General features: G+C 62.7%; 52 protein-coding genes (2 of these 52 only partly in view). 17 read left to right on the top strand and 35 right to left on the bottom strand.

Annotated elements, in window-relative coordinates:
* From L6418_RS11160 to L6418_RS11145, 4 genes are all read left to right on the top strand, one after another.
* On the top strand, window positions 1-191 hold the final stretch of the coding sequence (locus L6418_RS11160) for an ABC transporter ATP-binding protein (RefSeq protein ID WP_237246999.1). It extends 601 nt beyond the left edge of the window; only the last 191 of its 792 coding nucleotides appear in the window; the start codon falls outside the window, past its left edge; it ends in the stop codon at window positions 189-191.
* A 136-nt stretch (window positions 192-327) separates the two neighbouring features.
* Window positions 328-2,772, top strand: coding sequence for a nitrite reductase large subunit NirB (nirB, locus tag L6418_RS11155; protein ID WP_237246998.1), 2,445 nt, complete (start codon window positions 328-330; stop codon window positions 2,770-2,772).
* A 10-nt stretch (window positions 2,773-2,782) separates the two neighbouring features.
* Window positions 2,783-3,109, top strand: coding sequence for a nitrite reductase small subunit NirD (gene nirD, locus L6418_RS11150; protein ID WP_237246997.1), 327 nt, complete (start codon window positions 2,783-2,785; stop codon window positions 3,107-3,109).
* Entirely contained in the window at window positions 3,097-5,859 is a 2,763-nt protein-coding gene (locus L6418_RS11145) for a nitrate reductase (RefSeq protein ID WP_237246996.1), read from the top strand. The genes nirD and L6418_RS11145 overlap by 13 nt, the downstream gene beginning before the upstream one ends.
* A gap of 112 nt (window positions 5,860-5,971) precedes the next feature.
* Here the strand turns inward: L6418_RS11145 and sthA are convergent, their stop codons facing one another.
* Window positions 5,972-7,363 carry a Si-specific NAD(P)(+) transhydrogenase gene (sthA, locus tag L6418_RS11140; RefSeq protein WP_237246995.1) on the bottom strand — a complete coding sequence of 464 codons (1,392 nt, stop codon included), beginning with the start codon at window positions 7,361-7,363 and terminating at the stop codon, window positions 5,972-5,974.
* Between the two features lie 133 nt (window positions 7,364-7,496).
* Window positions 7,497-9,707: a methionine--tRNA ligase gene (gene metG / locus L6418_RS11135; RefSeq protein ID WP_237246994.1), complete on the bottom strand. Its 2,211-nt coding sequence runs from the start codon at window positions 9,705-9,707 to the stop codon at window positions 7,497-7,499.
* 100 nt (window positions 9,708-9,807) lie between these two features.
* Here metG and dcd point away from each other — a divergent pair, with 100 nt between their 5' ends.
* From dcd to L6418_RS11110, 5 genes are all read left to right on the top strand, one after another.
* Window positions 9,808-10,374 carry a dCTP deaminase gene (dcd, locus tag L6418_RS11130; RefSeq protein ID WP_237246993.1) on the top strand — a complete coding sequence of 189 codons (567 nt, stop codon included), beginning with the start codon at window positions 9,808-9,810 and terminating at the stop codon, window positions 10,372-10,374.
* The gene (locus L6418_RS11125; protein ID WP_237246992.1) at window positions 10,374-10,595 is read left to right on the top strand and encodes a hypothetical protein; all 222 of its coding nucleotides are present in this window, start codon (window positions 10,374-10,376) and stop codon (window positions 10,593-10,595) included. The genes dcd and L6418_RS11125 overlap by 1 nt, the downstream gene beginning before the upstream one ends.
* Window positions 10,596-10,679: 84 nt before the next feature.
* Entirely contained in the window at window positions 10,680-12,926 is a 2,247-nt protein-coding gene (locus L6418_RS11120; RefSeq protein ID WP_237246991.1) for an arginine/lysine/ornithine decarboxylase, read from the top strand.
* Window positions 12,927-12,937: 11 nt separating this feature from the next.
* The gene (locus L6418_RS11115; protein ID WP_237246990.1) at window positions 12,938-13,378 is read left to right on the top strand and encodes an RNA-binding S4 domain-containing protein; all 441 of its coding nucleotides are present in this window, start codon (window positions 12,938-12,940) and stop codon (window positions 13,376-13,378) included.
* A gap of 16 nt (window positions 13,379-13,394) precedes the next feature.
* Window positions 13,395-13,916, top strand: coding sequence for a protein disulfide oxidoreductase (locus tag L6418_RS11110; RefSeq protein ID WP_237246989.1), 522 nt, complete (start codon window positions 13,395-13,397; stop codon window positions 13,914-13,916).
* A gap of 11 nt (window positions 13,917-13,927) precedes the next feature.
* Here L6418_RS11110 and L6418_RS11105 read toward each other — a convergent pair whose 3' ends face one another.
* The 11 genes from L6418_RS11105 to dctP form a co-directional block, all read right to left on the bottom strand.
* Window positions 13,928-14,731, bottom strand: a complete 804-nt coding sequence (locus L6418_RS11105; RefSeq protein WP_237246988.1) for a sulfite exporter TauE/SafE family protein — start codon at window positions 14,729-14,731, stop codon at window positions 13,928-13,930.
* Between the two features lie 73 nt (window positions 14,732-14,804).
* Window positions 14,805-15,731, bottom strand: coding sequence for an ACP S-malonyltransferase (locus L6418_RS11100; protein WP_237246987.1), 927 nt, complete (start codon window positions 15,729-15,731; stop codon window positions 14,805-14,807).
* Between the two features lies 1 nt (window position 15,732).
* Window positions 15,733-16,620 (bottom strand): triphosphoribosyl-dephospho-CoA synthase MdcB, encoded by an 888-nt coding sequence (gene mdcB / locus L6418_RS11095; RefSeq protein ID WP_237246986.1) that lies wholly within the window; start codon window positions 16,618-16,620, stop codon window positions 15,733-15,735.
* A 1-nt stretch (window position 16,621) separates the two neighbouring features.
* A complete protein-coding gene (mdcG, locus tag L6418_RS11090) occupies window positions 16,622-17,296 on the bottom strand; it encodes a malonate decarboxylase holo-[acyl-carrier-protein] synthase (RefSeq protein WP_237246985.1) in 675 nt (224 codons plus the stop codon).
* Window positions 17,293-18,015, bottom strand: a complete 723-nt coding sequence (locus L6418_RS11085; protein ID WP_237246984.1) for a biotin-independent malonate decarboxylase subunit gamma — start codon at window positions 18,013-18,015, stop codon at window positions 17,293-17,295. The genes mdcG and L6418_RS11085 overlap by 4 nt, the downstream gene beginning before the upstream one ends.
* Entirely contained in the window at window positions 18,012-18,908 is an 897-nt protein-coding gene (locus L6418_RS11080) for a biotin-independent malonate decarboxylase subunit beta (RefSeq protein WP_237246983.1), read from the bottom strand. Before L6418_RS11080 ends, L6418_RS11085 begins: the two co-directional genes overlap by 4 nt.
* Window positions 18,905-19,222: a malonate decarboxylase acyl carrier protein gene (gene mdcC / locus L6418_RS11075; protein WP_237246982.1), complete on the bottom strand. Its 318-nt coding sequence runs from the start codon at window positions 19,220-19,222 to the stop codon at window positions 18,905-18,907. The genes L6418_RS11080 and mdcC overlap by 4 nt, the downstream gene beginning before the upstream one ends.
* 12 nt (window positions 19,223-19,234) lie before the next feature.
* Complete coding sequence (gene mdcA, locus L6418_RS11070) at window positions 19,235-20,896, bottom strand: malonate decarboxylase subunit alpha (protein WP_237246981.1); 1,662 nt, start codon at window positions 20,894-20,896, stop codon at window positions 19,235-19,237.
* A gap of 25 nt (window positions 20,897-20,921) precedes the next feature.
* Window positions 20,922-22,277, bottom strand: a complete 1,356-nt coding sequence (locus L6418_RS11065) for a TRAP transporter large permease (protein ID WP_237246980.1) — start codon at window positions 22,275-22,277, stop codon at window positions 20,922-20,924.
* Complete coding sequence (locus L6418_RS11060; RefSeq protein WP_237246979.1) at window positions 22,274-22,831, bottom strand: TRAP transporter small permease; 558 nt, start codon at window positions 22,829-22,831, stop codon at window positions 22,274-22,276. The genes L6418_RS11065 and L6418_RS11060 overlap by 4 nt, the downstream gene beginning before the upstream one ends.
* A complete protein-coding gene (gene dctP / locus L6418_RS11055; RefSeq protein ID WP_237246978.1) occupies window positions 22,828-23,853 on the bottom strand; it encodes a TRAP transporter substrate-binding protein DctP in 1,026 nt (341 codons plus the stop codon). The genes L6418_RS11060 and dctP overlap by 4 nt, the downstream gene beginning before the upstream one ends.
* Window positions 23,854-24,038: 185 nt before the next feature.
* On the opposite strand from dctP, the gene L6418_RS11050 reads away from it, so the two are divergent.
* On the top strand, window positions 24,039-24,722 hold the full coding sequence (locus tag L6418_RS11050; protein WP_237246977.1) for a GntR family transcriptional regulator: 684 nt from the start codon (window positions 24,039-24,041) through the stop codon (window positions 24,720-24,722).
* A 67-nt stretch (window positions 24,723-24,789) separates the two neighbouring features.
* Here L6418_RS11050 and L6418_RS11045 read toward each other — a convergent pair whose 3' ends face one another.
* From L6418_RS11045 to fur, 4 genes are all read right to left on the bottom strand, one after another.
* Window positions 24,790-25,887 carry a phosphoserine transaminase gene (locus tag L6418_RS11045; protein ID WP_237246976.1) on the bottom strand — a complete coding sequence of 366 codons (1,098 nt, stop codon included), beginning with the start codon at window positions 25,885-25,887 and terminating at the stop codon, window positions 24,790-24,792.
* Window positions 25,884-27,167 (bottom strand): RimK family alpha-L-glutamate ligase, encoded by a 1,284-nt coding sequence (locus tag L6418_RS11040; protein WP_237246975.1) that lies wholly within the window; start codon window positions 27,165-27,167, stop codon window positions 25,884-25,886. Before L6418_RS11040 ends, L6418_RS11045 begins: the two co-directional genes overlap by 4 nt.
* Before the next feature lie 179 nt (window positions 27,168-27,346).
* Window positions 27,347-29,296: a U32 family peptidase gene (locus tag L6418_RS11035; RefSeq protein WP_237246974.1), complete on the bottom strand. Its 1,950-nt coding sequence runs from the start codon at window positions 29,294-29,296 to the stop codon at window positions 27,347-27,349.
* A gap of 96 nt (window positions 29,297-29,392) precedes the next feature.
* Window positions 29,393-29,833, bottom strand: coding sequence for a ferric iron uptake transcriptional regulator (gene fur, locus L6418_RS11030; protein ID WP_237246973.1), 441 nt, complete (start codon window positions 29,831-29,833; stop codon window positions 29,393-29,395).
* Between the two features lie 100 nt (window positions 29,834-29,933).
* Here fur and L6418_RS11025 point away from each other — a divergent pair, with 100 nt between their 5' ends.
* The 4 genes from L6418_RS11025 (at window position 29,934) to chrA (ending at window position 33,350) form a co-directional block, all read left to right on the top strand.
* Window positions 29,934-30,251, top strand: a complete 318-nt coding sequence (locus L6418_RS11025) for a cupredoxin domain-containing protein (RefSeq protein WP_237246972.1) — start codon at window positions 29,934-29,936, stop codon at window positions 30,249-30,251.
* A gap of 12 nt (window positions 30,252-30,263) precedes the next feature.
* On the top strand, window positions 30,264-31,097 hold the full coding sequence (locus L6418_RS11020) for an FTR1 family protein (RefSeq protein ID WP_237246971.1): 834 nt from the start codon (window positions 30,264-30,266) through the stop codon (window positions 31,095-31,097).
* A complete protein-coding gene (locus tag L6418_RS11015; protein ID WP_237246970.1) occupies window positions 31,094-31,837 on the top strand; it encodes a hypothetical protein in 744 nt (247 codons plus the stop codon). Before L6418_RS11020 ends, L6418_RS11015 begins: the two co-directional genes overlap by 4 nt.
* 145 nt (window positions 31,838-31,982) lie before the next feature.
* Entirely contained in the window at window positions 31,983-33,350 is a 1,368-nt protein-coding gene (gene chrA / locus L6418_RS11010) for a chromate efflux transporter (RefSeq protein WP_237246969.1), read from the top strand.
* A gap of 3 nt (window positions 33,351-33,353) precedes the next feature.
* On the opposite strand, the gene L6418_RS11005 is transcribed toward chrA, so the two are convergent.
* The 7 genes from L6418_RS11005 to L6418_RS10975 form a co-directional block, all read right to left on the bottom strand.
* Entirely contained in the window at window positions 33,354-35,132 is a 1,779-nt protein-coding gene (locus tag L6418_RS11005; protein ID WP_237246968.1) for a glycoside hydrolase family 15 protein, read from the bottom strand.
* Window positions 35,129-35,872, bottom strand: a complete 744-nt coding sequence (gene otsB, locus L6418_RS11000; RefSeq protein WP_237246967.1) for a trehalose-phosphatase — start codon at window positions 35,870-35,872, stop codon at window positions 35,129-35,131. Before otsB ends, L6418_RS11005 begins: the two co-directional genes overlap by 4 nt.
* A 9-nt stretch (window positions 35,873-35,881) precedes the next feature.
* The gene (locus tag L6418_RS10995) at window positions 35,882-38,113 is read right to left on the bottom strand and encodes a trehalose-6-phosphate synthase (protein ID WP_237246966.1); all 2,232 of its coding nucleotides are present in this window, start codon (window positions 38,111-38,113) and stop codon (window positions 35,882-35,884) included.
* 114 nt (window positions 38,114-38,227) lie between these two features.
* Complete coding sequence (locus L6418_RS10990; RefSeq protein WP_237246965.1) at window positions 38,228-38,422, bottom strand: hypothetical protein; 195 nt, start codon at window positions 38,420-38,422, stop codon at window positions 38,228-38,230.
* A gap of 305 nt (window positions 38,423-38,727) precedes the next feature.
* Window positions 38,728-39,213, bottom strand: coding sequence for a dihydrofolate reductase (locus L6418_RS10985; protein WP_237246964.1), 486 nt, complete (start codon window positions 39,211-39,213; stop codon window positions 38,728-38,730).
* The gene (locus L6418_RS10980) at window positions 39,210-40,004 is read right to left on the bottom strand and encodes a thymidylate synthase (protein WP_237246963.1); all 795 of its coding nucleotides are present in this window, start codon (window positions 40,002-40,004) and stop codon (window positions 39,210-39,212) included. Before L6418_RS10980 ends, L6418_RS10985 begins: the two co-directional genes overlap by 4 nt.
* A gap of 136 nt (window positions 40,005-40,140) precedes the next feature.
* Window positions 40,141-40,806: a hypothetical protein gene (locus L6418_RS10975; protein ID WP_237246962.1), complete on the bottom strand. Its 666-nt coding sequence runs from the start codon at window positions 40,804-40,806 to the stop codon at window positions 40,141-40,143.
* A 216-nt stretch (window positions 40,807-41,022) separates the two neighbouring features.
* Here L6418_RS10975 and L6418_RS10970 point away from each other — a divergent pair, with 216 nt between their 5' ends.
* Together L6418_RS10970 and L6418_RS10965 are read left to right on the top strand one after the other, a co-directional pair.
* Window positions 41,023-42,450 carry a leucyl aminopeptidase family protein gene (locus L6418_RS10970; RefSeq protein ID WP_237246961.1) on the top strand — a complete coding sequence of 476 codons (1,428 nt, stop codon included), beginning with the start codon at window positions 41,023-41,025 and terminating at the stop codon, window positions 42,448-42,450.
* Window positions 42,451-42,455: 5 nt separating this feature from the next.
* Window positions 42,456-42,920 (top strand): hypothetical protein, encoded by a 465-nt coding sequence (locus L6418_RS10965; protein WP_237246960.1) that lies wholly within the window; start codon window positions 42,456-42,458, stop codon window positions 42,918-42,920.
* A 6-nt stretch (window positions 42,921-42,926) separates the two neighbouring features.
* Here L6418_RS10965 and L6418_RS10960 read toward each other — a convergent pair whose 3' ends face one another.
* The 11 genes from L6418_RS10960 to L6418_RS10910 form a co-directional block, all read right to left on the bottom strand.
* Entirely contained in the window at window positions 42,927-43,700 is a 774-nt protein-coding gene (locus tag L6418_RS10960) for an endonuclease/exonuclease/phosphatase family protein (protein ID WP_237246959.1), read from the bottom strand.
* 214 nt (window positions 43,701-43,914) lie between these two features.
* Complete coding sequence (locus tag L6418_RS10955; RefSeq protein WP_237246958.1) at window positions 43,915-46,917, bottom strand: PAS domain S-box protein; 3,003 nt, start codon at window positions 46,915-46,917, stop codon at window positions 43,915-43,917.
* Between the two features lie 90 nt (window positions 46,918-47,007).
* Window positions 47,008-47,427: a YqaA family protein gene (locus L6418_RS10950; RefSeq protein WP_237246957.1), complete on the bottom strand. Its 420-nt coding sequence runs from the start codon at window positions 47,425-47,427 to the stop codon at window positions 47,008-47,010.
* A 50-nt stretch (window positions 47,428-47,477) separates the two neighbouring features.
* Entirely contained in the window at window positions 47,478-48,587 is a 1,110-nt protein-coding gene (locus tag L6418_RS10945; protein WP_237246956.1) for an ABC transporter permease, read from the bottom strand.
* A 2-nt stretch (window positions 48,588-48,589) separates the two neighbouring features.
* Window positions 48,590-49,744, bottom strand: coding sequence for an ABC transporter permease (locus L6418_RS10940; protein ID WP_237246955.1), 1,155 nt, complete (start codon window positions 49,742-49,744; stop codon window positions 48,590-48,592).
* On the bottom strand, window positions 49,741-51,513 hold the full coding sequence (locus tag L6418_RS10935) for an ATP-binding cassette domain-containing protein (RefSeq protein ID WP_237246954.1): 1,773 nt from the start codon (window positions 51,511-51,513) through the stop codon (window positions 49,741-49,743). Before L6418_RS10935 ends, L6418_RS10940 begins: the two co-directional genes overlap by 4 nt.
* Window positions 51,514-51,520: 7 nt before the next feature.
* Window positions 51,521-52,552, bottom strand: coding sequence for an efflux RND transporter periplasmic adaptor subunit (locus L6418_RS10930; protein ID WP_237246953.1), 1,032 nt, complete (start codon window positions 52,550-52,552; stop codon window positions 51,521-51,523).
* On the bottom strand, window positions 52,549-53,109 hold the full coding sequence (locus L6418_RS10925) for a TetR/AcrR family transcriptional regulator (protein ID WP_237246952.1): 561 nt from the start codon (window positions 53,107-53,109) through the stop codon (window positions 52,549-52,551). Before L6418_RS10925 ends, L6418_RS10930 begins: the two co-directional genes overlap by 4 nt.
* An 89-nt stretch (window positions 53,110-53,198) precedes the next feature.
* Window positions 53,199-53,969, bottom strand: coding sequence for a DUF4197 domain-containing protein (locus tag L6418_RS10920; RefSeq protein WP_237246951.1), 771 nt, complete (start codon window positions 53,967-53,969; stop codon window positions 53,199-53,201).
* Window positions 53,966-55,732 carry a dihydrolipoyl dehydrogenase gene (gene lpdA / locus L6418_RS10915; protein WP_237246950.1) on the bottom strand — a complete coding sequence of 589 codons (1,767 nt, stop codon included), beginning with the start codon at window positions 55,730-55,732 and terminating at the stop codon, window positions 53,966-53,968. The genes L6418_RS10920 and lpdA overlap by 4 nt, the downstream gene beginning before the upstream one ends.
* A gap of 37 nt (window positions 55,733-55,769) precedes the next feature.
* On the bottom strand, window positions 55,770-57,059 hold the full coding sequence (locus tag L6418_RS10910; protein ID WP_269807811.1) for a glutamate-5-semialdehyde dehydrogenase: 1,290 nt from the start codon (window positions 57,057-57,059) through the stop codon (window positions 55,770-55,772).
* Between the two features lie 52 nt (window positions 57,060-57,111).
* Between L6418_RS10910 and trpC the strand changes: the two genes are divergently transcribed.
* A protein-coding gene (gene trpC / locus L6418_RS10905) for an indole-3-glycerol phosphate synthase TrpC (RefSeq protein ID WP_237246948.1) crosses the window boundary here: on the top strand, window positions 57,112-57,133 show its 5' portion. The gene runs 788 nt beyond the window's last position; the window shows 22 of its 810 coding nt (coding positions 1-22); it begins with the start codon at window positions 57,112-57,114; its stop codon lies beyond the right edge, outside the window.

The following is a 57,133-nucleotide window of genomic DNA, read 5'->3' as shown; positions in this document are numbered from 1 at the left end:
AAGCAGTGTTGCTGTCAGACCGCATCGTGATGATGACCAACGGTCCGGCGGCGACCATAGGCGAAATCCTGTCCGTCGATTTGCCCAAACCGCGCAACCGTCTGGCATTGGCGAACGATGCGCGCTACCACCAGTTGCGTGGCGCGGTGCTGGAGTTCCTGTATCAGAAGCAGGCGAAAGAAGCGGCCTGACTTCACCGGCCGAAAGCAGCAGCGACAGATAACGGAAGCGGCCCAACGGCGGGTTGTGATCCCGGAAAGTAGCAACGACAAAGGCGTCGTTCCGGCTTGCAGCCGGACGGCGTCTTTTTATTGAAAGGAGCGGATGATGAAAAGCAATAAGGTACGACTGGTAGTGATCGGCAACGGTATGGCAGGTATCCGCACCATCGAGGAATTGCTCAAGATGTCCGCGGATGAATTCGACATCACGGTGTTCGGCGCGGAGCCGCAGCCCAATTACAACCGTATCCTGCTGTCGCCGGTGCTGTCCGGCGAGATGTCGTTTCAGGACACGATCCTGAACGACTGGAACTGGTATGAGCAGAACCATATCACCCTGCATGCGGGAAAGACAGTGACGAGGATCGACCGGATCGGCTGTGCGGTCGAGACGGCAGACGGATTGACTGTGCCCTACGACCGCCTGCTCATCGCAACGGGCTCCAACCCGATCATGCTGCCGGTTCCCGGCATTGGCCTGCCCGGCGTGCTGAGCTACCGCAGCATCGTCGATGTCGAGAGCATGCTGGGCATGGCCGCTGCAGGCAAGCGCGCGGTCGTGATCGGAGGTGGCTTGCTCGGACTGGAAGCGGCGAACGGACTGTCGCTGCGCGGCATGGATGTGTCGGTCGTGCACCTGTGCGAATGGCCGATGGAGCGCCAGCTGGACAAGGTAGGCGGAGACCTGCTCAAGGAGGCGTTGGAAAAACGCGGCCTGAAGTTCTATCTGTCGCGGCAGACCGAGGCCATACTCGGCGAGACGGCCGTCACAGGTCTGCGCTTCAAGGACGGCGAGGAGATCCCGGCAGATATGGTTGTGATGTCGGCCGGCATCCGCCCCAATATTGCCCTGGCCAAATCCGCAGGCATTCATTGCGAGCGCGGCATCGTCGTCAGCGACACCATGCAGACCTTCGACCCGAAGATCTATGCCGTGGGCGAGTGCGTGCAGCACCGCGGGCAAACCTACGGGCTGGTCGCACCCTTGTTCGAGCAGGCCAAGGTTGCCGCAAATCATCTGGCCCGTTATGGCGGGATGCGCTACGAAGGCTCTTCGGTATCGACCAAACTCAAGGTGACGGGCATCGATCTGTTCTCTGCCGGAGACTTCAATTCCGGCGCACTGGACGAAGAGTTGCTGCTGCAGGATTCCGCACGCGGTGTGTACAAGAAATTGGTACTGCGCGACAACAAGTTGCGCGGCGCGGTGATGTACGGCGATACCGTGGATGGCCCGTGGTATTTCCAGATGATGCGCGACGGAACGGATGTGTCCGAATTGCGCGAACATCTCCTGTTCGGGCAGGTGCATATGGGGGATTCCGGCCTCGGCGGTGTATCGAGCGTCGCGAACATGCCGGATACGGCCGAGATCTGCGGATGCAACGGCGTATGCAAGGGTGCGATCGTCAATGCCATCGTCGACAAGAAGCTGTTCACGCTGGAAGAGGTGCGCGCGCATACCAAGGCATCCGCCTCGTGCGGCTCCTGCACCGGACTCGTGGAAGCGCTGTTGGCGAACACGGTGGGCGGCGACTATTCCGCCAGGCCGAGCAAAAAGCCGATCTGCGGCTGCACCGAACATGCGCACCAGGATGTGCAACAGGCCATCCGCGAGCTCGGCGTGAAGACAATCCGCGACCTGATGCAGGCATTGAGTTGGAAGACACCGGACGGCTGCCATGTGTGCCGCCCCGTGCTGAACTACTATCTGTTGGCAGCATGGCCGGGCGAATACGAGGACGACAGCCATTCGCGCTTCGTCAACGAACGTGTGCATGCCAACATCCAGAAGGACGGCACGTATTCGGTGATCCCGCGTATCTGGGGCGGCGTCACTTCGCCCTCCGAGTTGCGCTCGATTGCCGAGATCGCCGAACGCTATGAAGTGCCCACCGTCCATATCACCGGCGGACAGCGCATCGGCCTGTACGGGATTACCAAGGAGAATTTGCCCAGGATGTGGGGCGAATTGGTCGAGGCCGGATTCGTTTCCGGTCACGCCTATGGCAAGGCATTGCGCACCGTCAAGACTTGCGTTGGCTCCGACTGGTGCCGATTCGGCACGCAGGACTCGACCGGTCTGGGCATCAAGGTCGAGAAGATGACCTGGGGTTCCTGGACGCCGCACAAATTCAAGATCGCCGTTTCAGGCTGCCCGCGCAACTGCGCCGAAGCCACCATCAAGGATTTTGGCGTGGTGTGCGTGGACTCCGGCTACGAGATACATGTGGGCGGGAATGGTGGCGTCAAGGTTCGCGTCACCGACTTCCTGTGCAAGGTCGAGACCGAAGCGGACGTGCTGGAGTACTGCGGCGCGTTCATGCAACTCTATCGCGAGGAAGCCAACTACATGGAACGCACCGCCCCGTGGATAGAGCGCGTCGGGCTGGCCTACATCAAGCAGCACGTCGTCGAAAACAAGGCGGAGCGGGGCGAGCTTTACGCGCGCTTCCTGGAGTCGCAACGCTACTCGCAGGACGACCCGTGGAAAGAACGTGCAGCAGGAAAAGACGCTCAGGAATATACCCCGCTTGCCACCATCGAATAAGGAGAACGCAATGAACTGGATACGAATCGGCAGGCTGGACGATATACCCCGTCAGGGTTCGCGCGTGATCAATACCGCGTCCGGCGAGATCGCCCTGTTTCGCAGCGTGGACGACCAGGTGTTCGCGCTGAGCAACCGTTGCCCGCATAAGGGCGGGCCGCTGGCGCAGGGCATCGTGCATGGCAAGCGTGTCACCTGTCCTTTGCACAATTGGGTGATCGACCTGGAATCGGGCTCCGCCATCGCGCCCGATGTGGGCTGCGCGCAGCGCTATGAAGTGCGGGTTGCACATGACGTGCTGTTTCTCGAGGCAGAGGCAGGGGTATGCAAAGCCTGAATACGCCGAATGTCACCCGCACCACCTGTCCCTATTGCGGGGTCGGCTGCGGAGTCGCAGCGAATGTCACCGCGGCCGGCGCGGTAATTACTGGCGATAAATTCCATCCGGCCAATTTCGGGCGCCTGTGTTCCAAAGGGGCCGCGCTGGCCGAGACGCTCGATCACGATGGGCGACTGCTGTATCCGCTGGCCAACGGACAGCGCATTTCCTGGGATGAAGCGCTGGACCAGGTCGCGCACGGATTCGGGAGGGTCATCGCCGAACATGGGCCGGACGCGGTGGCATTCTATGTTTCCGGCCAGCTGCTGACCGAAGACTATTACGTCGCCAACAAGCTGATGAAGGGATTCATCGGCAGTGCGAACATCGACACCAACTCGCGCCTGTGCATGTCCTCGGCAGTGGCTGCGCACAAGCGCGCCTTCGGCGCCGATGTGGTGCCGGTCTGTTATGAGGACATCGAGACCGCCGATCTCGTCGTCATCACGGGTTCGAACTACGCCTGGGCACACCCCGTACTTTACCAACGGCTGGCCGCCGCGAAGAAGGCTCGGCCCGACATGTGGGTGGTGGTCATCGATCCGCGCCGCACGCCGACTTGCGACATCGCCGATCTGCACCTGGCGATCGCACCGGGATCGGACGCCCATTTGTTCAACGGCCTGCTGAATTTCATCCGCCGTGAAGACGCACTCGATCTGGCGTATATCGAGGCGCATGTGGAGGGGTTTGCCGCCGCGTTCGAAGCGGCGCGTGCCGCCGGCTCGATTCCCAAGGTGGCGCAGGTTTGCGGTATTCCGGAGGCTGAAGTCAGCGAATTCTTCCGCTTGTTCGCGCGGACAGAACGCACCGTGACGATCTTCTCGCAGGGCATCAACCAGTCTTCCAGCGGGGTGGACAAAGGCAATGCGATCATCAACGTGCACCTGGCGACCGGACGGATCGGACGTCCCGGCATGGGGCCGTTCTCGGTGACCGGGCAACCCAATGCGATGGGCGGGCGCGAGGTGGGCGGCCTGGCCAATCAACTGGCGGCGCATCTGGATTTTTCCGATGCGACGGGTATCGAGCTGGTCGCGCGGTTCTGGAATGCACCACGCATCGCCAAAGCGCCCGGGCTGAAAGCGGTGGAGATGTTTCAGGCCATCGCATCGGGCAAGATCAAGGCGGTGTGGATCATGGGCACCAATCCGGCGGTCAGCATGCCGGATGCCGATCGCGTACGTGCGGCATTGCTCGATTGCGAACTGGTCGTGGTATCTGATTGCGTGCGGCACACCGACACGACCGCCTGCGCCGACATCCTGCTGCCTGCCGGCGGCTGGGGCGAGAAGGACGGCACGGTGACCAACTCGGAGCGGTGCATATCGCGGCAACGGTCCTTGTTACCCACGGCGGGCGAGGCTAGGCCGGACTGGTGGATCATTACCCAGGTCGCGCAACGTATGGGTTTTGCCGAAGCGTTTCCCTATACCAGGCAGGCACAGATATTCCGCGAGCATGCACGCCTGTCCGGCTTTGAAAATAGGGGTAGGCGCGCTTTCGACATCGGTGCGCTGGCCGAGCTGGACGATGCGCAGTACGATGCGCTGCAGCCTGTGCAATGGCCAGTCAATGCTCAGGCGCCAGGGGGTACACAGCGTTTACTGGCCGACGGACATTTCTATACGCCCAGCGGCAAGGCACGCATGCTTGCGGTTGTTCCCCGCTTGCCAGCCGTAGCGGCAGATGAAAGCTTTCCGCTGGTGTTGAACACGGGCCGCAGCCGCGATCAATGGCATACCATGACCCGTACCGGAAAAGTGCCGCGCCTGAATACGCACGAAGCGGAGCCGTATGTGCAAATACATGCATCGGATGCGCACATCCATCGATTGCAGCACGGCGGGCTGGCACGTCTGACGAGTCGCAACGGAGTTATGCTGGTACGCGTGCAGGTCAGCGAAGACCAGCGTCCAGGTTCGGTGTTTGTGACCATGCACTGGAACGATGCCTACGCAAGATCGGCACGGGTGGATGCACTAGCAGCACCGGTCACCGACCCGATCTCCGGGCAGCCGGAATCCAAACATACGCCGGTTCGCGTTGAATCTTATCGGCCCGCCTGGGAGGGTTTCGTACTCAGTCGTACGCGGCTGGATTTCACCGAAGCCAGCTATTGCGCTTGCACAAAGGGTGCGGGTTACTGGCGCCATGAACTGGCCGGCGATGATCTGCCCGAAGATTGGCGCGTCTGGGCACAAACCGCGTTGCAGGATTCCGGAGCATCCGCAAGGAGTACACCAAAGGTAGGCAATCTGCTATCGAGCCAGCTCGATGCAGAATTGACACCGCCGGTGGGCGCTCAGCAGCTTCGCTGCTACCGTTCCGCAGACTGGCTTGAATATCGGGATGCATCGATGGGACGTTATCGTGCCGCCAGTCTGCGGCATGGCAGGCTGGAGGCAGTGTTCTTCATGGCAGCCGATCAGCGTTTGCCCGAACGCGCATGGTTGGGCAGCCTGTTTGGCAAGGAATGTCTCGAATCCGGCGACGTTGCCGGCCTGCTGGCCGCGAGACCGCCAATTGGCTCAGCCGATGCAGGGCGCAACGTGTGTGCCTGTTTCAACGTAGGCGAGAAAACCATCCTCAATGCCATCCAGGCACAGGCACTTGATAGCGTTGAAGCTGTCGGGGCATGCCTGAAGGCGGGCACGGGGTGTGGTTCATGCATACCGGAAATTCGCCGGGTACTCGATCGTCGTTGATATGGTGGTGAGATGAATCATTGCCGGGCTCATTCTGGGCGTGCGACGGGAAGCATGGGGAGTGACCGGATTCGGACTGCCGCCGGCCGGATTGTCTGTACACTCGCTGCAGCTAGGGAACGCTCCGCTGTTCCAGCTGGTGCACGCAATCCAGTGCCGCGAGTTTGTAACATTCCGCTAGGGTCGGGTAGTTGAACACGTTGCTGACCAGGTCGCGCACCGTGCCGTGCAGGTTCATCACCAGCTGGCCGATGTGGATCAGTTCGCTCGCCTGTTCGCCGACGATATGCACGCCCAGCAGTTTCTCGTTGCGTGCGTCCACGATCAGTTTGAGCAGGCCTTGCGCATCGCCGATGATCTGTCCGCGTGCACTGTCCTTGAAACAGGCGTTGCCGACGAAGTAGGGGATGTTCTCCTGCTGGATCTCCTTCTCCGTCTTGCCGACGTAGGAGATCTCGGGGATGGTGTAGACCGCCATCGGCAGGTTGTCCGCCGCGGCCTGTTCGGCTGCGCCGAAGGCGTGCAGCACGGCGGCGCGTCCCTGTTCCATGCCGGTCGAGGCGAGTGCGGGGCGGCCGATCAGGTCGCCCACCGCGAAGATGTGCGGCGCGCTGGTCTGGAAATGCCGGTTGACTTCGATCCAGCCGTCCTGCGCGGCGATGCCCGCATTGGCGACGTGCAGCCCCGCACTGTTGGGTTCCCTGCCCTGCGCATAGAGCACCGCGTCGGCGCGCAGCTGTTTGCCGCTCGCCAGCACGGTGACGGTGCCGTTGCCTTCGCGGCGGATCTCCGCGACGCGTTCCTGCATGTGGAACGTGACGCCCATGGCGAGGAGGCTGTCGGACAGCACGCCAACCACGTCCTCGCTCAGGTAGGTCAGCAGTTGCGCATGGCTGTCCACCACGCTGACATGTACACCCAGCGCGGCGAAGATGGAGACGAATTCGCAGGCGATCACGCCGCCGCCCACCACCACCAGGCTGTCAGGCAGGTGGCGCAGGTTCAGGATGGAGGTGGAATCCAGCACCGTCTTCTTGTCGAACGGGATGTCGGCCGGGCGGCGCGGCCTGGAACCGCAGGCCAGCACGATGACGTCCGCCGTGAGTCGGCGAGTGTTGCTGCCGGCATCGGCGACCTGCAGGGTGTACGCATCGACGAACGAAGCCTCACCCGGGATCAGGGCCACGCCGTGGCGCATCAGGCGCTGCAGGATGACCGATTCCTGTTGCGCGATCACGCCTTCCTTGCGCCGCACCGCATCGGCCAGCAGGCCATGGCGACTGCGGCCGTCCGGCACCAGTGCCTGGCGCATGCCGCCGGAGCGCGACAGCAGATAGGCGACTTCGCGCATCGCCTTGCTGGGGATGGTGCCGGTCTGCAATCCGGCACCGCCGATCTTGGGTTTGCGCTCGATGATGGCGGCGCGTTTGCCCAGGCGCGCCGCCTGCCATGCCGCATGCTGCCCGGCGGGGCCGGAACCGATGATGAGAACGTCGTAGTCCATGCGGGCGATTAACGAAAATCTCGCGTAGATATTCGCCTGCTCCCTTTCGTGCTTGCGGGGGAGGGGTGGGGCGAGGGCGCTACGTATGCGGCCGGCTTTGTCATCTTCGATGCCCTCTTGGTAGATGCGGGTGCTATTTGACGCGCATGCCGGGTTGCGCGCCGGCATCCGGCGACAGGATGAACAGTCCCGGTGTCGTGCCCGAAGCGGCCAGTACCATGCCTTCGGACAGGCCGAACTTCATCTTGCGCGGGGCGAGGTTGGCCACCATCACCGTCATGCGGCCCTTCAGCCAGTCCGGATCGTAGGCCGACTTGATGCCCGCGAACACGGTGCGCGGTTGCGGCTCGCCGATGTCCAGCGTCAGTTTCAGCAGTTTTTCCGCGCCTTCCACATGCTCGGCGTTGACGATGCGCGCCACGCGCAGGTCGATCTTGTTGAAGTCGTCGATGCTGATGGTCGGCGCGATGGGGGCGACATCCGCTCCCATCATCTTCAGCGGCATGGTGGCGTCGCCGACCGTTTCGCCGGCCTTCGATGCGGCCTGTGCGGCTGGAGCCGCGGCGACGGCATGCTGCTGATGTTCGGCATGGCGCTGTTGGGAAGCCGGCGGCACCGGCTGCAGGCTGGCCTTGTTGGCCTCGACCATCGCCTCGATGCTCTTCGGGTCGAGGCGGGTCATCAGGTGCTGATAGGCGTTGATCAGGTGCCCGTCGGGCAGCAGCACCTGTGCATCCTGCCAGTGCAGTTCGCCGACGTTGAGGAATGTTTCCACATCCTTTGCCAGCTGCGGCAACACCGGCTTCAGGTAGATGGTGATGATGCGGAAAGCTTGCAGCGCCACGCTGCATACGCCTTGCAGCCACTCCACGTTGCTCGGGTCTTTCGCCAGCTCCCACGGCTTGGTGGCGTCGATGTAGGCGTTGATCAGGTCGAGCAGGGTGCCGATGCTGCGCGTGGCCTTGGAGTAGTCGCGCGTCTCGTAATACTCGGCGATCTGGCTGGAGGCATCCTGCAGCAGTTCCAGCAGGTTCTGCTTCGGTGCGTCCTCCACCAGTTTGCCGGCGAGGCCGCTGGTGTCGGCGCATTGCGCCAGCAGGGTATGGGGAGCGAGCTTGCCGGCGAAGCGCTTGCTGATGAAGCCGGCGCTGCGGCTGGCGATGTTGATGTACTTGCCGATCAGATCGCTGTTCACGCGCGCCACGAAATCGTCGAGGTTGAGGTCGAGGTCCTCCATCGTGCCGTTCAGTTTGGCGGCATAGTAATAGCGCAGGTATTCGGTGTTCTTCACGTGTTCGACATAGCTGCTGGCGGTGATGAAAGTGCCGCGCGACTTGCTCATCTTCTCGCCGTTCACGGTGAGGAAGCCGTGCGCGAACAGCCTGGTCGGCGTGCGGAAACCGGCATGCTGCAGCATCGCCGGCCAGAACAGCGCGTGGAAATAGAGGATGTCCTTGCCGATGAAGTGGTACAGCTCGGCTTCCGAGCCGTGCCGCCAGTAGTCCTCGAAGCTGAGCCCCGTGTTCTTGCACAATTGCCGGAAGCTGCCCATGTAGCCGACCGGCGCATCCAGCCAGACGTAGAAATATTTGCCCGGCGCATCGGGGATCTGGAAGCCGAAATAGGGCGCGTCGCGCGAGATGTCCCAGTCGGTCAGCTTGTTCTCGCCCTCGCCACCCAGCCATTCCTGCATCTTGTTGGCGGCTTCATGCTGCAGCGTACCGCTGCGCGTCCATTCGCGCAGGAACTGCTGGCAGCTGGCGGAAGAGAGCCGGAAGAAATAATGGTCGGAATTGCGCAGCTCTGGCTTGGTGCCGGAAACGGCGGAGTAGGGCTCGATCAGTTCGGTCGGTGCGTAGGCCGCTCCGCATACTTCGCAGTTGTCGCCGTACTGGTCCTTGGCATGGCACTTCGGGCACTCGCCCTTGATGAAACGGTCGGGCAGGAACATCTGCTTGGCCGGATCGTAATACTGTTCGATGGAGCGCACCTCGATCAGGTTCGCGGCCTTGAGCGTGCGGTAGATGCCCTCGGCGAATTCCCGGGTCTCGGCCGAGTTGGTCGAACCGTAATTGTCGAACGCCACATGGAAGGCCCGGAAATCGTCGTAGTGTTCCTGCCATACCTTGGCGATCAGCTGTTCCGGCGTGATGCCTTCCTTCTCGGCGCGCAGCATGATCGGCGTGCCGTGGGTGTCGTCGGCACAGACGTAGTGGCAGGTGTTGCCGGACATCTTCTGGAAGCGGACCCAGATATCGGTCTGGATGTATTCGACGAGGTGGCCCAGGTGGATGCTGCCGTTGGCGTACGGCAGGGCGGAAGTGACGAGGATTTTTCTTGGCATGAGGCGCGGTTCCTGTAATAGGGCGCGATTGTAGCAAAACCCGCACACGGCTGCGGAATTGGGTAAAATCGCGCCCGCACAAACCCGTCAAGGAAGCAAGATGAGCATCAAGTCAGACAAGTGGATACGCCGCATGGCCGAGCAGCACGGCATGATTGAGCCGTACGAGCCGAACCAGGTGAAGGAAGTGAACGGGCACAAGATCGTGTCCTACGGCACCTCCAGCTACGGCTACGACATCCGCTGTTCGCGCGAATTCAAACTGTTCACCAACATCAACAGCACCATCGTCGATCCGAAGAACTTCGACCCGAATTCGTTCGTCAACGTGGAAGCCGACTACTGCGTCATCCCGCCCAATTCCTTCGCGCTGGCGCGCACCGTCGAATACTTCCGCATCCCGCGCAATGTGCTCACCATCTGCCTGGGCAAATCGACCTATGCCCGCTGCGGCATCATCGTCAACGTCACGCCGTTCGAGCCGGAATGGGAAGGCTATGTGACGCTGGAATTCTCCAACACCACACCGCTGCCGGCGAAGATCTACGCCAACGAAGGCGTGGCGCAGGTGCTGTTCTTCGAGAGCGACGAGGTGTGCGAGACCTCGTACAAGGACCGTGGCGGCAAGTATCAGGGGCAGGTGGGCGTCACCTTGCCGAAGATCTGATGGCGCTGGCCGAGCAAGTCGTCTGGCGCTCTCCTGCTGGCAAGGTCATCGCCTGCGTGGAGAAGAACAAGGTGCTGCAGGAGAACCTCGCCGAGATCCGCCAGGTCTGCCAGGACGCACTCGAAGATGCCGTGCTGATGGGCTGCGACGAACAGCAGTTCCGCCAGGTGCTGGCGGGACTGGTGGCACAGCTCAAGAATCCCTATCCGCCGCGCGAATAGCGGGTTTCGTATTTCCCCTGTCGCCGCAGAAACCTGCGACAATCCGCGCCACTTAATTAAGCAATCCCCAGCAGGGAGTCATCCATGAAATTCAATTTCCCAATCATCATCATCGACGAAGATTATCGTTCCGAGAATGCCAGCGGCCATGGCATCCGTGCGCTGGCTAATGCCATCGAGAAAGAGGGCATCGAGGTCGTCGGCATGACCAGCTACGGCGATCTGGCGTCGTTCGCGCAGCAGCAGAGCCGCGCATCGGCGTTCGTGCTGTCCATCGACGACGAGGAGTTCGGTGCCGGCAGCGAGGAAGAGACCGAGGTTGCACTGCGCACCCTGCGTGCATTCGTCGAGGAGATCCGTTTCAAGAATTCCGACATCCCCATCTACCTGTACGGCGAGACGCGCACCTCGCGCCACATCCCGAACGACATCCTGCGCGAACTGCACGGTTTCATCCACATGCACGAGGACACGCCCGAGTTCGTGGCACGCCACATCATCCGCGAGGCGAAGTCGTACATGGATACGCTGGCGCCGCCGTTTTTCCGCGCGCTGGTGGATTACGCGCAGGACGGTTCGTATTCCTGGCACTGCCCGGGCCATTCCGGCGGCGTGGCGTTCCTGAAGTCGCCGGTGGGGCGCATGTTCCACCAGTTCTTCGGCGAGAACATGCTGCGTGCCGACGTGTGCAACGCGGTGGACGAACTGGGCCAGCTGCTCGACCACACCGGCCCGGTGGCGGCTTCCGAGCGCAACGCGGCGCGCATCTTCAATGCCGACCACCTGTTCTTCGTCACCAACGGCACCTCGACCTCCAACAAGATCGTGTGGCACTCGATGGTGGCGCCGGACGACATCGTGGTGGTGGACCGCAACTGCCACAAGTCCATCCTGCACGCGATCATGATGACCGGTGCGGTGCCGGTGTTCCTGACCCCGACGCGCAACAACTTCGGCATCATCGGCCCGATCCCGAAATCCGAATTCGAGCCGGAAACCATCCAGAAGAAGATCGATGCCAATCCGTTCATCAAGGACAAGAAGCGCAAGCCGCGCATCCTCACCATCACGCAGAGTACCTACGACGGCGTGCTGTACAACGTCGAGATGCTGAAGGAGATGCTGGACGGCAAGATCGACGCGCTGCACTTCGACGAGGCCTGGCTGCCGCATGCGGCGTTCCACGATTTCTACAAGAGCATGCACGCCATCGGCCGCGGCCGGCCGCGCGCCAAGGAGTCGATGATCTTCTCCACCCAGTCCACGCACAAGCTGCTGGCCGGCCTGTCGCAGGCCTCGCAGATCCTGGTGCGCGACAGCGAGTCGCGCAAGCTGGACCGCGACTGCTTCAACGAAGCCTACCTGATGCACACCTCGACCTCGCCGCAGTACGCCATCATCGCCTCGTGCGACGTGGCCGCCGCGATGATGGAGCCGCCCGGCGGCACCGCGCTGGTGGAAGAGTCCATCGCCGAGGCGCTCGATTTCCGCCGCGCGATGCGCAAGGTGGACGAGGAATGGGGTGCCGACTGGTGGTTCAAGCTGTGGGGGCCGGACTACCTGTCGGAAGAAGGCATGGCCGAGCGCGAAGACTGGGTACTGCGCACCGAGGACCGCTGGCACGGCTTCGGCAAGCTGGCCGAGGGTTTCAACATGCTCGACCCGATCAAGGCCACCGTGATCACGCCGGGCCTGGACGTGGATGGCGATTTCGCCGACACCGGCATCCCGGCCAGCATCGTCACAAAATACCTCGCCGAGCACGGCGTGGTAGTGGAGAAGTGCGGCCTGTACTCGTTCTTCATCATGTTCACCATCGGCATCACCAAGGGCCGCTGGAACACCATGGTGACCGAGCTGCAGCAGTTCAAGGACGACTACGACAAGAACCAGCCGCTGTGGCGCGTGCTGCCCGAGTTCATCGCCAAGAACCCGCGCTACGAGAAGATCGGCCTGCGCGACCTGTGCGACCAGATCCACGGCATCTACAAGGCCAACGACGTGGCACGCCTGACCACCGAGATGTACCTGTCCAGCATGGAGCCGGCGATGAAGCCGTCCGACGCGTTCGCCAAAATGGCGCACGGCGAGATCGAGCGCGTGAGCATCGACGACCTGGAAGGCCGCATCACCGCGGTGCTGCTGACGCCCTATCCTCCCGGCATTCCGCTGCTCATCCCGGGCGAGCGCTTCAACAAGACCATCGTCGATTACCTCAAGTTCGCGCGCGATTTCAACAAGCGCTTCCCCGGTTTCGAAACCGACATCCATGGCCTGGTCGCGGAGAAGGGCAACGGCGACTGCGTGTACTACGTCGACTGCGTGAAATAGCCAGGGTGCCGATGTCACAGTTGCGTCAACAGGCCGACGACGGCGACAAACTGCGCATCGACAAGTGGCTGTGGGCGGCGCGTTTCTACAAGACGCGCAGCCTTTCCGCCGATGCGGTGGAGGGTGGCAAGGTGACCATGCAAGGCGCACGCATCAAGCCGGCCAAGGCCGTCGGCATCGGCGACGTGCTGGAGATCCGCGTCGGCAAGTTCCATTACGAAGTCGAGGTGCTTGGCCTGTCGAACAAGCGCGGCGGGGCGCCCGAGGCGCAGAAGCTGTACCGCGAAACGGAAGCAAGCCGGGCCCGGCGCGAGGAACTGGCGGCGCAGCTGCGTGCCCAGCCGCAGCCCGCGTTCAAGGGTCGACCCACCAAGCGCGATCGTCGCGACATCGAACGCTTTGAAGAGCGGACCCGGCACGTCACCAACAAGGCGTGGGGCGATTTCCAGTAACCGCCCCCATCCGATCATGCCGACCGACAACAGCAGAAAACCAGCGAACCGATGGCGCGGCTATGCCATCAACCTGCTGCTGTTCGTCGCGGTAGCGGCGGGGGTGCGTGCCTGGCAGCAGCGCGACATGGTCAGCGGTCCCGCCCCGCTCCTGCAGGGCGCCACGCTTGCCGGCTCGCCCTATCGGTTGCCCGCCCATCCGGAACGACCGGTGCTGGTGCATTTCTGGGGCACATGGTGTCCGATCTGCCGTGCCGAGCAGCACTCCATCGATGCCATTGCGCACGACCATCCGAACGTCATCACCATCGCCATGCAAAGCGGCAAGCCGGAGGAGGTGGCCAGGTTCATGCGCGAGCAGGGGATCGACTTCCCGGTGCTGAACGATGCGGACGGCAGTCTCTCCGCCGCTTGGGGAGTGCACGCCGTTCCTGCCAGCTTCATCGTCTCCCCCGACGGCACCATACGCTTCGTCGAGGTCGGCTACACCACCGGGATCGGTCTCAGGTTGCGGCTCTGGCTGGCCGGGCTGGTCTGACGCAGGCCGTGTCAGATTGTGCCTAGCAGCATCTTGACGCCGATGACGAAGAGGAAAGTCGCAAACACTTTCTTGAGCGTTGCCACCGGCAGTCTGTGGGCGGCCCTGGCCCCCAGCGGGGCGATGAGTACGCTGGCCACCACCAGGCCGGCCAGGGAAGGCAGGTGGATAAAGCCCAGGCTGCCCTCCGGCAGATCGGCGACCGACCAGCCGTTCAGCAGATAGCCGACGGTGCCGGCGACGGCAATGGGGAAACCGATCGCAGCCGAGGTGCCGATGGCGTTGTGCATCTTCACGTTGCTCCAGGTCATGAAGGGCACCGACAGCGCGCCGCCGCCGATGCCGACGAAGCTCGATACCAGGCCGATGATGCCGCCCGCCGCGATGATGCCGCCGGTGCCGGGAAGCTGGCGCGTCGGCTTCGGTTTGATGTTGAGTATCAGCTGCGTTGCCACGTAGAACAGGAACACGATGAACAGGCCCTTGAGCAGGCTCGCCGGCAATTTGGCCACCAGGAACGTGCCGGCCAGGGTGCCGACCAGGATGCCGGGCGTGATGCGCTGCACGATGCTCCAGTCGACTGCGCCATGCCGGTGGTGGGCGCGCAGACTGGCCACCGAGGTGAACATGATGCTGGCGAGCGAGGTGCCGATCGCGATATGGATCATGTGGTCTGCCGGGAAATGCTGGGCGGCGAAGATGAACATCAGGATGGGGACGATCACCACGCCTCCGCCCACGCCCAGCAGCCCGGCGAGGAAGCCGGCGATGCTGCCGGCGGCAAGATAAAGCAGAACGAATTCCCAACTGATCATCGATTGACTCCCTCTGGTGGCCGGACAGGAGAAGCCCTGTCCTGCCGTGATTTGGCCGGGCGATCCCGGCGTACTATTTCAGCCATTCCACGAGCGCGTGATGATCGCTGAAATCTCCGATGGCATGGGCGGCGACCCGCGGATGTTCCGCGGCAAGCAATTTTGCGAGGTCGTTACCCGGCCCGAGCTCGATCGCTTTGTCGATGCCCGATTCCGCCAGCGCTTCCATGCACCCGTCCCATCTGATGGTCGTGGCGATCTGCCGCGACAGCGCATCGATCGCCGCTGCGCGCGAGCGCACCGGCATCGCGTCGACCCCGGCCAGCACGGGTATCTTGGGCGCGACTATCCCGCTCGCTTCCAGGATATCGCGGAACGAATTGGCCGCCTGGGCAAGGTAACGGCTGTGTGCGGGGATGCTGACCGGCAAGCACACCATGCCCGGATTGAGCGCCTGGAAATCGGCAACGAAGCGCTCGATCGCCTGAGCGGGCCCGGCCATCACCGTCTCGCCGTTCCTGCGCTCGATCGCGATATCCAGGCCGTAGTCGGAGATCGCGCGGTCGCGGGCGGCCAGCGTTGCGGGGGATACCCGGCCGCGCCACAGAACCATGCATCCGCTCCCCGCGCCGGCTGCGGCTTCGTCCATCAGGCGCGCGCGCGCGCGCACCAGCCGCAACGTCTCTGCGGCAGTCAGCGCCCCGGCGACATGGTAGGCGAGCAACTCGCCCAGCGAATAGCCGGCGACCAGATCGGGTTCGGGCAGCAGCGGCGCGATGCGCGCCCAGATGGACAGCTGGTAACAGGCGATGGCGAACTGGGCATGCTGGTTGAGGAATATCTCCTTGTCGCCGAGCGCGTTCCACCATTGCGCGACATCCTGTCCCAGCACCGCGCTCGCCGCCTGCCGCATGGATGCGCATTTGGGGGCGACGAGCAGGTCGTCCAGCATGTTGCGATGCTGGCCAGCCTGACCGGAGCAGAGTATGGCGAGTCGCATATCAACCGGCCTGCGCATGCAGGGTCTCGATCCGGTGGGCGGCCCAGGTCGCCGCCGCCAGGTCGGCACTGCCACCCGGGCTGAGGTTGCGCGCAACGAAGGCACGGTGCAGGACCTGCAACCTTCCCTGCCAGCCGGCAGTGGACACCCCGCCCATGCGGTTGAAATCGGCAGCAGAGCCGCGTACCAGATCGAGGCCGCTTTCTCCGCCGCGCCAGAGCACATTGGTGTCGGGCAGGTGTTCCATCATGGCCATCAGGGTGCCGATCAGCGCCGTTTCGCGGTCATGGCCCGCCTGCAGCAGGCGGCGCAGGGTCGGCAGGCCGATGCTGTAGACAGTCGGGAAACCTGCGGCCGCTTCGCTACGCGCACCGCCGGCGGCATATTTCCTGAACACATGGTCGCCATGGGAAGCCGGCCTGTGCCGGCGGCCGGCCAGGATCTCTCGGCCCCATGTCCTGGCGACGACGGCGCCGCATGTCAGCCCGGCGAGTGTACGGTCCGATCTGCGCAGTGCGGCTGCGGCTACCAGCAGGCCGAGGTTGAAGATCGCGCCGCGATGCGTGTTGACGCCACCGGTGGCGCACAGCATCTTCCGCTCCGCCTGCAGGCCGATCGCCTGCAGCACGCTGAAGGAAGGGCCGCCGGTGCCGGCTCGTGCGAGTTCGGTGAAGCTGCCTTGCAATGCAGCGATGCTGGCGAAGAAGGTGCCCATGTGCATGTCGCGATGGCTGCCCGAATCGACCGGCGACACCAGGCCGGGCTTGGGCCAGGCCAGGATCTCGTAACGCAGTGCCTCCAGGCAGCAGTGTTCCAGCCGGAAACAGTCTTCGGCCGAGACGCTGCGACGGGTCGCGTTTCCGGCTGCATGATTGAGTACGGTTGTCATGTCAGGCGGGAACCGGGAACGGTTGAGTGAACTCCTCGACGCCGATCAGCTGCACGTCGGTGTCGGACTTGGCCAGCACCTGGGCAATGCCGTTACGCATCGCCGCCGCCAGTTCGCGCCAGGCCGCCGCCCATCCCGATGTCGCCAGGATTTCGCCGTCGATGCGCGGCACCGCCGGCGAAAAAACCTCCAGCCCGGTCAGCAGTTCGCGCAGCCTTGTCGCGTCGCCGCATTCCAGCAGCAGGTCGAGGTCGCTCGATGCATCGAGATAACGCCTGCCGGTGAGTATCTCGGACGACAGCGAACCATACACGCGTGCCACCGTACCGGTGCGTTCGAACAGCGCATGCAACTTGTTCATATTGGCCTGCCAGTCGGTTGGGGCGAGATGCATCGCGTCGGCCAGCAGCAGCGGACGCGAATGACGAATGATCGCCGGGCGGTCTGCGCTGAGCATGACCCGCGTGCGCGCCGGTGCGGACGGCAGGGTGAAACCCAGCTTGATCCGTTCCGCACCTTCCCCTGGCGCGGCGGTTTGCCGGGCCACGACCAGCGGGAAGCCCTGTTTCACCCAGTGGCGCGTCGCATCTGCCTGGGCAGCCGCCGCGAAGCGGCCGACATCGATGGCGGGATCGAGCCAGACCAGATCGTGACGGCGCAGGCGCAAGGTGTTCACGGGTTGGCCACGATCTGTGCCGTCGGTGCGGCCAGCAGCCGTCCGCCGCGTTCGAGTCCGATCGCCGCGCGATCGTCGGTGCTGCCGGCGCAGGCGAGGGCAGCCGCCAGGCGTTCGGGCCAGACGTCGTTCTCCGACCACAGCTCGTGGATGCCGCCCATGCGCCAGTAGTTCTCGGCACCGGGCGCGAAGACGGGCGATTGCTTTGCAAGTTCTTCGAGTCGTTCGAGGCCGATCTTGGTGACGCGCGCCATCGCGCGCAGGTCCATCACGCGCACTTGCGAGTTCGGCAGCGCGCAAATGCGGTCGGCCATCATGCCGTAGGCGAGGAAACCGCCGCTGACCGCCTCGCCGCTGATCACCGTGAGCAGGCGGTGTCCCTGCCTGCGCGCCAGGTCGACGCAGCGCACCACATGGGCAAAGTAACCGTTCAGACCGAGCAGTTCCTCGTGCCGCGACAGCGCCTGGCCCTGGGTGTCGGCGATGAACAGGATGGGGCGCGGCGGCATGTCGCTGGCGGCGTCAGCGTGCACCGCGCGCAGAATCGATTCCGCGATGCGCAGCGCGAGCGGCACGTCGATCGCGGCATGGTCCAGTGTGCCGATCACCGCCGCTTCCCGGGCGCCGATCCTGGCCGTTCCGCGCAGGAAGCGACCTTCGGCAGTCAGGGCATGCGCACCTGCACCGAACAGGCGGTCGTATAGCGCCTGCCCGTTCATGCCATCTCTCCCAATCGGGTGTTGAATTCGTCGACGCTCATTTCCGGTACGCGGGAGGCGTCGGCGAAAAAGGCTTGCCAGATTTCCCTGCCGTCGCGCGCTGCAGCAAAACGCCGGCTGCGTTCGGTCAGTTCGTCCTGTGCCGCCTGCAGCGCGGCAAGATCGCCGGGCATCGGCGGCTGTGCCTGATAACGGTCGAGCAGGCCGGCAGCCGCAGCGCGGAACGCGGGGATCGTGTCGTCGACCAGCAGCGTCGCCTCGCCCAGCGCCCGGCGCAGCTTGCCGCCGGTGACGCGCCATACCAGTGCGCGGTCGCGCGAATCGAACTCGTCCACGCCCTTGACCGTTTCGATCACTTCGGGCCCGGACAAGCCGAGCCGTCCCTGTTCCGACATGATCACTTCGGTGCACAGACGGGTGACGATGCCCATGCCGCCGAATGCGCCGCAGGAACCGCCGACGAGCGCAAACACCGGGATGCCTGCAGCCTGGACGCGCAACACGGCGCGCATGATCTCGGAGATGGCGATCAGGCCGGCGTTGGCCTCGTGCAGGCGCACACCGCCCGAATCCACCAGCAGCAGCACCGCGGCGGGGTGTTCGATCAGCGCGCGGTCGAGCAGGCCGCGTATCTTGGCACCATGCACTTCGCCTACCGCGCCGCCATTGAAGCGACCTTCCTGCGCCGCCACCAGCACCTTGTGACCTGCCAGCGCGGCACGGCCGGTCACCACGCCGTCGTCGAACGCAAGCGGCGCATCCAGCAGGGCCAGGTGCGGACTGGATCGCCGCATTTCGGGAGGGCAGAATTCGACGAAGGAACCGGCATCGAGCAGGCCGCTCAGGCGTTTTCGCGCAGAAGCTTCCAGGTAGCTGATCGGCAGGCCGTTCATGCGGGTTCTCCGCGGCATGCTTCGAAGGCCTGGTCGAGGCGCAGGCTGACCACCGCCGGCGTGGCGCCAGCATCGTTGATGGACAGGCTGAGGCCGCCGACACTGTGGCGGCGGGCGAAGTCCTTCAGCACGGCTTCCCAGATATCGCGAAAGCCATGTGCGGATGTGTTTACCACGAACGTGCAGGCATCGCGCAACGGGGCGGCTTCGACCAGAACCTCCAGGTTGCCGGACGAGACGACGCCGCATATCGAGGCACCAGGGATGTTCTGCGGCAGGGGGGCTGACGGCAGCGTGAGCGAGAATTGTTCCATGATCTGTTCCTGTCACCAGTTGCGGAATTGCCTGGGCGGGTCGTACAAGCCGCCGGAGGCATGCACCAGGTCCTTGACGCTGCGCGCGGCGAGCAGGTCGCGCGTTGCATCGCTCTTCCTGATGCCCATGTCTTCCGGACGGCGGATGATGCCGCGATCGCGCAGGTTCTCCACCATGCGCGTATCGCGCACCATGCCGACCGGCGTGTAGCCGGCCACGCCGCGGATGGCCTGTTCGCGTTCCTGCGGCGTCCGGCACAGCAGCAGGTTGGCGATGCCCTCCTCGGTGATGATGTGGGTCAGGTCCTCGCCGTAGATCATCACCGGCGGCAGATCCATGTTCGCCGTCGCCGCCAGATCCCAGGCATCGAGGCGTTCGACGAATGCCGGCTCCATATGCTCGCGGAAGGTCTCCACGATCTGCACGACCAGCTTCTGTCCGCGCGGCATCGCGATGTCGCCGCGTCCTTCGCGGCCGGCACGCAACCAGGCCGGCGAGGCATGGCGCCGGCCGCGCGCATCGGCGCCCATGTTCGGCGCACCGCCGAATCCGGCGATGCGTCCCTTGGTCGCGGTCGAGCTGTTGCCCTGCAGGTCGATCTGCAGGGTGGAGCCGATGAACAGGTCGCAGGCGTAATGGCCGGCTGCCTGGCAGAAGGCGCGGTTGGAGCGCATAGAACCATCCGCCCCGGTGAAGAAAATATCCGGCCGCGCTGCGGTGTAGCGCTCCATGCCGACCTCGGAACCAAATGAATGCACCGACTCGACGAAGCCGGCTTCGATCGCGGGGATCAGCGTCGGATGCGGATTCAGTGCCCAGTGGGTGCAGATCTTGCCCTTCAGCCCCAGGTCTGCAGCGTAAGTGGGGAGCAGCAATTCGATTGCCGCGGTGTCGAAGCCGATGCCGTGGTTGAGGCGCTTGATGCCGTATTCGGCATACAGCCCCTTGATCGCGATCATCCCCATCAGCACCTGGATCTCGGTGATCTGCGCAGGATCGCGGGTGAACAGCGGCTCGATGTAATGCGGCGTCGGCGCCTGCACGACGTAGTCCACCCAGTCCGCCGGGATGTCCACGCGCGGCAACTTGTCCACGATCTGGTTGACCTGCGCGATGACGATGCCGCCCTTGAAGGTCGTCGCTTCGACGATGGCCGGCGTGTCTTCGGTGTTGGGGCCGGTGTACAGGTTGCCCTCGCGGTCGGCCGCCTGCGCCGCGATCAGTGCGACACGCGGCGTCAGGTCGACGAAGTAGCGCGCGAACAGCTCGAGGTAGGTGTGGATCGCTCCGATGGCGATCTTCCTGCTTTCCACCAGGCGCGCCAGGCGTGCAGCCTGCGGACCGGAGAACGAGAAGTCGATGCGGCTCACCTGGCCGCGTTCGATCAGGTCGATGTGCTCGGGCAGGGCCAGCACCGATTGCACCAGGTGCAGGTCGCGCAGGCGCGAGGGATCGGTCTTGACCAGGCTGCGTGCCAGGAAGTCCGCCTGTTTCTGGTTGTTGCCCTCGATGCAGACGCGGTCGCCGGGCTCGATCAGCGCTTCGAGCAGTGGCACGATCCGGTCTGCGGGTACGATGCATCCGGACGCCAGATGTCCCGCCCGCGCCAGCCGTGCATCGCGGCTGCGCGCCAGCGTGTCCCAGCGTTTTTCAGGAATGTCCGTGGCGTTCATGCTGTTTGCCTGTGGCGCGCGCAGGTCATTTGCCGCTCATGCCGTAGATCATGTCGGGGAACCAGGTGGCGATTCCCGGGAAGAGGCAGATCAGCAACACCGCGAACATCATCAGGCCGACGAAGGGGATCACCCCCCAGATGATGTCCTTCAGCGGGATGTCCGGTGCGATGTTCTTGATGACGAAGATGTTGAGCCCGACCGGAGGATGGATCAGCCCCATCTCCATCACGATGGTCATGACCACGCCGAACCAGATCAGGTCGAAACCGGCTGCCTTGAGCGGCGGCAATATGATCGGTGCCGTCATCAGGATGATCGATACCGGCGGCAGGAAGAAACCCAGTACCACGACCATCAGCAGGATCACGCTCAACAGCGCCCATTTGGACAGGCTCAGCGCGACGATGGCTTCCGCCGCGGACTGGCTGATGTGCAGGTAGCTCATGACGTAGGAGTAGAGCAGCGACATGCCGATGATGAACATCAGCATGGTCGATTCCTTCAGCGTGCCCGACAGGATGGGCTTGAGCTGCGACGGCCTCCACATCCGGTAGATGAGCGCGATCAGGCACAGCGCCAGGATACCGCCCAGGCCGGCGGTCTCGGACGGTGTGGCGAACCCGCCGTAAAGGGCGACCATGACGCCGACCAGCAGGGTGACGAACGGAACGACGCGGGGCAGCAGCCTGAACTTGTCGTACAGCGTCAATTCCATCGCCTCGAGATAGGCCGATTTCCTGCCGCCCTGGTTGTAGGTGTCGAGCGCTTCCTTGTATTCCTTCTTGTAGCGGAATGCGGCGTAGCCGGAGAACAGCACCACCATCAGGATGCCGGGACCGATCCCGGCCAGGAACAGCCGGCCCAGCGACTGCTCGGCTGCGACGGAGAACAGGATCATCACGATGGAGGGGGGCAGCAGGATGCCGAGCGTGCCGCCGGCCGCGATGATGCCGGCCGCGAAGCGCGGCGAATAGCCGCGTGCGCGCATCTCGGGGATGCCCGCGCTGCCGATGGCCGAACAGGTGGCCGGGCTCGAACCCGACATGGCGGCGAACAGGGCGCTGGCGAATACGTTAGCGATGCCCAGTCCGCCCGGGATCTTGTGCATCCAGGCATGGATGGCCAGATAGAGGTCGGCACCGGCGCGCGACTTGCCGATGGCCGCCCCTTTGAGGATGAAGAGCGGGACCGACAGCAGCGTGATGTTGGCCATCTCCTCATAGACGTTCAGCGTGACCGTATCGAGCGACGATGCCGGCATGAAGATGAACATGAACAACACGGCGATGCTGCCCAGGGCGAATGCGATCGGCATGCCCGAGAACATGAACAGCAGGGTGCCAAGCCCGTACAGGATTCCAATGATGCCGACACTCAATTTGCCGCTCCTCTGGTTTTCAGGGCGATCAGGATCTGCAGCAGCATCTGCAGGCACAGCAAGGTCATCCCGGCGAACATCAGGCCGTAAGGTATCCACAGGGGTGGCCCCCATGTCGAAGACGTCGTCTGGCCCTCGACGATGGCCTCATGCAGCATGCTCCAGGTCTTGTAGGTGAAGAATGTGCAGAATGCCAGCGAGGTGATGTCGCAGAACAGCAGGCGCACGCGGTTGGCCGCCGGCGAGAAGAATCCCTCCAGTGCGCTGATGCCGATATGGCCGCGTTCCGATTGCACAAACGCGCCGCACATGAACACCGCGCCGATCAGCAGGAAAACGGAAACCTCGTCCTGCCAGTCGGTGGGCAATTTCAGGAAGTAACGCATCACCACGCTCAGCGTGAGGACCAGGCAAGCCACCAGAAGTGCCAGCATGGAAACGAACAGCACATAACCATTCACCTTCGTCTGCCAGCTGAGCAGCATCCCCAGCACGCCGCCGATCTGCGGAGTCAGGGATGGCTGCCGGCTTTCCAGTTCAACTCCGTGACTCACAACAACTTCTCGGCCAGCTTGAGGATGCGCGCGCAGCTCTCGCTCTTCTCGCCATAGTTCTTCCATGCCGTGTCGCGGGCGATCGCCTGCCATTTCTTCACGGAAGCATCCGACAGGTCATAGGCTTTCCCGCCGGACTTCTGGTATACCGCAGCTACTGCCTGGTCGTCGGCCTTGGCCTGTTCCAGGGCGAATTTCTCCATCTCGGCGCCGACCGTCATGATCAGGTCCTGCTGGGCCTTGGGCAGTTGATCGAAGACCGACTTGGAGATCATCAGCGGCTCCAGCATGAACCAGTAGGTCTTGCCGCGGCCGGTGGTCAGGTGCTTGGCAACTTCTTCCAGGCGGAACGAGATCAGGCTGGTGGACGAGGTCATTGCGGCGTCCAGCGCGCCGGTCTGCATTGCGGCATAGATCTCGTTCGAGGGCATATCCAGCACGGCGGCGCCGGCTTCCTTGAGCACCATATCCATCTCCTTGCTACCGCCGCGGATCTTCAGACCCTTTGCATCCGACGGATCGACGATCGGCGTGGTACGGCTGGCAACGCCGCCCGCCTGCCAGATCCAGCTGACGATGATCACGCCCTTGTTGGCCAGCACTTCCGACAGGGCTTTGCCGACCTCGGCATTCTTCCATTTCGCGGCCTGCTCGTAGGAAGTGACCATGCCTGGCATTAATCCGATGTTCGTTTCAGGCACTTCGCCGCCGGCATAGTTGAGGGGTACCAGCGACATGTCCAGCGCGCCTTTCCGCAGGGCGCTGAACTGTGCGTTGGTCTTCATCAGCGAGGAACCGGCATAGACGGTTCCCTTCAGGGCGCCCCCGCTGCGCTTCTCGATCTCGGCGGCAAAGCGGCGGCACAAGCGGTCGCGGAAATCGCCGGCGTCGATGGTGCCACCGGGGAATTGGTGGGATATCTTCAGGGTCACCGGTTCCGCCGCAAAGGCCGGACTGCCGAACAGCGCCAAAAATGAAGCGGTAGCTAAACAGACAACGAAGCTGCGTCGTGTAATGGCCATTTGAAATCTCCCTTTATATATATGAGGTTGAAACATCGGCGGGCGGCTAATGGCCGCGACATCCCAGATCGCCAATTCATCAACAGATAAATTGTATACAAGATTGTTATACAATGTATGCAATATTGACTGCCCAAGTAATTGTTGTCAATGTCGCAGGCCGGATTGCACTAGTCAGGGGACGTATGGAAAAGAAGCAACGCATGTCGCGGCGCTCGGAACAGATGGGCGATCAGATCGAGGAACGCATCGTCACCGGGGTCTATCCTCCCGGGATGCGGCTGGACGAGACCGAACTGGCCAGCGGTTTTGGCGTGTCGCGCACACCGGTCCGCGAGGCGCTGATCCAGCTGGCGTCTGCCGGGCTGGTCGAGATACGCCCGCGGCGCGGTGCCATCGTCGCGGAGATCGGCCAGCATCGGCTGTACGAGATGTTCGAGGTGATGGCCGAACTGGAAGCGATGTGCGGCCGCCTCGCCGCCCGCCGCATCACTGAATCCGAACAGCGCGCGCTCGTCGCTGCGCATCAGGCTTGCGAGGCGGCGCGCGATGCAAACGATCCCGATGCCTACTACCAGCGGAACGAACGGTTCCATCACCTGATATACGCCGCCAGCCATAATGTGTTCCTGGAAGAGCAGGCGGCTGCGCTGCACCGGAGATTGCGCCCGTACCGGCGCTTGCAGTTGCGGGTACGCGACCGGATGGGCACATCGTTTTCGGAGCACGCCGGCATCGTCGAGGCGATCCTGGCGCAGGATGGCGAACTTGCAGCCACGCGCATCCGCACCCATGTCGTCGTGCAAGGGCAGCGCTTTGCCGACCTGATTGCCTCGCTGCCGATGCTCGGCAGCCCCAGTCTGACCTAGCGCGAGCCCCCTCAGCACCGCCGGGGGCCGCAACTGACGTTGCCGGTCGCATCCCGGCGGGAGGGGGTTAGCCGGCCTTGCGCTGGAAGTCTTCCATGAAACCGGTCAGTTGCTCGACCGCCGAGAGCGTCAGTCCGTTGTAGAGGGACGCGCGGATGCCGCCGGTGGAACGATGGCCGGACAGGCCGGAGAACCCGGCGGCTTGCGCAGCGGCGAGGAAGCGCTGCTCCAGTTCCGGGGTGGCCAGATTGAAAGTGACGTTCATCAGCGAGCGATCCTGCGTTTCCGCCCTGCCGCGATAAAACCCATGGCTGTCGTCCAGCCGGCGGTACATCAGTCCGGCCTTGCTGCGATTGATCTCGGCCATGCGCGACAAACCGCCGATCTCGTTTCGCAGCCAGCGCGTGATCAGCAGCACCACATAGATCGCGAATACCGGCGGGGTGTTGAAGATGGAATGCGCCTGGGCATGGCTGCGGTAATCCAGGAAGCCGGGCAGGTCGGCCGGCGCGTTTTTCAATACGCCATCGCGAACCAGGACGACGGTCACCCCGGCGGGGCCGATGTTCTTCTGCGCATGCGCATAGATCAGCGAATAGCGTTCGGCCTCGCAGGGCTGGGACAGGAAATCCGACGACATGTCGCACACGCGGGGAACGTCGTCGCGTCCGAGCACCCGGTGGAATTGCAACCCCTCGACCGTTTCGTTGGAGATGTAGTGGAGGTAGGGGGCATCCGGCGAATATGCAAGCTCTTCGTCGCCGGGCAGGCGGCGGAAGCCGCTTGCTTCACCGCTCCACAGTACGCGGATGGCGCCTTCGCGCCGGGCTTCGGCAAGCGCCTTGCCGCTCCAGTAGCCGGTGTGCAGGTATTCGGCTGGATGGGGCTTGCCGCGCAGCAGCGTCATCGGGATCATCGAGAACTGCTGCGTTGCGCCGCCTTGCAGGAACAGGACGTGAAAATCCTCGGGCAGTCCCATCAGTTCGCGGATGTTGCCTTCGAGTTCGGCCACGACCGAGGCGAACCAGTCGGAGCGATGGCTGATGCCCAGTATCGACAGCCCGACCTCCGGCACGGCGATGATCGATTGCTGTACCTGCAGCAGCACGCTTTCGGGCAATGCGCCAGGACCGCCGGAGAAATTGAGGTGATTGAGCGGGTTCATTTGTCTGTCAGGCGGCGCAGCAGGTCCCGGAAGGCTGTTTTGACTTTCTGCATGTGCGCCTGTTTGTACGGGAACAAGTGCTCCGGGTCCATCGCGTGCACGACCATGGTGTGGTCGATCTCGAACACGAACAGCCGCCCGTCCTGCGTTTCCGCGCAGTCGATGCACAGGTAGTCAAGTTGGGTGCGTTGCCAGATCGCATCCAGCGCCGCCTTGTGCCATCGGGCGAAGTCGTCGAAGTGCTGCATGAAAGCGGCTTCTTCCGCGCGCTTGCCCGCATCCTCGTACATGCCGGCATTCACGTAATGGATCATCCAGTGCGAGGAGACGCCCATGTGGCTTGCGTAGGGGATGCCGTTGATCAGGACCACGCGGAATTTCCTGAACAGTCCGTCCTTGCCGCTGTAATCGATGAAGCGCGACAGGAAGAATTCCGCATCGGTCACCTTGGCAAGGTAGGCGGCCAGTTCCCCGGGGTGCCCGATCCTGTCGAGGTTTTTCCCGGCATGGGATCCCACCGGGCGCACGATGATCGGGAAATCGCAACCGGCAAAACGTGCAGCCAGCGTGACGGTGCCTGCGGCAACCTCGGCGAGCGCCGACCGTGGCGCCTGCAGGGTCGGCGGGATGAGCACGCCGGGGGCATCCTGCAGCAGCGAGCTGGCCGCAGTCCGTCCGGTCAGCGGGATATATTGCGGCTTGTTGATGACCGGCTTGGGCCAATGCGCCAACGCCTGTTCCAGTGCAGCCAGTACGCTGCGGTTCTCTTCGGCCTCGCAGATGGCGACGAACAGGGCATCGTGCTCCGGGATGGGCAGGGCCAGAGGATCGCCGGCGGAGACGTAATAGTAGATGAGATCGACATCGCTGTTTTCCAGCAGGCAATCCAGCGGGGTATTCGCCGAGATGTCGCCCGGGACCGACAGCATCAGCAGGCGCAGCCTGGCGGGTTGTTCAGCCGCGGCAAGACGATAGATGCGTTTCTGTTGCAGCGCCAGTGCCTGGATGCTCAGTCCCAGTTCGCGTTGGCCGAAGCATTGCACCACGGTGGACAGGTTCAGCCACAGTTCCGCATCGGTGGCATCGCGTCCCGCTTGTTCGAGGATCTGCTGGCCGAGCGGGCGCAGGTCGGTGCCGGCGATGCTGGCGCGCAGGAATGGCGCCAGTCCCATGAAGGGGGTTTTGGGGGCAACCTGGTCATCGGGGGCGGCAGGACTAATCAATTTTTGTCTGTCTTGAGGGTTGGTCGCGATGCCTTGGGGCATTCCCAATATGTCCATTTTAGTATCTCATGAATCAAGCGGCCGGGCTGCCGTGTCGCGAGCCGATTTCCGGCTCAACTTGTTTTTAACGCACGGCAGATGCAACCGAAGAGGCTGGAAGATTAATTCACCGCAGCACTTTTGATGCGGCGAATAGACGGGATGTAGCCTTGCTAAAAGACGTTTAGGCCGGGGAACTAACGGCGGGGATGGAACGTGAGCGGTACCACCGAGGGTGGCGGCATCTTCAGGATGTGCTTCTTCATCTTGCCTTTCACATGCATTTCACATGCCCTGCAGTCGAATTCCAGCCGCAGTTTCTCGCTGCCGTTGACCAGCATCATCGGTTCGGCGCGCACCTGGCCCTGCACGCCAATCACACCCTTGGCCTGCTTCGGGCACAGGCTCAGGGAATAGCGGATGCAGTGGCGGGTGATCATCAGCGAAACGTCGCCAGCCTCCTCATGCGCTTCGTAGGCGGCGGCGATCAGCTTGACGCCATGCCTTGCATAGAAGGTGCGGGCGGCTTCGTTGTATACGTTGGCGAGGAAGCTGAGGGTTTCCTCCGGATATCTGGCCGGAGGCTCGGCGGCGGCCTTGCGCAGCGGCCGCTCGTATGCGGCGAGGCGCCCGGCTTCGAGTTGTTCCGCTGCCTCGCGGCGCAACCTGTTGGCCAGCGAACTGGGCACGAACCACGGCTGCGTCCATTCGATGTCGAGCGTGTTCAATTCGAAATCGGTGTTGCCAAAACGTGCAAGTTGTTCGCGCACGCCGTTTTCCGCTTCTGCCGGGTGCCTGGCGGGCTGTTTGTCGAAGTCGGCGCAGGCCGCGACGGCGATGCCGTCTTCATCCCGTAGCGCGAACGAGAAGCCTGTTGCGGTCTCGGCGAAAGTCGCACTTACGCCGATGCGGCGCTCGGCGGATTTCTTGCCGAGCGCCAGTTCCCAGGCATGGTCGCGGTTGCGGCTGATGGCGAGTCCGGGGCGCAATCCCGGCAATGTGTGCATCGGCTCGTTCGGATAGACGCGCCAGATGTTGCCTTTGCGTTCGACCACGTTGGCCTGCAGACCGATGACTTCGCGCTTGTGCAGATAGTTCAGGCCGTCGCTGTTGGCGAGTTCCTCGGCCGTCTCCAGCTCGAACCATTTGTCGCCGACCTTCGTCACGCTGCCCAATTCCAGGCCGACGAAGGTCGGCGTGTCGAATGCGCCGATGTCGGCCTTGCGTCCCTGCGAGAAATAATCCGTCGAACCGCGATGGAAGGTCTTGTCCGGATCGGGCGTGAACAGCAGGCGGGTCTTGCCGCTCGATGCGGCATGCAGTTCCGGGCGCTCATCCAGTATCTCGTCCAGCAGGCGGCGGTAATGGCCGGTGATGTTCTTCACGTAAGCCGCTTCCTTGTAGCGTCCCTCGATCTTGAAGCTGCGCACGCCGGCATCGACCAGCGCACACAGGTTGTCGCTCTGGTTGTTGTCCTTCACCGACAACAGGTGTTTCTCGAAAGCGACCACGCGGCCCTGCGCATCCTCCAGTGTGTAGGGCAGGCGGCAGGCCTGCGAACAGTCGCCGCGGTTCGCGCTGCGCCCGGTGTGCGCATGGCTGATGTTGCACTGGCCGGAATAGGCCACGCACAGTGCGCCATGGATGAAGTGCTCGATGACCGTGTCGGCCGGCACGGCGGCCCGCACCTTGGCGATCTCCTGCAGGGTCAGTTCGCGCGCCAGCACGATCTGCGAAAAGCCGACCTCGGCCAGGAAACGTGCCTTCTCGGGCGTGCGGATGTCGCACTGGGTCGAGGCGTGCAGGGCTATGGGGGGCAGGTCGAGTTCCAGCAGGCCCATGTCCTGCACGATCAGCGCATCGACCCCGGCGTCGTAACAATCGTAAGCCAGCTGTCGCGCAGCTTCCAGCTCGGCATCGTGCAGGATGGTATTGAGCGTGACGTAGATGCGCGCGTTGAAGCGGTGGGCGAATTGCACCAGCCCGGCGATGTCGGCGAGCGAATTGCCGGCCTTGTCGCGCGCACCGAATGCGGGGCCGCCGATATAGACTGCATCCGCACCGTGCAGGATGGCCTCGCGCCCGATGGCTGCGGTCTTGGCCGGGGCGAGCAGTTCGAGGGCCTGGGAGTCGGGGTGTTCGGACATGGGATTCGAATTATACCGGAGTCGGCGGCGCAGCCGGCCCCGGAAACCGCTGCTGGCCGGCAGGTTCGTCGATGCAGCGGGACCTGCAGGAAATCGTCAGGCCCCCTTGGGTTTATGCGGGCATTTCGTCTTGGTGCAATCCGCATAGATATGCAGCGAGTGGTCGTGCACGGCAAATCCCAGTTCGGCAGCAACCTTCTTCTGGCGCGACTCGATGGTCGTATCGTAGAACTCTTCCACGTGCCCGCATTGCAGGCAGACGATATGGTCGTGGTGCTTGCCTTCGTTGAGCTCGAACACCGATTTACCGCCCTCGAAATAGTGGCGCACCAGCAAACCGGCGTGCTCGAACTGGGTCAGCACGCGGTAGACCGTGGCCAGGCCGACGTCATCGCCGCTGGCCAGCAGTTGCTTGTACACGTCTTCCGCGCTCTTGTGGCGATCCTGGCCGGAAGTGAACAGGTCCAATATCTTGAGCCGCGGCAGGGTGGACTTCAGGCCCGCGCTCTTCAGGTGTTCCGGTTGAGATTTTTCCATGTCCGGCGGTCTCCGTGGTTTTCAGCATCTTGCCTGAAAGAGCTTGCAATTGCAAATGAGAACGATTATCGTTTACATAAATCGTCAATCGAGGACCGCCATGAAGTACATCAGTCTTGTTGCCTTGCTGTTTCCGCTGGCTGCATTTGCGGGCGATGCCAACTACACGCTGGTCATCAGGGAGCACCGCTTCCAGCCGGCGGAACTGAGCGTCCCTGCGGGTGCCAAGATCAAGCTGCAGATCGAGAACCAGGACGCGACAGCGGAAGAGTTTGACAGCTATGCGCTGAACCGGGAAAAGGTCGTCACCGGGCATGGCAGTGCCACGCTCTATATTGGCCCGCTGAATCCGGGGCGCTATCCCTTCATGGGCGAATTCAACCAGGCGACGGCCCAGGGCGTCATCGTCGCAGAATAGGGGAGCCTGGCCATGTTTGGAACCGCCATCATCGTTTTCCGGGAAGTGCTGGAAGCCTCACTCATCATCGGGATCGTTGCCGCTGCGACGCATAGCGTGCCGGGCAGCCGACGCTGGCTGGCCGCGGGCCTGCTGGCCGGCTTGGCCGGGGCGGCAGCGGTTGCGGCCTTCGCCGATGTGATCGGGTCGTTCGCCAGCGGTTTCGGGCAGGAACTGCTCAACGCGACAGTGCTGGGCATCGCGGTGCTGATGCTGGCCTGGCACAACATCTGGATGGCATCGCACGGTGCCGAACTGGCGGCCAGCGCGCGCGCAGTGGGAAAGGACATCCGCGACGGGCGCAGCGAATGCTCCGCGCTTCTGCTCATCGTCGGGCTGGCCGTGCTGCGTGAAGGATCGGAAACCGTGCTGTTCCTCTACGGCATTGCGGCTTCCGAGAGCGGACGCTCCTCGATGCTGCTGGGCGGGTTGGTCGGCCTGTCGCTTGGTGCTGCAGCCGGCTATGCTATCTACGCCGGTTTGCTGCGCGTGCCGCTGCGCTGGTTCTTCGCGGCAACCAGCGTGCTGGTGTTGCTGCTGGCGGCCGGCATGGCATCGCAGGCAGCACGCTTCCTGATCCAGGCTGACCTGCTGCCCAGCCTGGCGGCTCCCCTGTGGGATACCTCGACCCTGTTGCCGGAGAGCGGTGTGGCGGGATTGCTGTTGCACAGCCTGGTTGGATATGACTCCCGTCCGGCGGGCATGCAACTGGTCTTTTACATCGCCGCCCTGGTACTCATAGGCACGGGCATGCAGTGGGCCAGGCGCTTGCACAAGGCGCATCCTCCAACAGGAGATGCGAAATGAAATATCGCAAATTTGCGGGCATGCTCTGTCTGGCTGCAATGCTCGCCGGCAAGGCATATGCAGGCCCAGCCGATTACGTCTACACGCCGAATGTGGAATACGGCGAACGTGAAATCGATTTCAAGGGAGGCGCCTACCGGCAGCCGAACGGCGGCTACGCGCAGGGCGAGAGCATCGGCTTTGGATACGGCGCCACCGAGCACTGGTTCACCGAGCTTTACCTGAAACAGGAAAACATCGCGAATCAGGTCGCCAACGTGTTCGAGTGGGAAAACAAATTTCAGCTCACCGAAACGGGAGAATATCCGCTGGACGTGGGATTCGTCACCGAACTGGAATCCCCGCTGAGCAACAACACCCCCTGGGAGTTGAGGGTCGGCCCGTTGCTGCAAACTGAGTTCGGCAAGCTGCAGCTGAATGGTAACCTGCTGTTCGAGCGGGCGTTCGGCACGGCGGATGAGAATGGCGTGCCCTACACCACCAATTTCAGTTACCAGTGGCAGGCCAAATATCGCTGGCAGCCTGCCTTCGAGTTCGGCATGCAGGGATTTGGCGACATGGGCAAATGGGATGCCTGGAACAGGCAGGCGGACCAGGTGCATCGCCTCGGGCCGGCCATCTTCGGCAAGCTTCCGCTCGGCAACAGGCAAGTGATCCAGTACAACACCGCCTGGCTGTTCGGTGCCAGCAGTGCTGCCCCCAATCACACCTTCAGGCTGCAGGTCGAGTACGAATTCTGATCGGCGGGCCGTAGCCATGTGCAAGGCTTGCCCAGCCTTGGTGATTGCCAGATAATGTTTTCATCGGGGATCATGCAGCCTCCCCGCTTCAAGACGACCGATCGTCCAAGGCCTGCTCTGAAATTGGATCATCCAAGGAGGAGTCATGGACGCACCGCAACAGATCACTGGCAACATCCACATCCCCCCGGCACAGGTCACGCTGGCGCAAGCTTTCCGGTACTGGCTCAAGCTCGGTTTCATCAGCTTCGGCGGCCCGGCCGGGCAGATCGCCATCATGCACCAGGACCTGGTGGAGCGTAAGCGCTGGATCTCCGAGCGGCGCTTCCTGCATGCGCTCAACTACTGCATGGTGCTGCCCGGCCCGGAAGCGCAGCAGCTCGCCACCTATATCGGCTGGATGATGCATCGCACCTGGGGCGGCATCGTCGCCGGCGTGCTGTTCGTGCTGCCGTCGCTATTGATTCTCATCGTGCTGTCGTGGGTCTATGCCGCATTCGGCAATGTCCCGCTGGTTGCCGGATTGTTCTACGGCATCAAGCCGGCTGTCACCGCCATCGTGTTGCAGGCTACCCACCGTATCGGCTCGCGCGCACTCAAGAACAGTCTGTTATGGGCGATCGCGGCGGCGGCCTTCGTGGCGATCTTCGCGCTGAACGTGCCATTCCCGATCATCGTCGCCAGTGCGGCGTTGATCGGTTACCTGGGCGGACGCGTCGCGCCGGACAAGTTCAAGGTCGGAGGGGGCGGGCATGGTAAAGCCGGCAAATCTTTCGGTCCGGCACTGATCGACGATCACACACCGACACCGGAGCATGCAAGGTTCCGCTGGTTTGGGCTGGCCAAGGTGGCCATGGTCGGCGGCTTATTGTGGGCGTTGCCGATGGCGCTGTTGACGGCGAATTACGGCTGGGATCAGACGCTGACGCAGATGGGCTGGTTCTTCACCAAGGCGGCATTGCTCACCTTCGGCGGCGCATATGCGGTGCTGCCTTATGTCTATCAGGGCGCAGTCGGACATTACGGCTGGCTCACTCCACCGCAGATGATCGATGGCCTTGCGCTCGGCGAAACCACACCGGGACCGCTCATCATGGTGGTGTCGTTCGTCGGCTTCATGGGCGGCTATGGGCATGCACTGTTCGGCACAGAGCATCTGTTCCTGGCCGGCACATTCGCCGCGATGCTGGTGACGTGGTTCACTTTCCTGCCGTCGTTCATCTTCATTTTTGCCGGCGGGCCACTGGTGGAGAGCACCCACGGCAATCTCAAGTTCACTGCACCCCTGACCGCCATCACCGCAGCCGTCGTGGGCGTTATCCTGAATCTCGCCATGTTCTTCGGCTATCACGTATTCTGGCCGCAAGGTTTCTCCAGCAGCTTCGATTGGCTATCGGCGCTGATCACACTGGTGGCTGTCATTGCACTGCTTCGTTACAAGCGCGGCGTCATTGAGGTCATCGCGGCATGCGCCCTGGCTGGGCTGGCCTTGAAGGCGATCACCGGGGGGTGAGGTTCAGAATGCCTGGTCCCAGCGTAGCGACAGGCGGATGGCGGAATTGATGAGGCCAACCATGCTGTAGGTCTGCACGAAATTGCCCCATTGCTCGCCGCTGACCGGATCGATGTGTTCGGCCAGCAAGCCGTGGCGGTTGCGGCGCGCCAGTAATTTCTCGAACAGTGCGCGCGCCTCTTCGCGCCGGTCCAGCGCAGCCAGTGCATTGACATACCAGAACGTGCATACGAGAAAAGCGTTCTCCGGTTCGCCGAAGTCGTCCTTTTCGACATAGCGGAAGATGAAATCGCCTCGGCGCAGGTCCTGCTCGACGGCGCTGACGGTGGCGGCGAAGCGTGGGTCGGCCGCATCGAGGAAACCCACCTCGGCCAACAGCAACAGGCTTGCATCCATAGCCCCGCCTTCGAAGGTGGAGACGAAGGCGTTCCGTTGTTCGTTCCATGCGCGCCGGCAGATCTCCGCATGTATCTCCTGCGATCTGTTCTGCCAGTGGCTTGCGCGTTCCGCCAGCCCCAGCCGGCCGGCGATACGGGCCAGTCGATCGCAGGCTGCCCAGCACATCACCGCCGAGAAGGTATGCACGCGAGCACTGCCGCGCAACTCCCACAGACCTGCGTCCGGCTGGTCGTAGCAACGGCTGGCCTGCTCGCCCAGCAGTTCGAGGCGGCGGAACAGCACCTCATCGCCCCGTCTGGTCAGTCGCTGGTCAAAGAAGATGTGGGTGGCAGCGAGGATGGACGAACCATAGACGTCATGCTGGACCTGGCGATAGGCGAGGTTGCCGATGCGCACCGGTCCCATGCTGCGGTAGCCGGACAGTGCCGCCACCTCGCGTTCTTCCAGCGCGGTTCTGCCGTCGATGCCATACACCGGCTGCAACGGGTTGCCGCCGGAGTCGGCCGCGATGTTGACGATATAACCGAGGTAGCGTTCCATGGTCCGCGTCGCCCCCAGGCGGTTCAGTGCATTGACCACGAAATAGCCGTCGCGCAACCAGCAGTAGCGGTAATCCCAGTTGCGTCCGCTGCCGGCAGCCTCGGGAATGGAAGTGGTCATGGCGGCGACGATGGCCCCGGTATCGTCATAGGTGTTCAACTTGAGCGTGATTGCGGCGCGGATCACCGCGTCTTGCCATTCATAGGGGATGCCCAGCGAACGCACCCACTCGCGCCAGTACTGCGCGGTCTCTTCCTGGAAACGATGGCCGACTTCCCCGACGGCCTCATGCACGGTTTCATCCGGGCCAAGCAGCAGCGTGACGGTGTCCTCCAGGAAAAACGGCGTTTCCTGCAGCAGCGCAGTCAGGGATGCATCGGTGGTGAGCCGGAGGGTGATTGCTGGCGCAACATAGCGGATGTGGTTGCTGCCCCAGGTGACTTCGGGCCGGCCGGCACCGTCGTCGCAGGCCGGCCGCAACCGCAGGGTGATGCGCGGGCTGCCAGAGAGCCGCTTGATGCGGCGCACCAGCATCATGGGGCGGAATGTGCGGCCATATTGTCCGAAGCGGGGTGCGAAATCGGTGATCTCGATCACGCCGCCATGGCGGTCGTGCAGGCGCGTCACCAGGATCGCCGTGTTTTCCAGATAGTGCTGTTCGGTGCGCTCGCAATCCGCAAGCTCGATGGAAAAAAAGCCGTAGTCGTCGGTATCCCTGAGCAGCGAACAGAATACCGGATCGCCATCGAAGCGCGGGAAGCAGCCCCAGGTGAAATTGGCGCGTGTGTCGACCAGCGCGCCGATGGTGCAATTGCCGATCAGGGCCAGATCCAGATTCCTCATGTCACCTCCTGCAGGGCATTGTCCAGCCACTGTCTCGCTGCTGTAACGTCGGGCAGCCGGTAGCGGGCGCAACTGCTGCCGTGACCGACCTTGATCGAGATGCCATCCAGCCTGTTCACCTCGGCGAAGCCATGCTCATCGTTGAGGTCGTCGCCGATGAAGACCGGACGGCGCCCCCGGAACGGCGACTCTGCAAGATACTCCGATATGGCCGTTCCCTTGTCGATGCCGGAAGGTTTTACTTCCGCCACGCGTTTTCCGAACTGCACCTCAAGACCGGCATTGGCATCGTTGGCCAGCCGGACCATCGAGCGGCGCGCATAGGCGGCCAGATGGGGAGCCTGCCGGTAATGCAGCGCCAGCGTCAGCCCCTTGTCCTCGAGCAGCAGGCCCGGATGACGCGCCAGCGCCGGCGCCAGTGCCTGCTTGATCGCGTGCTTGGCCGCAGGCGGCGCGGCATGTATCCACAGGCGGCCGGCGGCATCGCGCCGTTCCAGTCCGTGCTGGCCTGCCAGCGGCAGGCGCAGCGCACCAAGCCGGTTCTCGAGATCGGACAGCGCCCTTCCGCTGACCAATGCCACGGCCCCGCCGCTTGCCCGGTACAGGCGCGCGATCAGGTCGAGCAGGGAGGCATCGATGCAGGCGGCATCCGGCGTATCGGCGATGTCGATCAGGGTGCCATCGACATCGAGGAAATACGACCATGAGATGCTGGCCGCGGGAGGAAGGTGGATGCGCATGCCGGTATTCTATATCGCCCCGCCGCCATTCTTGCCGATCAGATGGCTGCGGCGGCGCATGGCCGCAGCATCCAGCAGCATGCGGCCGGCCCAGCGGAAGACGTTGAATTCGGCCACCAGGCCCCGCATCAGCCGCATGCGATCCCGCTGCTCCTCGGTCGGCATGGTGAGCGCGATGTGCAGGGCGGCGGCGCACTGGTCTGCATCGTACGGATTGACGATCAGCGCCTCGGGCAGTTCGCGTGCCGCGCCGGTGAACTGGGAAAGGATGAGTACGCCGCGGTCGTCGTCGCGCGCGGCGACGAATTCCTTGGCCACCAGGTTCATTCCGTCGTGCAGGCTGCTGACGAAGCACAGGTCGGCGGCGCGAAAGTACTCGTACACCTCGCGCGGCTCGTGGTGTTCGACCTTGAGCACGATGGGAGGGACACCCCTCGCGCTGAAGCGTTCGTTGATGCGCATCGCCATGTTGCGCACCTGCGTCTCGTGATGCTGGTATTCCTCGATGCCGGAACGTGTCGGTGCGGCGATCTGGACGAAGGTGTAGCGGCCTATCCATTCCGGATTCAGCTCCAGCAGGCGCTCGATGGCCCTGAAGCGTTCCATGATGCCCTTGGTGTAATCGAGCCGATCCACGCCCACGCCGAGCTTGTGTTCCAGCGGAAGGCCGTTCGCTTGCCGCATGTCGCGGCGGCAGTCGCTCACGGGTTTGGCCATCAGGTCTGCTTCCGGCGGCCACGAAATGGAGATGGGGTAGCGGCGCACGGCGGTGGGCTTGCCGCCGCAGGATACGGTGAAGGATTCGCGGTCCACGCGCGCTTCGATGAATCGATCCACGGTATCGACGAAGTTGTTGCAGTGGAACTGCGTATGGAAGCCGAGGATGCTGCTGCCCAGCAACCCTTCGAGCACTTCGTTCCGCCACGGGCAGATGGCGAATGATTCAGGGTTGGGCCAGGGGATATGCCAGAAAGTGATGATCGTGGCATCCGGCAATTCTTCGCGGATCATCTTTGGCAACAAGGCGAAATGGTAATCCTGCACCAGTATGATGGGGTTCTTCGTCCTGGATTCGCTGACCACGGCCTTGGCAAATTTGCGGTTCACGGCGACATATTGCTCCCAGTCGCTGGTCCTGAAGGTCGGACGCACGTGGGCAATGTGGCACAGCGGCCACAGTCCCTCGTTGGAGAAGCCAAAGTAGTAGCCTGCTTCTTCCTCCCTGGTCAGCCATACGCGGCGGATCTGGTATGCCGGTTTTTCCGGCGGCACCGCGATGCGATCGTGCTTGTCCACCACCTCGCGGTCGGCCGAGCCGCTGCCGTGGGCTATCCAGGTTCCGGAACAGGCACGCATGATCGGTTCCAGCGCCGTGACCAGGCCGCTGGCGGGACGCTGCACCTCAATGCGCGTGCCTTTGCGCTGATGCAGATAGGGTTCCCGGTTGGAGACGACGACGACATCCTCGCCGCGCAGTTCGCTGTGCAGGATGGAGCGCAGGCTTTCCGGCGACCAGGTGATCTGGTCCTCATCGCGGGCGCGGGTCTCCGCTTCCAGCTCTCGCACCAGTCGCTGCAGGTCGCGGGCGATGGGCTTGAATTCGGGCATGCTCGGCTGCACGCCTGCCGCCAGTTGCCACAGCAGTCCCTCGCCGCGCAGCAGGGAGCGCACGCCGGCCATCCAGCCGCGCCACGACAACTGGGCCACGATCACCGTCACCAGCGAGATGACCAGCGCCAGCCCCATGAAGAAATAGAACAGGTAGCGCTTGGTTTCCTCGCTGCGGTGGGTGATGAAGCTCATGTCGTGCACCAGCACCAGGCGAGCGTCGGGGGTTGCGGCACTCGCCATGGGCATCACCGACACAAGCAGCGGCCCCTGGGGGCTGTGCATCAGATGATCCGGCGAACTCGCCCAGCGATCAAGGTTCGTGCAATGGATATCCGGGGGCATGGAGCGGCTGGCCAATGCCGTTCCGGCGGACGAGGCGCAGTAGCCGATGGCATATAGTCGTTCGTCCTTGGTGATGCGGTTGAAGAAATCGACGATCTTGGTTCTCTTGTCCGCTTCAAGCAGATCCAGCAGCGGTTCCTGGATGGTGTTGGCGATCAGCGACGAACGCATGTCGAGGTCGCGCATGAACCAGCGCAGGGTCAACTGGTCGACCAGCGGTGCGACGATATAGGCAATTGCGGCCAGCACCAGGATCAGCGGCAGCACGAAGCGTAGCGAGAGTTTCATTTCATCCTCTCATGTTGTGGTGGTACGAAAGCGGTATCGGGTGGTCGAATTCACATGCGCAAAAAACGACAAAGGCAGGAGGGCCTGCCTTTGTCGTTCCCGGATCAAGCTGGGTTATGTCTTCGGCGCATCTTTTGCTGCGCCCTTCTTGGCTTTGGTTGCAGTCGCATGATGGTGCTTCATCGTTGCATGCTTTGCATTCGCTGCGGGTTCCTTCTTGGCGCCGGCCTGTGCGGCATCTGCTGCAGAGGCGGACATGGAAACGGCAGCCAAAACGGCAACGATCAGTGCGGAGAGTGGTTTATTCATGACGCATCCTTATCAAATGTAAAGTTGAACAACGGAACCGCTGGATATTTCTTCATGCGGCAACGAAGAGTATGCAACTGTCATGCCTGAAAATGCATTGATATAAAAACAATCGGTTAGAGAGGGCGACCGCAACAAAGTTTCATGGGGTCGTCGCTTGCAGGCGACAGGCAATGTGAATTAAACGAAAGCCTGTTGAAATCGCTGCATTTTCTTGTGTCTCCGAATGGCAACGCAGTGTGCCAAGCAGGGGGTGGGGGAAAATAATTGCACGGCGCAACGTGCCATCCCCGCGGGGCAATCGGCTATTTCCTGCGATAGGTTACGAAGTGGTAATTCAGCGGCTGTGGTGTCTCTTGCGATCGTGCGTCGCGTGAGGTCTCTTCCCAGTCGGCCATGCTGAATGCAGGGAAATGCGCATCGCCTTCCACATCCTGCTGTATCTCGGTGATGTAGAGTGTGTCCATCAGCGGCAGTGCCTGGCGGTAAAGTTCGGCACCACCCACGACAAAGATTTCCTGGTCGCCCGCGCAGGCGGCGATGGCTTCCTGCAGCGAGTGCACAACGACGCAACCGGATATCGCCAGGTCCGTGTTGCGCGTGACCACCACCGTGGTGCGCCCGGGCAGCGGCTTGCCGATGGAGTCGAAGGTCTTGCGTCCCATGATCATGTGGTGCCCCATGGTCAGTGCCTTGAAGTGCTTCAGGTCCTCAGGGCAGTGCCACGGCAGCATGTTGTTGACGCCGATGGTGCGATTGCGCGCCATCGCAACGATGATGGACAGGCTCATACCGCGACGGGAGCCTTGATGGCGGGATGCGGGTCGTAGCCTTCCAGCGTGAAATCCTCGAAGCTGAAGCCGAAGATATCCTTCACGGCGGGATTGATCTTCATGATCGGCAGCGGGCGCGGTTCGCGCGACAGTTGCAGCGCGGTCTGCTCCATGTGGTTGGAGTACAGGTGCGCGTCGCCGAAGGTATGCACGAAATCGCCGTATTGCAGGCCGCACACCTGCGCCATCATCATGGTGAGCAATGCGTAGCTGGCGATGTTGAACGGCACGCCGAGGAAGATGTCCGCGCTGCGCTGGTAGAGCTGGCATGAGAGCTTGCCGTCCACCACGTAGAACTGGAAGAACGCGTGGCAGGGCGCCAGCGCCATCTTGTCGAGCTCGCCCACGTTCCAGGCCGAGACGATGATGCGGCGCGAATCGGGATTATTCCTGATCTGGTCGACGGCGATCCTGATCTGGTCGATCACGCGGCCATCTACCGCCTCCCACGAACGCCACTGCTTGCCGTACACCGGCCCCAGCTCGCCTTGCTCGTCCGCCCACTCGTCCCAGATGCTGACGCCGTTGTCCTTGAGGTACTTGATGTTGGTGCTGCCCTGCAGGAACCACAGCAGTTCATGGATGATGGACTTCAGGTGGCATTTCTTGGTGGTGACCAGCGGAAAGCCTTTGGCAAGGTCGAAGCGCATCTGGTAGCCGAACACGCTGGTGGTGCCGGTGCCGGTGCGGTCGGATTTCTTGGTGCCGTGATCCAGCACGTGTTGCATCAAATCAAGGTATTGGCGCATGGAATGACTCGTTTTGTTGCGGCGTCGGGCGACGCGTTCAGGGGTGTAATGCTAGCACAGGGAGGGTGATGCTCAGAAATGTAGGGCGGGTTAGCGAAGCGTAACCCGCTGGATGGTTAAAACGTCGGCACGTCGCTTACTGCTTCTTTGGCACTGGCAGGACGATCTTGTCGTTTTTGCAGATCACAACTTGCAGGAGTTCGCAGTACATGTCGATAATTTTCCGAGTTGTCTTATTATTGGCATTGATTTGTTTTTTCCAATTAGACTGGGCAACTTTATAATCAAACTCCAAATCCTCACCTAGCTGGTGTTTCAAGCGACGAAAAAGTGCAGTTGTGGAAACCATATCAAGGGTTTCATCACTATAACGGCGATTATGCACGTGCGAACCACGGGTAGAAATTATTCCCTGGAGCGGTTCGTAGACGACTTTCCGAACTGCGGGTGGAAGTGCAGGCTTACGATATAGCCGAGATAATTTTTTTGCGTATGTCGTGAGGCGCTGCTCAAGAATGTATACCTCTTGCAGATATGCTCCGACCAAAAACTTTAGGTAACAGTCTTTGTCGATGTGCTTGGATCGTGGTGGAGCCAAGCCAATCAATGTTTCAGTCAACGCCAAGGCGTCGAGTGTGCTCTGAATTTCTGTAAAGCCATAGAAGACGGTTAAAAAATGACCATCGGTGGGTAGTTCGAATTTTTCCCCAGCCTTTTTCTTTTTATATGCCGAGTCGAGATAGGCTGATGCGAAATCAGCCATCATCCCCATCATTTTCTCGTAACTCTGGTTAGCGCTCATGACAATAGGCTAGAACTTTTCGCATGACCGATTCGTTCAGACAAATTTGATGGTGCCGATGCGGATTATTTCACTTAGTCATTGGATGAAATGCAGGCTATCGAATGTTCACAGTATTTACAAGGTCAATCACACAGGTAAGCATGGAGTCACCTCCGTGACCAATGTTCTGGAATGAATCCTCGTATAATCCGCCCCTGATTTCCGGAGAACAACATGACCCTCGCTGCACTCACCTTCACAACCACCCTTTCCACCCCCCACCAACTCATCCTCTTCCCAAAGGCCAAGGCGCTGCCGAAGGACATCGCGCACGGCGCGTTGCTCGCCAGTGTGCTCAAGCGCCGCGACATGAAGGCTGAGGAGCTGGCGAAGTCGCCCGTCGCGGCGAATGCGGCAGATGGCACGCTGGTGGCCTGGGCGATGCTGGACGACAAGAAGGATGCGTTCGCGCAGCAGGTGGTGGTGCGCAAGGCGCTGCAACTGTTGCTGGAAGAGCAGCCCAAGGCGCTGGGCATCGCGGTGTCGGGTGCCACGGCGCAGCGTGCGGCGGAGCTGGCAGTGTATGGCGCGTGGGTGAATGCGAGCCTGTTGCCGGTGCACAAGAATAAGGACGAGCGCAAGCCGCTGCAGAAGATCATGCTGACCGGAAGCGTGGACCGCAAACCGTTCGATGCGCTGCGCGCGCAGGCCGAAGGCAACCTGCTGTGCCGCGAGCTGACCATCCTGCCGCCAAACGAGCTGACACCGGGCAATTACCGCGCACGCATCAGGAAGCTGGCGCAGACCAATGGTTGGAAGTTCGAGGAGTTCACCATGCCCAGGCTGCGCAAGATGGGCGCGGGTGCGTTCGTGGCGGTGGCGCAGGGCAGCGACCCGGAAGATGCGGCCATCGTGCATCTCACCTATAAACATCCGAAGGCGAAACAGACCGTGGCGTTGGTGGGCAAGGGTATCTGCTTCGATACCGGCGGCCACAATCTCAAGCCTTCGCGCTACATGCACAACATGCATGAAGACATGAACGGCTCGGCCGTGTCGCTCGGGATCCTGCTTGCGGCAAGCCAGCAGAAGCTGCCGGTGAATATCGACTGCTGGCTGGCGCTGGCGCAGAACCACATCAGCCCCAAGGCCTACAAGCAGAACGACATCGTGCAGGCGCTCAATGGCCTGTTCATCGAGATCGTGCATACCGATGCCGAGGGGCGCATGGTGCTGGCCGACACGCTCACGCTGGCCTCGCGTGCCAAGCCCGACCTCATGATCGACTTCGCCACGCTCACCGGCAGCATGGCGAGCGCCCTGGGTGCGCGCTATTCCGGCGTGTTTGCCACCAGCGACGAACTGGCGCAGCGCGCAGTGGCGACCGGCAAGCAAACCGGCGAACGCCTGTGCGCCTTCCCGCAGGATGAGGATTACGAAGCCGAGCTGGAGTCCAAGGTGGCCGACATCAAGCAGTGCACGCTGGCAGGCGAAGCCGACCACATCCTCGCCACGCGCTTCCTCAAGCGCTTTGTGGAGAACGATACCCCCTGGCTGCATGTGGACCTGTCGTCCAGCCGCTGCGAAGGCGGGCTGGGCATGGTGGCGCATGAAGTGAACGGGTTCGGCGTGGCGTGGGGGCTGCGCATGTTGCAAGGCTGAGCACGATGGATGAGCAGGATGACATGAAGAAGATGTCGCCGCGCGGGCGCCTGTTCATGGCGCTGGTGTTCTTCTTTTTCGGCCTGCTGCAATTCGCCCTGGTGTTCGGCTGGATACACACGGACACTTCCCAAACGCACACGCCGCGCTGGGTGATGGTGGCGGCATCGTCGATGTTCGTTTTTGCCGGAATCCTGATCTTGCTGGCCGAGACCGAACGGCTGGCATGGTTGCGTAATTTCGTGATCTGGATGTTCGTGTTGTGCCTGGCGTTGCCGTTCAACTGGGTTGCGTTCGGCGAGGGCGAACGCAAGTTCAGCAGCACGTCTTCCTTCCTTGGTTTTTCCTCGCACGGTTCACCCGGCGAGGGCGAGGGGCGCTTCGTGTTTGGTCTCTTTGCCTTGCTGATGGACCTGATAGTGTTGCTGATGCCGCTGCGTGCCTTGTTCCGGAAACGCAAGGCGGATTGAGCCGGCTTACTTCTGGAACTCGAACTCTGCGAGCAATATGTGGTGGTCCGACGCGCTGGTCGGCTTCACCGTGTAGCGTACCGGGCGCAGATGCCGGCTGTGGAAGATGTGGTCGAGCACGAACGGACGGTGGCGCCAGGTGACCTCGGTGGTCTGCACGGAGCGATAGCCGGCATCGGCGAACTGGTGGATCAGCGAATCGCGGTTGCTGACATTGAAGTCGCCGGCGATCAGCGTCGGTCCGTGCGTACGGCGCAGTTGTTCGACGACGAGCTGGCGTTGCTGGAGGTGCCGCTCGCTGGACGAGTTGAGCATGAAGTAGGCCAGCAGATGGGTGTTGAACAATTGCACTTCGCGGCCGTACAGCGTGGTCTTGGCGCCGATGAGCAGGCGGTCGGTCGGTGTTTTCTTCTCGCCCTCGAATTCGAACTCGATCGGCGGCGACGGCAGTTCCATGCGGAACATGTCGCGCAACGGCGTTCTGGAAAAGATCGCCAGGCCGATACCGAAAGGCAGTTCGCGCGGATCGGCCTTCGGGTACGAGAAATAGCTGTGATAGCCTTCGAGCGCGGCCTTCAGACGGGTGTAGTTGGGGGGCGGATCGAGCTGTACGCCGCCGGGCAGCGCATGTTCCACTTCCTGCAGGATGATGATGTCGGCGTCAAAGCTGCGGATTTCCGCGATGGTCAGATCCAGATCGATCGGTGCCTGCACAGTCCCGGAGTCGTCCCATATCTGCCCGAACTGCATGTTGAACTGCATGACTTTGAATGTGCTCATGGGTAGCTATGATGCCATTGCAATCGTTTCATGCAAACCATTGTGTAATAAATACCTTCTGTTGCAAATCGGCCATCCGACAGGCGCGCGGCAAGGGAATGTCCCGTCTCTCCTGAAATGTGCCGGTGACGGTGGATGCGGGCACGGGGCGCAAGATCGCGGCGCACCGCGTGGCGCCGACGAACGGTAGTCCGCCGGGCGCAGGCTGACGGCGTCATTTCTTCCTGAGCAGTTTTTCGAACTCGGCCGCAGGCAGTGGCGGGCTGGTGAGATAGCCCTGGTACAGGTCGCAGCCCTTTGCCTGCAGGAAGCCCAACTGTTCCGCGGTTTCGACGCCCTCGGCCAATACCTTGAAGCCCAGCGTATGGCCCATCGCGATGATGGTGGCGGCGATCTCCATGTCGTCCTGATGGAAGGGAATGTCGTCGACGAAACTCTTGTCGATCTTCAGGATGTCGAGCGGGAAGCGCTTGAGGTAGGCGAGCGAGGAATAGCCGGTGCCGAAATCGTCGATCGCCAGGCGGATGTCCTGCGCGCGCAGCAGGTGCAGCATCTTGACGGCATCTTCTTCCTGCGCCATCAGCGCGCTCTCGGTCAGTTCCAGTTCCAGGCGGTCGGCCGGGAAGCCGGTCTCGGTCAGCACCTTGGACACCAGTTCCACGATATTGCCGCGCATGAACTGGTGCGGCGAGAGATTCACTGCCAGCGTCAGGAACGGCAGACCTGCGGCGATCCATTGCGCCCCCTGCCGGCAGGTCTCGCGCAGCACCCATTCGCCGATGGCGCCGATCAGGCCGGTCTCTTCCGCCAGCTGGATGAAATTTACCGGCTGGATCAGGCCGCGTTCGGGATCTTGCCAGCGCACCAGCGCTTCGGCGCCGACGATGTGGCCGTTCGCGATATCGACCTGCGGCTGGTAATACACGCGCAACTGGTTTGCCCCGATCGCATGACGCAGCCGGATCTCCAGTTCCAGGTGTTCGCCGGCGGCGCGGGTGAGTGCATCGGTATAGAAGCGGTAGGTGCTGCGGCCCTGCTTTTTGGCCTGGTGCATGGCGGCGTCGGCATGCTGGATCATTTGCTCGGCATTGTCTCCGTCGTTGGGGAAGATGCTGATGCCGATGCTGGCGCCGATGAAGATTTCCTGTCCGCTGGGCAGCACGAAGGGTTGCGACAACTGTTCAAGCAACATCCTGGCCACGATGGCTGCGTCTTCCGGACTGTTGATGTGCTCCAGCACCAGCAGGAACTCGTCGCCGCCCAGCCGGGCCAGCATGTCCTCGCTGCGCATGTGCATGGTCAGGCGTTCGGTCAGTTTGACCAGCAGCTCGTCGCCGATCAGGTAGCCCATGCTGTCGTTGATGTTCTTGAAGCGGTCCAGATCGAGATACAGCACGCCGAGCTGTGTGCGGTGCCGCTGCGCATGCGCCAGCGCGTGGGTCAGATGCGACTGCAGCAGCAGCCGATTGGGCAAGTCGGTGAGCGGATCGAAATGCGCCAGGTGTTCGCGTTCCGCCTCGGACTGCTTGAGCTGGCTGAGGTCGGACGAGATGCCGACGTAATGCGTGGTTTTGCCCTGATTGTCGAGTACTGCACTGATGGCCAGCCAAGTGGGATAGATTTGACCGTCCTTGCGCCGGTTCCATACTTCGCCCTGCCAGAATCCAGCCTCGCGGATATTGCCCCACATCTTCAGGTAGAAATCCCTGCCCTGGCGGCCCGAATGCAGGATGCGCGGATTCTTGCCCAGCAGTTCCGCTTCGCTGTATCCCGTGTGCTTTAAGAAAGACTGGTTGGCGGCCAAGATGTTTCCATCCAGGTCGGTGATGATGATGCCGTTGTGACTGTGCTCGAACACGGTGGCGGCCTGGTGCAACGCATCCTCGGTCTGTTTTCGATCAGTAATGTCGCGGAAGAACCCCATCAGGTAGGATTTGCCGCCTATCATGACCGGTGCGGCATTGATGTCCGCATACAGGATAGAGCCGTCCTTGCGGGTTACAGGCAGGTTTGGAGCGAGCGTGATTTTACCGTTCACTTGCTGGTCGAACCTGGTCAACACCTCGGGCAGGTCGCGCTCTGGGTGGATGTCGTCCACGCCGAGCTGGAGCAGTTCCTCGGCACTGTAACCCAGCATGCGCTGGATCGCCGGGTTGCTCATGACGAATTTTTTGGTCGTCGCATCCGCAAGCAGTATGCCATCGACAGCATTGCTGAAGATGTTGCGGAAGCGTTCCTCGCTTTCGCGCAGCGCCGCCTCGGCGCGTTTGTGCTCGCTGATATCGTCGCTGACGACGACGAACTCTCCGGGTGCCGGGCTGTAGATGGAAAAGGAGAACCATTTGTCCAATGCGGCCAGATAGTGTTCCCAGCGTGTCGGCTCGCCGGTCTGGGCGACCTTGCCGAACACCTGCAACGAGTCCGGGTTGGCTGCGGCATAGCCGGGGATCACTTCGCTGACCTTCTTGCCTATCACATCCCTCAGGCCAGTGGTCTGCGCAAAGGCCGGGTTGACGGCGATGAACTCGTAGTCCACCGGGATGCCGTCGCGGAAGATCATGCGGTAGTGGGCGACACCGTTCAGCATGTTGTCGAACAGCGAGCGGTAGGTTGCCTCGCTCTTGCGTAGTGCCAGTTCTGCGCGCTTGCGCTGGGTGATGTCGTCGACCAGCGCGACGATATAGTTGGCCTTGCCGTCGGCTCCGCGCGTGCATTTGACGTTGATGTTCGCAGCGATGGTGCTGCCGTCCTTGCGGATGAATCGCTTTTCCAGGGTATAGCCGTCGAGCTCGCCCGCCTTCATGCGCTCGAATTGCGCAATGTTGCTGTCCAGATCATCAGGGTGGGTGATGTCGGCCCAAGTGGTCTGCTGCAATTCGGCACGGGTGTAGCCGAGCATGTCGCACAGGCGGTCGTTCGCATACAGCCACGCCTTGCTGTCCGCCGAACTGATGGCCATTCCGATGAAGGGCAGGTCGTAGAACAGTTTGAGCTGCTTGTCCTTGTCCGTTGCTTGCCGGAGCAGTTTGCGCATCAGCAGGAACAGCAGCAGCGCGGTGGCGGCGACGAAGAACAGGCCAGTGAACAGGTTGATCCATAGCGCCAGTGCGTGCTCTGGCAGGAACAGCGCCAGCAGTTTGTCGGAGAGGAATATCCACAGGGCGGCAAGTATCCCGTAGAGCAGGGCGATGCCAGCAGGAGTCAGGTGTTTGCTCATCGAACTGGGATTCTGGTTGTAGTGCAGGCAATGTAGTCGGTAGCGGGGGCGGATGCAACATCACCGGGCATTTGCGATATGCCGGCAGGGTCAAATCTGGGTGAAGACCGCGACCACCCAGTAGCGTGCGAATTTTCCGATGGCGATGAACAGCGCGGCCTGCCACCAGCTGAGGCGCAGCCAGCCGGCGGCGAGGCAGAGTGCATCGCCGATCAGCGGCACCCAGGCCAGCATCAGCGCGGGTGTGCCGTATTTCCGCACTTTTTCGACATGCTTGAGTTGCTGCGTCTGCGGCAGCAGCCAGCCCATGCCGAAGGTCACCATGCCGCCCAGCGTGTTGCCGAGCGTGCCCAGCAACAGCGCAGGCCAGAACAGTTCGGGGTGGAGCTTCAGTACGCCGAACAGCACGGCCTCGGAACCGCCCGGCAGCAGCGTGGCGGCGAGGAAGCTGCTGACGAACAGGCCCCACAGGCTGAGGTCGCTGCTGAGGATGGCGTTCAGGGTATCCATCGGCGGGATGACAGAGGAAGTTGGGGCGAAGGATATTTTCGCATTCTTGATCAGTACATGCGGTGGCGGAACAGCCAGCCGGCGATGATGAAGGAGGCAAGGCCGATCAGCGCCATCGGCCAGAACTGGGAAAGCAGCAGGTGGAACGGCAAACCTTCCAGGAACACGCCGCGCAGCACCACCAGGAAATAGCGCATCGGGTCGATCAGGGTGATGGCCTGCACCAGCGCGGGCATGTTCCTGATCGGGGTGGCGAAGCCGGACAGGATGATGGCTGGCACCATGAAGATGAAGGCGCCCAGCAATCCCTGCTGCTGGGTGAGAGCGAGCGAGGAGATCATCAGGCCCACGCCGACGCCGGAAAGCAGGAACAGCGCGATACCTGCATATAGGGTGAGCAGACTGCCGAGCAGCGGCACCTTGAACCAGAACACTGCGGCCAGCACGATCAGGCTGGATTCAGCCATGCCGATGATGAATCCCGGCAGCGTTTTCCCGATCAATATCTCCACCGGGCGCAAGGGCGTGACCAGCAGCTGGTCGAATGTGCCCTGCTCGCGTTCGCGCGCGACCGACAGGGCGGTGACCAGCATGGTCACCAGCAGCGTGAGGATGCCGACGATGCCGGGCAGGAAGAACCAGCGGCTCTCCAGGTTGGGATTGAACCAGGCTCGCGTCTCGATGTGCGACGGCGGCAGGCTGCCGCCATGGCTGGCAGCCCACTCGCGGTTGAAGCGGTCGACCATGACGCTCACGTCGTTGATCGCCAGCATGGCGGTGTTGGAATTGCGGCCATCCACAATGATCTGCAGCGCTGCCGTCCGCCCGGCCTGCAGGTCCGCGCTGAAATGCGGGCCGACGTGAACCACCATCAGTACCTGCTTGCCGTCGATCAGCGGGGCGATCTGCTGTTCATGATCGACCTGCGCCACCTGGGTGAAGCTGGGCGAGCCGTCGAAGGACGCGAGCAATTCGCGCGCTGCTGCGCCGCGGTCTTCGTTGTAAACGGCGAAAGGGACGTTCTTCAGGTCGAATGTCGCGGCGTAGCCGAACACCACCAGCTGGATCAGCGGCGGAACGATCAGCACCAGCCGGCTGCGCTTGTCCTTCAGCAGCGTCAGGAATTCCTTCAGCATCAGTGCGAGTATCCGTCCGGGCATGGCTACTCCAGTCGCTTGCGCGCATTGCGCCAGGTCAGGCCGAGAAAGACCGAGGCGAGGATCAGCAGTCCCAGCGCATTCGGCAGGATGACGCTCCACACGTCGCCGGCGAGGAAGACGGTCTGCAGGATCGCCACGTAGTAACGCGCGGCGATCAGGTGGGTGATGAGCTGCACCATCGGGGGCATGCTGCCGATGTCGAAGATGAAGCCGGAAAGCAGGAACGCGGGCAGGAAGGTGGCGACCAGCGCCACCAGCCCGGCCACGAACTGGCTGCGCGCCACGGTGGAGATCAGCAGGCCCATGCCCAAGGCGGTGACGAGGAACAGCGCCGAGGCCGCGAACAGTACCCACAGCGAGCCGCGCAAGGGCACATCGAACATCCACAGCGCCATGCCCACCGCCAGCACCAGCCCGCCCAGGCCGAGGATGAAGTAGGGCAGCAGTTTGCCGACGATCACTTCGCTCATCGACAGCGGCGTGACCAGCAAGGCCTCCATCGTGCCGCGCTCCCATTCGCGCGACATCACCATCGCGGTGAGCAGTGCGCCGATCAGCGTCATGATGATGGCGACCAGCCCCGGCACCAGGAAGTTGCGGCTGCGCAGCTCGCCGTTGAACCACACGCGCTGCTCCAGCCGGACCGGCACGTCCGGCGACAGTCCGCGCTGCAGCTCATAGTGTTCCAGCCATTTGCCCCATGCCCCTTGCACGTAGCCGGTGACGATGCGCGCGGTGTTCGCATCCACGCCGTTGACGATCAGCTGGACCGGCGCGCCGCCGGCCTGGCGCAGCTGCTTCGCGAAATCCTCGCGCAACACCACGATGGCGCTGGCGCGTCCGGCCAGCATCGCCTCCTGCGCGGTGGCGGCGTTGTCGTACAGGCGCGTGTCGAAATAGCGCGACTGGTGCAATGCGGCGGCGAAGTCCGCCGTGTCCGCTCCCGGCTGTTCCACCACCAGCGCCAGCGGGATGTGCTCGGAATCCAGTGATACGCCGTAGCCGAACAGCAGCAGCAGGAAGATCGGCATCAGGAAGGCGATCGCGATGCTGCTCGGGTCGCGCACGATCTGCAGGAATTCCTTGCGCATCAGCCCGCGCAGGCGCATGCCGGCATTGCCGGCTCGCTCGCTACGGTTTCCATCGCCATGGGTCATGCTGCCACCTCCCGCTGCTCGTGCGCGCGGATCAGCGCGACGAACGCGTCTTCCATGGTCGGCTCGGGCAGCTGCACGGAGCGCGCCTGGTTCTTGATGCTGGCCGGCGTTCCCAGCGTGAGTATCTCGCCGGACGCCATGATGGCAAGCCGGTCGCAGTATTCCGCTTCTTCCATGAAATGGGTGGTGACCATCACGGTCACCCCCTGGCCGGCCAGCACGTTGATGCGCGACCAGAACTCGCGGCGGGCCAGCGGATCGACCCCGGACGTGGGTTCGTCGAGAAAGAGGATGTCCGGCTCGTGCATCAGCGCACACGCCAGCGCAAGACGCTGCTTATAGCCGAGCGACAGGTCGCCGCTGCTGAATTCGGCGACGGCTGCCAGCTCGAATTCCTGCAGTGCCCAATCGATGCGCTGTTTGCCTTTTTTCCCGGACAGGCCGTAGATGCTGCCGAAAAAACGCAGGTTTTCCGCCACGCTGAGATTGCCGTACAGGGAGAACTTCTGCGACATGTAGCCGATGCGCGCCCGTGCCGCGGCGGCGGCATGGCGCAGGTCGGCGCCGGCCACGCGCAGCGTGCCGCCGCTGGGCGGCAGCAGCCCGCACAGCATGCGGAAGGTGGTCGATTTTCCCGCGCCGTTCGCTCCGAGCAGGCCGAACACCTCGCCCCGGGCGACCGAGAATTCAAGGTTGTTCACCGCGTAGAAGTTGCCGAAGCGGCGCTGCAACTGGCTCACTTCGATGACGGGCTGGCCCGGGACTGCTGTAGCAAACCGCGATGCGGGCGGTTCGATCAACGCAGGCAGCACGATACTGCTGCCGCCGGTGTTCGCCTTGAGCAGAGAGATGAAGCTGTCCTCGAACCGCGGTGCAATGGGGTTCAGCACAATGCCGCCTGCCTCGGGCAGCAGCCTGTCAGAGCCGGACGGGGCGACATCCGCCATCACCACGCGGATGTGATCGCCCTGTATCAGGCTGTCCAGCACGCCCGGCGCCTGAGCCAGACGGGCCAGCAGCATGCGCTTGTCGGTGTTCGCCGTATCGACCTCGTAGGTGCGGCCGCGCATGGTGTCGCGCAATTCGCCGGGTGTACCCTGTGCCAGCAGGCGGCCCTCATGCAGCAGTACGACTTCGTCGCAGCGTTCCGCTTCGTCCAGATAGGAGGTGCTGAGCAGCACACTGGTGCCGTGTTCGCGCACCAGGCGGTACACGATGTCCCATAACTCGCGCCGCGACAGCGGATCGACGCCGACCGTCGGTTCGTCCAGCAGCAGCAGCGCGGGTTGGCGCACCAGCGCGCAGGCGAGGCCCAGCTTCTGTTTCATGCCGCCGGAAAGCCGTCCCGCCAGGCGTCGGGTAAAGGGTTCCAGTCCGGCCATGCGCATCAGTTCGGCATAGCGTGCCGTGCGTTCCGCTGCGGGTACGCCCTGCAAGTCGGCATAGAGATCGAGATTCTCCTGCACGGAAAGATCTTCGTACAGGCCGAAGCGCTGCGGCATGTAGCCGATCGCGCCCTGCACCTGCAGCGATTGCGTGGCCGCATCCAGGCCGAGCACGCTGATGCTGCCTGCATCCGGCAGCATCAGACCGGCGGCGAGGCGCATCAGCGTGGTCTTGCCTGCGGCATCGGGACCGACCAGGCCGGTCACCAGGCCATGGCGGACGCGGAAGCTGACTTGCTGCAACGCCCGCACCTGCCGAGCACCGGCATGGAACGACTTGGAGATGTCGTTGACTTCGAGCGCGATCTGGCCGGCGGTTGTCACGGGTTCCTCAGGAATCCCGGCAACGGTCTGCGTCCTGCGCGGCTGGCTGTCCAAGAGTGATGTTCACCGTGGCAGGCATGCCCATGCGCAGCTCGCCCTGCGGGTTGCATACGAAGATGCGTACCTGGTAGACCAGGCTGCTGCGCACTTCGGTGGTCTCCACCGATTTCGGCGTGAATTCCGCGGTCGGCGAGATATAACCGATCCAGCCCGCATAATGCTTGCCGGGGAAACTGTCGGTGCTCACCGTGGCGCGCATCCCCGGCTGCAGCTTGCCGAGATTTGGTCCCTGGACGTAGGCGCGCACCCAGACCGGATCGGTCAGCGCCAGCGTATAGACGGGGCGCTGCGGCGATGCCATGTCGCCGGGCTCGAGGATGCGTTCCTGCATGATGCCGTTGTCCGGCGCATACAGCGATGCGTCGGCCAGCGCCTTGCGCGCCACTTCCAGTGCGGCCCGGTTGGCTTGCAGCATGGCCCGTGCCGCCGCGATGTCTTCACGGCGCGGTCCCAGCCGCGCGAGCTTCAGGGTTTCCTGCGCCGCCCTGTACCTGGATTGTGCCGCATCGGCCGCCGCCAGTGCGTCGTCCGCCTGCTGCTGTGCGACGAAATGCTGCGCGGCCAGCTCCTTCGTTCTTTGATAGGTATGCGCGGCATTGTCGGCGGCGATGCGCGCCGCGTCGGCGTCGGCGTCGGCCTTGCTGATCTCTTCCGGGCGGTTGCCGGCTTCCAGCCGGGCAAGCACCTGCTGCTGCGATGCGAGCTGTGCCTGCTGCAGCTCGACCGTGCGGGCCAGGCGTTCGGAATCCAGCGTTGCCAGCAGCTGGCCTTTTTTGACGGCTTCGCCCTCCCTCGCCAGCAGGGTGGCGATGCGTTCGGAACCGTTGAACGCCAGCTGCACCTGGCGGATATCGACGTTGCCGTACAGCGTCAGCGCGCCGGCATCGGCATCCGGCCGATTGCCGAAATGCCATGCCGTGAAACCGGCCGATCCCAGCATGCCGGCAACAAGGAAGAACAGCAGGAGTTTTCGTTTCATGGGCGTCTCCGTGGTGCCGGATGTGGCGTCAGCGTATGTATCAGGCGGTCGAGGCCGCTGCGCACTTCGGCGGCGGATTCCCTGTTCAGCCTGGCCTGGTGCATGACGGCGAGGCCGATAATGGTGGCATGGAACAGCAGTGCGGCCTCATCGTCGGCGGCGATGCCTGCCTGTTCCAGCAGGTGGCGGATCGACAGACGTACATGTCGGATCAGCTTGCGCAGCGGCTTGCGGATGTCGGGATCGCTGTCGGACGCGACGATCAGGCCCAGCAGAACCCGCGGCGGCAGGCCATCGATCAGGAGTCGCGCGAGACCGTCTGCCAGCGTTTTTTCCCGCGGGTTTGCCTGCAGTTGTGCGGCAATCCTGTCCATCAGGCCGTGCAGGGTGAATTCGGCGATGGCCAGCAGCAGGTTCGCCCGCTTGGGGAAATAATAGGTCAGGTGGCTCTGCTTGATGCCGGCTGCCTGCGCGATCTGCGGTTGCGTCAACGCGCTCACGCCTTTCTCGCGCAACAGTGTCGAGCCTGCGATCAGGATGCTTTGCTTGATGCTCATGGCGCCACCCGGAGAATGTTTCGTTTGGTAAGGCTACCAATTTTGCCGGCAAACTTCAAATGCCGGCCGGGGGGGATGGAAAAGCGCGGTTATTGCCCGCGCAATGCGGAGAAGACCTTCCTGGCCAGATCTCCGGCGGCCTGCAAAGGATGGGCGCGTATCTCCTTTTCCTGCTCGGCCATCATCAGGAACAGGCCGTCCAGCGCCTTGCGCGTGATGTAATCCTCGAGGTTGGCATCCTGCTGGCTGACCAGGCCGAGTTGAGCGCCTTTGCCGGCAAACCGGTCATAGGTTCGGGCCAGGCCGACATTCTGCATGGACTGCGTGACGATGGGCTTGAATCTTGTGCCCAGCGCGGTTTCGGTATTGCGGCGGAAATATTGCGTGGCGGCGTCATCGTTGCCGAGCAGGATTTCCCTGGCGTCGGTCACCGTCATGTTCTTCACCGCTGCGAGCAGCAGCGTTCTGGCTTCGGGAACGGCAGCTTCAGCGGCGCGGTTCATGGAGGTGATCAGCTCATCCGGATATTTGCCGAGGCCGAGCCTGCGCATGGTGTGGTCGGCCCGTTGCAGGTTATCCGGCAGCGGAATACGCACCTTGTCGTTGCCCAGGTAACCGTTCTCTTTGGCGAGATTGGTCACGGCGGTTTCCGCACCCTGTGTGAGCGCCTGTTTCAGGCTGGTGGTTTGTTCCTGGGCAGAGAACTGTGCCAGCCCGGAGGGCTTGGCAGCGGGAGCGGCCGAAGTTGTGGCGGGCTGCTGCTCCAGTTCGTTCAGTCTGCCCTTGAGCTGGTCCAGGTCGAACGCGCTGACGGGCATGCTCAACGCGAGCATGCCGAGCAACAGGGCACGTTGCATCATTTCTTCTTCGGTGCCAGCAGGTCGGTGATGGTGCCTTCCGCCATCTCGGCCGCGAAGCACAGCGTTTCCGACAGTGTCGGGTGCGGATGGATGGTGAGGCCGATGTCTTCCATGTCCGCGCCCATCTCCAGCGCCAGCACACCTTCGGCGATCAGTTCGCCGGCATTCACGCCGACGATACCCATGCCGAGGATGCGGCGTGACTTCGGATCGAGCAGCACCTTGGTCGAACCTTCTTCGCGCGCGATGGACAGCGCACGGCCGGAAGCGGCCCACGGGAAGGACGCTTTCTCGTATTCGACGCCCTGTGCCTTGGCCTGCGTCTCGGTCAGGCCCATCCAGGCGATCTCGGGGTCGGTGTAGGCCACGGAAGGAATGGTCAGCGGCTCGAAGAAGGCCTTGTGCCCGGCGATGTTTTCCGCTGCCACCTTGCCTTCGTGCACCGCCTTGTGCGCCAGCATCGGGTCGCCGACGATGTCGCCGATGGCGAAGATGTGCGGCACGTTGGTGCGCATCTGTTTGTCGACCGGGATGAAGCCGCGTTCATTTACCACGAGCCCGGCTGCTTCGGCATTGATCTCGCGGCCGTTCGGGCGGCGGCCCACCGCCATCAGCACCTTGTCGTAGACCTGCGCTTCGGCAGGGGCCTGCTCGCCTTCGAAGGTGACCTTCAGGCCGACCTTGGTCGCTTCGATCTTGGTGACCTTGGTCTTCAGCATGATGGCTTCGTAGCGTTTGCCGATGCGGGTGTGCAACGGCTTGACCATGTCCTTGTCCGCGCCCGGCATCAGCTGGTCCATCAGCTCGACCACCGAGATCTTCGCACCCAGCGCGTCATATACGGTGGCCATCTCCAGGCCGATGATGCCGCCGCCGATCACCAGCATGCGCTTGGGCACATCCTGCAGCGCCAATGCGCCGGTGGAATCGATGATGCGCGGGTCGTCGTAGGGGAAGCCGGGGATGCGTGCCACGCTGGAGCCGGCGGCGACGATGGCGTGGTCGAAGGTGACGACTTTCTTGCCTTCGGCAGTTTCCACCTCAAGGCTGTTGGGCGAGGTGAACTTGGCCACCCCGCGCACCACTTGCACCTTGCGCTGCTTGGCCAGTCCGGCGAGGCCGCCGGTGAGCTTGCCGATCACGCTTTCCTTCCAGCTGCGAATCTGGTCGATGTCGATCTTCGGCTTGGCGAAGGTCACGCCGTGATGGCTGACTTCTTCCGCTTCGTTGATGACCTTGGCCACATGCAGCAGCGCCTTGGACGGGATGCAACCGACGTTGAGGCAGACACCGCCGAGCGAAGCGTGCTTCTCGATCAGCACCACCTGCTTGCCGAGGTCGGCAGCGCGGAACGCCGCGGTATAGCCGCCAGGGCCGGCGCCGAGCACCACCACTTCGGCATGGATGTCGCCTTTGACGGAGTGCTGGGTGCCGGGTGCCGGGTGCTGAGTCGGGGCGGGGGATGGCTGGGGGGCAGCCGGAGCAGCCGCTACTTTGGGCCCGGCACTCGGCACGCATACCTCGGCACTGTCGAGCAGCAGGATGACCGAGCCTTCACTGACCTTGTCGCCGACCTTGACCTTCATTTCTTTCACCGTGCCGGCGGCGGGCGCGGGTACGTCCATGGTGGCCTTGTCGGTCTCCAGCGTGATCAGCGCCTGTTCCTTGTCCACGCTGTCGCCGGCCTTGACGGCGATCTCGATGACGGCGACGTTCTTGAATCCGCCGATGTCAGGCACCTTGATTTCGATGGTTTGGCTCATGTCGTTTCCTCTTTCGATTCAGATTTTATATTTCTTGTCAGATGCGGATCTGCCCGTTGCCGAGCACGATATATTTCTGCGACGTCAGTCCTTCCAGACCGACCGGGCCGCGCGCGTGGATCTTGTCGGTGGAGATGCCGATCTCGGCCCCCAGCCCATACTCGAAGCCGTCGGCGAAGCGGGTCGATGCGTTCACCATCACGCTGCTGGAATCCACTTCGCGCAGGAAGCGCATCGCCCGGGTGTAGTTCTCGGTGACGATGCTGTCGGTATGCTGCGAGCCGTAGGTGGCGATGTGGGCGAGCGCTTCGTCCAGGTCGGCGACCACCCGGATGCTGAGGATGGGCGCGAGGTATTCCGTGTGCCAGTCCTCTTCGGTCGCGGCCTTCATCTGCGCGACCAGTTTGCGCGCCGCATCGTCGCCGCGCAGTTCGACACCCTTGTCCAGATAGATCTTGCACAGTTCCGGCAGCACCTGCGCCGCGACGCCGGCATGCACCAGCAGGGTTTCCATCGCGTTGCATACGCCGTAGCGGTGGGTCTTGGCGTTGTCGGCGATGCGGATGGCCTTGGCGAGGTCGGCTTCGTCGTCGATGTACACATGACACACCCCGTGCAGGTGCTTGATCACGGGGATGCGCGCTTCGCTGGAAACGCGCTCGATCAGTTCCTTGCCGCCGCGCGGCACGATCACATCGACATGCTCTTTCATGGTGATGAGCTCGCCCACGGCGGCGCGGTCGGTGGTCTTGATCACCTGGACCGCGGTTTCGGGCAGGCCGGCCTCGCGCAATCCCTGGTGCACGCAGGCAGCGATGGCCTGGTTGGAATGGATGGCTTCGGAGCCGCCGCGCAGGATTGCCGCGTTGCCGGACTTGAGGCACAGGCCGGCGGCATCCGCGGTCACGTTGGGCCGCGATTCGTAGATGATGCCGATGACGCCGAGCGGCACGCGCATCTTGCCGACCTGGATGCCGGAAGGACGGTACTTCATGTCGCTGATCTCGCCGATGGGGTCGGGCAGGGCGGCAATCTGCTGCAGGCCTTCGGCCATGCCCTTCACCGTCTTCTCGGTCAGCGTGAGCCTGTCCACCGAGGCGGCATCCAGTGCATTGGCTTTCGCGGCGGCGACGTCCTTGGCATTCTCGGCGATCAGCCGGGCGCTGTCGCGCAACATGGCGTCGGCGATGGCAAGCAGCGCGCGGTTCTTGGTGGAGGTGTCGGCCTGTGCCATCAGGCGCGATGCGGCGCGCGCCTGCTGTCCGACGGACTTCATGTATTGCTTGATATCTTCCATGATGGTTCCAATGTTGCGAGTGGCGAGCATTTTAGCATTCCGCTTGCGCTAGAATGCGCACTCTATTCATAGAGAGCGCGCCATGTCCGACATTCTCAACAAGA

Source organism: Sideroxyarcus emersonii (assembly GCF_021654335.1).
In the GTDB taxonomy this organism is placed as follows: Bacteria; Pseudomonadota; Gammaproteobacteria; order Burkholderiales; family Gallionellaceae; genus Sideroxyarcus; species Sideroxyarcus emersonii.
This window is presented reverse-complemented; position numbering and strand designations above follow the sequence as displayed.

What these genes read in the sequence shown, in the direction of transcription:
- mdcC (WP_237246982.1), bottom strand. Translation starts at nt 19,222, where the DNA reads ATGGAACAATTCTCGCTCACGCTGCCGTCAGCCCCCCTGCCGCAGAAC.
- L6418_RS11045 (WP_237246976.1), bottom strand. Translation starts at nt 25,887, where the DNA reads ATGAACCCGCTCAATCACCTCAATTTCTCCGGCGGTCCTGGCGCATTG.
- L6418_RS11105 (WP_237246988.1), bottom strand. Translation starts at nt 14,731, where the DNA reads ATGATCAGTTGGGAATTCGTTCTGCTTTATCTTGCCGCCGGCAGCATC.
- mdcA (WP_237246981.1), bottom strand. Translation starts at nt 20,896, where the DNA reads ATGAACGCCACGGACATTCCTGAAAAACGCTGGGACACGCTGGCGCGC.
- L6418_RS10965 (WP_237246960.1), top strand. Translation starts at nt 42,456, where the DNA reads ATGGATGAGCAGGATGACATGAAGAAGATGTCGCCGCGCGGGCGCCTG.
- L6418_RS10975 (WP_237246962.1), bottom strand. Translation starts at nt 40,806, where the DNA reads ATGAGCGCTAACCAGAGTTACGAGAAAATGATGGGGATGATGGCTGAT.
- L6418_RS10945 (WP_237246956.1), bottom strand. Translation starts at nt 48,587, where the DNA reads ATGCCCGGACGGATACTCGCACTGATGCTGAAGGAATTCCTGACGCTG.
- L6418_RS10960 (WP_237246959.1), bottom strand. Translation starts at nt 43,700, where the DNA reads ATGAGCACATTCAAAGTCATGCAGTTCAACATGCAGTTCGGGCAGATA.
- nirD (WP_237246997.1), top strand. Translation starts at nt 2,783, where the DNA reads ATGAACTGGATACGAATCGGCAGGCTGGACGATATACCCCGTCAGGGT.
- L6418_RS10980 (WP_237246963.1), bottom strand. Translation starts at nt 40,004, where the DNA reads ATGCGCCAATACCTTGATTTGATGCAACACGTGCTGGATCACGGCACC.
- dcd (WP_237246993.1), top strand. Translation starts at nt 9,808, where the DNA reads ATGAGCATCAAGTCAGACAAGTGGATACGCCGCATGGCCGAGCAGCAC.
- L6418_RS11120 (WP_237246991.1), top strand. Translation starts at nt 10,680, where the DNA reads ATGAAATTCAATTTCCCAATCATCATCATCGACGAAGATTATCGTTCC.
- L6418_RS11050 (WP_237246977.1), top strand. Translation starts at nt 24,039, where the DNA reads ATGGAAAAGAAGCAACGCATGTCGCGGCGCTCGGAACAGATGGGCGAT.
- L6418_RS10985 (WP_237246964.1), bottom strand. Translation starts at nt 39,213, where the DNA reads ATGAGCCTGTCCATCATCGTTGCGATGGCGCGCAATCGCACCATCGGC.
- otsB (WP_237246967.1), bottom strand. Translation starts at nt 35,872, where the DNA reads ATGCGCATCCACCTTCCTCCCGCGGCCAGCATCTCATGGTCGTATTTC.
- L6418_RS11080 (WP_237246983.1), bottom strand. Translation starts at nt 18,908, where the DNA reads ATGAACGGCCTGCCGATCAGCTACCTGGAAGCTTCTGCGCGAAAACGC.
- sthA (WP_237246995.1), bottom strand. Translation starts at nt 7,363, where the DNA reads ATGGACTACGACGTTCTCATCATCGGTTCCGGCCCCGCCGGGCAGCAT.
- L6418_RS11015 (WP_237246970.1), top strand. Translation starts at nt 31,094, where the DNA reads ATGAAATATCGCAAATTTGCGGGCATGCTCTGTCTGGCTGCAATGCTC.
- L6418_RS11035 (WP_237246974.1), bottom strand. Translation starts at nt 29,296, where the DNA reads ATGTCCGAACACCCCGACTCCCAGGCCCTCGAACTGCTCGCCCCGGCC.
- L6418_RS10990 (WP_237246965.1), bottom strand. Translation starts at nt 38,422, where the DNA reads ATGAATAAACCACTCTCCGCACTGATCGTTGCCGTTTTGGCTGCCGTT.
- chrA (WP_237246969.1), top strand. Translation starts at nt 31,983, where the DNA reads ATGGACGCACCGCAACAGATCACTGGCAACATCCACATCCCCCCGGCA.
- L6418_RS10925 (WP_237246952.1), bottom strand. Translation starts at nt 53,109, where the DNA reads ATGAGCATCAAGCAAAGCATCCTGATCGCAGGCTCGACACTGTTGCGC.
- L6418_RS10910 (WP_269807811.1), bottom strand. Translation starts at nt 57,059, where the DNA reads ATGCTCGCCACTCGCAACATTGGAACCATCATGGAAGATATCAAGCAA.
- L6418_RS11100 (WP_237246987.1), bottom strand. Translation starts at nt 15,731, where the DNA reads ATGCGACTCGCCATACTCTGCTCCGGTCAGGCTGGCCAGCATCGCAAC.
- dctP (WP_237246978.1), bottom strand. Translation starts at nt 23,853, where the DNA reads ATGGCCATTACACGACGCAGCTTCGTTGTCTGTTTAGCTACCGCTTCA.
- L6418_RS11085 (WP_237246984.1), bottom strand. Translation starts at nt 18,015, where the DNA reads ATGAACGGGCAGGCGCTATACGACCGCCTGTTCGGTGCAGGTGCGCAT.
- L6418_RS10950 (WP_237246957.1), bottom strand. Translation starts at nt 47,427, where the DNA reads ATGGATACCCTGAACGCCATCCTCAGCAGCGACCTCAGCCTGTGGGGC.
- L6418_RS11115 (WP_237246990.1), top strand. Translation starts at nt 12,938, where the DNA reads ATGTCACAGTTGCGTCAACAGGCCGACGACGGCGACAAACTGCGCATC.
- L6418_RS10955 (WP_237246958.1), bottom strand. Translation starts at nt 46,917, where the DNA reads ATGAGCAAACACCTGACTCCTGCTGGCATCGCCCTGCTCTACGGGATA.
- L6418_RS10920 (WP_237246951.1), bottom strand. Translation starts at nt 53,969, where the DNA reads ATGATGCAACGTGCCCTGTTGCTCGGCATGCTCGCGTTGAGCATGCCC.
- L6418_RS11040 (WP_237246975.1), bottom strand. Translation starts at nt 27,167, where the DNA reads ATGGACATATTGGGAATGCCCCAAGGCATCGCGACCAACCCTCAAGAC.
- L6418_RS10970 (WP_237246961.1), top strand. Translation starts at nt 41,023, where the DNA reads ATGACCCTCGCTGCACTCACCTTCACAACCACCCTTTCCACCCCCCAC.
- nirB (WP_237246998.1), top strand. Translation starts at nt 328, where the DNA reads ATGAAAAGCAATAAGGTACGACTGGTAGTGATCGGCAACGGTATGGCA.
- L6418_RS10995 (WP_237246966.1), bottom strand. Translation starts at nt 38,113, where the DNA reads ATGAAACTCTCGCTACGCTTCGTGCTGCCGCTGATCCTGGTGCTGGCC.
- fur (WP_237246973.1), bottom strand. Translation starts at nt 29,833, where the DNA reads ATGGAAAAATCTCAACCGGAACACCTGAAGAGCGCGGGCCTGAAGTCC.
- L6418_RS11020 (WP_237246971.1), top strand. Translation starts at nt 30,264, where the DNA reads ATGTTTGGAACCGCCATCATCGTTTTCCGGGAAGTGCTGGAAGCCTCA.
- mdcB (WP_237246986.1), bottom strand. Translation starts at nt 16,620, where the DNA reads ATGACAACCGTACTCAATCATGCAGCCGGAAACGCGACCCGTCGCAGC.
- L6418_RS11125 (WP_237246992.1), top strand. Translation starts at nt 10,374, where the DNA reads ATGGCGCTGGCCGAGCAAGTCGTCTGGCGCTCTCCTGCTGGCAAGGTC.
- L6418_RS10930 (WP_237246953.1), bottom strand. Translation starts at nt 52,552, where the DNA reads ATGAAACGAAAACTCCTGCTGTTCTTCCTTGTTGCCGGCATGCTGGGA.
- metG (WP_237246994.1), bottom strand. Translation starts at nt 9,707, where the DNA reads ATGCCAAGAAAAATCCTCGTCACTTCCGCCCTGCCGTACGCCAACGGC.
- L6418_RS11005 (WP_237246968.1), bottom strand. Translation starts at nt 35,132, where the DNA reads ATGAGGAATCTGGATCTGGCCCTGATCGGCAATTGCACCATCGGCGCG.
- lpdA (WP_237246950.1), bottom strand. Translation starts at nt 55,732, where the DNA reads ATGAGCCAAACCATCGAAATCAAGGTGCCTGACATCGGCGGATTCAAG.
- L6418_RS11145 (WP_237246996.1), top strand. Translation starts at nt 3,097, where the DNA reads ATGCAAAGCCTGAATACGCCGAATGTCACCCGCACCACCTGTCCCTAT.
- L6418_RS11025 (WP_237246972.1), top strand. Translation starts at nt 29,934, where the DNA reads ATGAAGTACATCAGTCTTGTTGCCTTGCTGTTTCCGCTGGCTGCATTT.
- L6418_RS11110 (WP_237246989.1), top strand. Translation starts at nt 13,395, where the DNA reads ATGCCGACCGACAACAGCAGAAAACCAGCGAACCGATGGCGCGGCTAT.
- L6418_RS10940 (WP_237246955.1), bottom strand. Translation starts at nt 49,744, where the DNA reads ATGACCCATGGCGATGGAAACCGTAGCGAGCGAGCCGGCAATGCCGGC.